The organism is Macromonas bipunctata (genome assembly GCF_002837135.1).
In the GTDB taxonomy this organism is placed as follows: domain Bacteria; phylum Pseudomonadota; class Gammaproteobacteria; order Burkholderiales; family Burkholderiaceae_C; genus Macromonas_A; species Macromonas_A bipunctata.
In genome coordinates, this window is record NZ_NWBQ01000078.1 from 1 (window position 1) to 55,179 (window position 55,179).

Genomic DNA, 55,179 nt, shown 5'->3' on the forward strand with positions numbered 1-55,179 from the left:
CGGCCTTGCGCGCCGGGCTGTTGAGCTGGGCCGTGGCGGTGCCGGGTGCGGCCAGCGCGCGCTCGGTGTGCGCGTGCAGCGTCTCCAGCGCGCGCACCAGCTCCTGCACCGCCTCGGGGCGCACGCCTTGCGGGTGCAGCACCGCCTGCAGGGCCCAGCGGATGCGCTCCACCGCCGCGCTGGCCTGGGCTGCCGTCACGCCTTCGGCCAGCGTGGCCTTGGGCGGCAACGCCGCCGCCCACGCCTGCGCCTGCTGCGCCCAGGTGGGGGTCAAGTCCCACAACCGCTGCGCGCTGGCCGTGGCGCGCTGCACCAGCGCCTGGCCCTGCTGCAGGGTCTGGCCCTGCGCGGCCACGCTTTGCGCCAGCGGGGCCAGGTCGGCGGCGGCGCCGTCCTTCCAGCCAGTCTGCCCCAGCCGCCAGCCCCAGCCCGTCGTACCGGCCGCCAGCAACACCGCCAGCGCCAGCCCCATCCACAGGCCGCGTTGCAGCGTGTGCAGCGGCCAGCTGCCCAGCACGGGCACCGGCAGCACGGGCGTGTCCAGCACCGGCGGCAGCTGCGGTGGCACTGGCGCCGCTGCAGGCTCCGCCACCGACCACGCCGGGTCGGCCTGACGGGGGCGGTTCCGGCGGGGGCGCAGTGCGTCAAACATCGGCATTCCTTGGGTCGGGGAGCTGGTGGGGATTCAGAAAACCGGGCGCCTGCGCCAGCCGCTGCAAATCAAGCTGGTGCCACACCGCGCCCGCGCCATCGCGCCAGACCTGTGGCAGGGCCGCATGCGCCTGCGGGGCGGGCTGCACCGGCTGCCAGCCGTCCAGGGTGTGCAGGCCCAGCAGGCGCTCCACCCGCAACGCAGCGGGCACACCCAAGCCGGGCGCCAGCGCCAGCCAGTACCCCGCCGCAGCAGGCAACGCCAACGGCGCCGAGGCCAAACCCAGCCAGCGCACCCAGTCCACCACCAACGTGACGCCACCGCGCAGCGCCGCCACCCCCAGCACCCAGGGCTGGGTGCGCGGCACGCGCTGCAGGGGCAGCGGCACCACCACCTCGCCCGCCTGTACCAGTGGCACCCAGGCGCGCACGCCGTGCAGCATCAGCCCGATGCCCTGGGCACCGGTGGCGGGCGCGTGTTCGGGCGCCGCCGCCAGCTGGCGCGCCAGTTCGGCCTGGAACGCCAGCAGCGGCGATGGGGCGGTGGCCGTCAATCAGCGCCGGTGCAGCCTCAGAGCTGCACCATCTCGAAGTCTTCCTTGCGCGCGCCGCACTCGGGGCAAGTCCAGTTCATCGGCACGTCCTCCCACTTGGTGCCGGGAGCGATGCCGTCGTCCGGCGCACCGGCGGCCTCGTCGTAAATCCAGCCACAAATCAGACACATCCAGGTTTTGCTTGCACTCATTTTGCGAAAAGGTTGCTTGTTTTAGAATGGGTTTCATTGTATCTAGCCTGCCGCGCGCTTTGGCGTGGCACCGCGTCTGCCCAAGCCCACACCCCATGACCACCGACCGCAACCAGATCCTGTTCGAGCGCGCCCAAACCCGGATTCCGGGCGGCGTCAATTCCCCCGTGCGCGCCTTCAAGGCCGTGGGCGGCACGCCACGCTTCATCCAGCGCGCCCAGGGCGCCTACATGTGGGACGCCAACGGCCAGCGCTACACCGACTACATCGGCTCCTGGGGCCCCATGATCCTGGGCCACGGTCACCCCGACGTGCTGGCCGCCGTGCAGCAGGCCGCGCTGGAGGGCTTCAGCTTTGGCGCGCCCACCGAACGCGAAATCGAACTGGCCGAGGAAATCATCAAGCTCGTGCCCAGCATCGACATGGTGCGCCTGGTCAGCTCCGGCACCGAGGCCGGCATGAGCGCCATCCGCCTGGCACGCGGCGCCACCGGGCGCAAGATGATCCTCAAGTTCGAGGGCTGCTACCACGGCCACGCCGACGCCCTGCTAGTCAAAGCGGGCTCGGGCCTGGCCACCTTTGGCCACCCCACCAGCGCAGGTGTGCCGCCTGAAGTGGCCCAGCACACCTTGGTGTTGCCCTACAACGACATTGAAGCCCTCGAAGCCGCCTTCCACACCCACGGCAACGACTTGGCCTGCCTGATGATCGAACCCATTGCGGGCAACATGAACTTCGTGCGCGCCAGCGTGCCCTTCATGCGCCGCTGCCGCGAGCTCTGCACCCAGCACGGCGCCCTGCTGGTGTTCGACGAAGTGATGACCGGCCTGCGCGTGGGCCTGGGCAGCGCCCAGGGCGTGTACGCCCAGCTCATCCCCGGTTTTGAGCCCGACATGACCGTGCTGGGCAAGGTCATCGGCGGCGGCATGCCACTGGCCGCCTTTGGCGCCAAGCGCGAGGTGATGCGCCAACTCGCACCACTGGGCCCTGTGTACCAGGCCGGCACCCTCAGCGGCAACCCGGTCGCCACCGCCTGCGGCCTGGCCACCCTGAAGGCGGTGCAACAGCCCGGCTTCTACGAAGCCCTGGGCGCCAAAACACAGGCGCTGGTACAAGGCCTGACCGAAGCCGCGCACGCCGCAGGCCTGCCCTTCTGCGGCGACAGCCAAGGCGGCATGTTTGGCTTCTTCTTTCTGCCCGAACTGCCGCAGAACTACGCCACCGTCATGGGCACCGACGGCACACGCTTCAACCGCTTCTTCCACGGCATGCTGGAGCGCGGCCACTACTTTGCGCCCGCGCTGTACGAGGCCGGCTTTGTCAGCGCCGCACACACCGACGCCGACATCGCCACCACCGTGGCCGCCGCGCGCGAGGTGTTTGCCCAGCTGTGAGCCCCGCCACCTCCACCCAGCGCGCCACCGCCATGCTGCCCCGCCGCCACCTGCTCGGGCTGGGGGCCGCCAGCGCCCTGCTGAGCGCCTGCGCCACGCCCTTCACGCGCCGCCCCGCCAGCGGCCCCGAGCCTGCCGCAGACCACGCCCCCGCCTCCAAGGCCGGGCGCCTGCTGGTGATCGGCGGTGCCGAAGACCGGCTGCAAGACCGCATCATCCTGCGCCGCTTTGTCGAGCTGTGCGGCGGCCCGCAGGCGCGCATCCTGGTGCTGACCGCCGCCAGCAGCGTGCCCGAAGCGTCGTGGCAAGGCTACCAACCCGTGTTTGCCGAACTGGGGGCCAGCCAAACCAGCCACCTCGACCTGCGCAGCCCCGACGACGCCAACGCCCCCGAGGCGGTGGAACGCATCCTGCAAGCCGACGGCATCTTCATGAGCGGGGGCGACCAGCGCCGCCTGATGGACACGCTGTGGGAGACCGCCGCCGCACGCGCCATGCACACCGCCTTCCACCTGCGCGGCTGCTGCATTGCGGGCACCAGCGCGGGGGCGGCGGTCATGTCGCGCCAGATGCTGGCCATCGGTGCCGCCACCAAACTGCCGCGCAAGGACACCGTCACGCTCGACATCGGGCTGGGCTTTGTCAACCACGCCATCGTGGACCAGCACTTTTCGGAACGCCGCCGCCTCAGTCGCCTGCTGTCGGCGCTGGCGCAGCGCCCCGACATGCTGGGCGTGGGCATCGACGAAGACACCGCGTTGCTGATCGAACGCCAGCGCGGCATCGAGATCATCGGCCAAGGCGCGGTCACGCTGGTCGATGGCCGGGCCATGCGCTCCAACTTCAACGAGGCCGAGCCCGAACAGCGGCTGGAGATGCTCGACGTGCGCCTGCACCTGCTGCCCAGCGGCAACCGCTACCTGGTGGGCACCACACAGCAACCGCCGCTGCCCGACGCGCTGCGGGAAGCGGTCGAACTGCTGGTGCGCCCCGGCCCGATACGCGGCTGAACGCTTCTGCTTTGCTGCTGGCGCTTCAGCGCCACTTAATCTTGGGGGCATTCAATAGGGGCTGTGGACGGTTTGTTCCACACACAAGGACTCCCCATGAAACTCCGTACCGCCGCCGCTCTCGTTCTGACCCTGGGCACCGCCGCTGCCGCCTTCGCTGGCCCCACCTGCAACGTGCCGCAAGAAAAGTGGATGAAAGAAGCCGACTTCAAGGTCGGCATGGAAAAGCAAGGCTACCAGATCAAGACCTTCAAGGTCAGCAAGGGCAAGTGCTACGAAATCTACGGCCTGGACAAGGGCGGCAAGAAAGTCGAGATCTACTTCGACCCCGCCACCGGCGCCGAGCTGGAACGCAAGTAAACCACTGCCCGCGCAACGCCCATGACGCCCAACACCTCATCCGCCGCTGCTTCCACCCCCGCTGTCAAAGTGTGGGATCCGTTCGTGCGCATCTTCCACTGGAGCCTGGTGACTTGCATCGTGCTGAACCAGTTTGTGCTCGAAGCCGGTGAAACCGCCCACGAATGGACGGGCTACACCGCCAGCGCGCTGGTGCTGCTGCGGCTGGTGTGGGGCTTTGTGGGCGGTCGGCACGCCCGCTTTGCCGACTTCTTCCCGACCCCGCAGCGCCTGGGCCGCCACCTGCAGGCACTGCGCCGGGGCGAACAACCGCACTACGACGGCCACAACCCGCTGGGCGCGCTGATGATGCTGGCCCTGATGGTGCTGGTGCTGTCGCTGGGCCTGACCGGCTGGCTGCAAACCACCGACGCCTACTGGGGCGAGGAATGGCTGATGGAACTGCACGAATGGCTGGCCAACGGCCTGCTGCTGGCCGCGGGCCTGCATGCTGCCGCCGCCATCGTCATGGGCCGCCTGGAACGCACGCGCCTGATCCGTGCCATGATCACGGGCCACAAACAACGCTACTGACGCCCACCTGCCATGCGCCTGCTGCTGCTCGAAGACGATGCCATCCTGGGCGAAGGCCTGCGCGACTACCTGCGCAGCGACGGCCACGTGGTGGACTGGTGTACCACCTTGGCGCAGGCCAAAATCCTCATCACCGAACCCTACGACGCCTGGCTGCTGGACTGGAATCTGCCCGACGGCTCGGGCGTGGACTGGCTGCGCACCCTGCGCGCCCAAGGCGCCACCACCCCGGCGCTGGTGCTGACCGCGCGCGACCTGTTGAGCGAACGCATCCAGGTCCTGGACAGCGGAGCCGACGATTTTTTGGTCAAACCCTTTGCCCCCGAAGAACTGGCTGCGCGCCTGCGCGCTGTAGCCCGGCGCATGACCGGCAGCGCCCAACGCAAAGCCTTTGGTGCGGTGGAAGTGGACTTGACGGCCAAAGCTGTGTGGCTGCACGGCCAGCCGGTGGAACTCACCGCCCGCGAATGGGCCATCTGGGAAGCCTTGGTGCTGCGTGCCGGGCGCATCGTCTCCAAAAGCGACCTCGAAGCCCTGGTGTGCGGCTTTGACAGCGACCTGGCCAGCAACGCCCTCGAAGTCCACGTCTTCAAACTGCGTAGCAAACTCGGCAAGCACGCCATAGAGACCGTGCGCGGCCTGGGCTACCGGGTGCCCGCGCCCGCCGCCCCATGACCACGCCACCCACCACGCCCCTGCCCTCCATCCGCTCACGCGTCACCCGCACCTTGTTGTGGATGTCGCTGTGCTCCTGCGTGCTCATGGGTGCGGTGGTGTGGTGGATCGTGGGCCACGAGATCGACGAGCTGATGGACCAGGGGCTGCGCGAATCGGCCGAAATCATCCACAACGTGCTGGCCAACCAGCCACCCACCCCGGCCCACAGCGCGCCGCCACTGCCCCACACCGACTACGAGGAACACCTGGTCTGGCAGATCATCGACAGCCAGCGTGGGCAAGTGCTGGCGCGCTCGCACAAGGCGCCCACCAGCGCGCTGCACCCCAGGCCGATGGCGCACACCACCCACAGCGCCGACGGCGAATGGCGCATCGTCACGCTGGGCCTGCAGCACAGCCCGACGCGCTTCTTGCTGGTGGCCCAGAGCGAGAGCGAGCGCTACGACGCGCGCACCGAGTCGCTGGTGTACACCCTGGTCAGTGCGCTGCTGGCCGGCGGCGTGGGCATCCTGCTGCTGAGCCTGCGCCTGCGCCAGGAGCTGCAGCCGCTGCAGCAGCTGTCGCAAGCCGTGCAGCACTACGACCCGTTGCAGCCCGCCACCGACCTGGCCAGCGCCAAACGCGCCGAACTCGAACCCATCACCCAGGCAGTGCGCGAGCTGGGCCAGCGCCTGGCGCAACGCTTCCGCAGCGAACGCGCCTTCACCGCCCACGCCGCGCACGCCCTGCGCACCCCGCTGGCGGGCATCGACGCACAGCTGGCCATTGCGCTCAAGGAAGCGCCGCCCAGCCTGCAACCGCGGCTGAACCGAGCGCGCCAAGGCAGCCAGCGCCTCAGCCGCGTGATGCAGGCGCTGCTCACCATGTTCCGCAGTGGCACCGAGCCGCAGTGGCAAGCCGTACCCTTGTCGGTGCTGCTGGCACCGTGGCCGCACGACGGGCTGGCCATCGTGGCCAAGGGCGACCCCACCCTGCACGCCGACCCCGACCTGCTGGCCGCCGTGCTGATGAATTTGCTCGACAACGCGCGCCAGCACGGCGCCACCCAGGTGCAGCTGTGGGCGTCCCCCAACCCCAGCGGCCTGCAACAACTGCACCTGCACGACAACGGCCCGGGTTGCCCCGACGCCACCCTGCAACGCCTGCGCCAGGCGCTGCAACAGCACGACTACACCCCCGGCACCGGCCTCAGCGGCCTGGGCCTGATGCTGGCCGACCTGGTGCTGCAGGCGCACGGCGGCAGCGTCGCCCTGCCCAACGTGAACACCGGCTTTGCCGTGCTGCTGCAATGGCCGCAGCCCCCCGAAAAAAGCGCATAAAAAAAGCCCCGGTGGTTGCACCGGGGCTTGGCACTCACAGCCGCAAGGGCTGAGGATTAGGCGGTCACGCCCTTGGCGGTCTCAGCGTACTCTTCGATCTGGTCGAAGTTCAGGTACTTGTAGATCGCGGCGCCGTCCTGGTTCACGATGCCCATCGCTTCGTGGTACTCGGCCACGGTGGGCAGCTTGCCCAGCTTGGACGCAATCGCGGCCAACTCCGCCGAGGCCAGGAACACGTTGGTGTTCTTGCCCAGGCGGTTCGGGAAGTTGCGGGTCGAGGTCGAGACCACGGTCGCGCCCTCACGCACCTGCGCCTGGTTGCCCATGCACAGCGAGCAGCCCGGCATCTCGGTGCGCGCACCGGCGGTGCCAAAGGCGGCGTAATGGCCTTCCTTGATCAGCTCGCTCTCGTCCATCTTGGTCGGCGGGGCCACCCACAGCTTGACCGGAATGTCGCGCTGGCCGCCCAGCAGCTTGGCTGCGGCGCGGAAGTGGCCAATGTTGGTCATGCACGAACCGATGAAGGCCTCGTCGATCTTGGTACCGGCCACGTCGGACAGGAACTTGGCGTCGTCCGGGTCGTTCGGGCAGCAGACGATGGGCTCCTTGATGTCGGCCAGGTCGATCTCGATCACGGCGGCGTACTCGGCGTCCTTGTCGGCTTCCAGCAGGTTCGGGTTGGCCAGCCACTGCTCCACCTTCTCGATGCGGCGAGCCAGCGTCTTGGCGTCCTGGTAGCCGTCGGCGATCATGTTCTTCATCAGCACGATGTTGCTGGTGAGGTATTCCTTGATCGGCTCGGGGTTGAGCTTGATGGTGCAACCGGCTGCGGAGCGCTCGGCGGAGGCGTCGGACAGCTCGAACGCCTGTTCCACCTTCAGGTCCGGCAGACCTTCGATTTCCAGGATGCGGCCCGAGAACACGTTCTTCTTGCCGGCCTTGGCCACGGTCAGCAGACCGGCCTTGATGGCGTACAGCGGAATCGCGTGCACCAAGTCGCGCAGGGTCACGCCCGGCTGCATTTCGCCCTTGAAGCGCACCAGCACCGACTCGGGCATGTCCAGCGGCATCACGCCGGTAGCGGCACCGAAGGCCACCAGGCCGGAACCGGCCGGGAAGGAAATGCCGATCGGGAAGCGGGTGTGCGAGTCACCGCCGGTGCCCACGGTATCGGGCAGCAGCAGGCGGTTGAGCCAGCTGTGGATCACGCCGTCGCCCGGGCGCAGCGCCACGCCACCACGGTTGCTGATGAAGGCGGGCAACTCGCGGTGGGTCTTGACGTCCACCGGCTTGGGGTAGGCCGCGGTGTGGCAGAAGGACTGCATCACCAGGTCGGCGCTGAAGCCCAGGCAGGCCAGATCCTTCAGCTCGTCACGGGTCATCGGGCCGGTGGTGTCTTGCGAACCCACGGTCGTCATCTTCGGCTCGCAGTAGGTACCCGGGCGCACGCCCTGGCCTTCCGGCAGGCCAACCGCACGGCCGACCATCTTCTGCGCCAGGGTGAAGCCGGCCTTGGACTCGACCGGGGCCTTGGGCAGGCGGAACAGGGTGGAGGCGGGCAGGCCCAGGAACTCGCGCGCCTTGGCGGTCAGCGAACGGCCGATGATCAGGTTGATGCGGCCGCCGGCGCGCACTTCGTCCAGCAGCACTTCGCTCTTGAGGGCGAACGAGGCCACTTCGGCGCCGTTCTTCAGCAGCTTGCCGTCGTAGGGCAGCACGTCGATCACGTCGCCCATTTCCAGCTGGCTCACGTCCACTTCAATGGGCAGGGAACCCGAGTCTTCCTGCGTATTGAAGAAGATGGGGGCGATCTTGCCGCCCAGGGTCACGCCGCCAAAACGCTTGTTCGGCACGAAGGGGATGTCCTGGCCGGTGGCCCAGATCACGCTGTTGGTGGCCGACTTGCGCGAAGAACCGGTGCCCACCACGTCGCCCACGTAGGCCACGAGATTGCCCTTTTTCTTCAGGTCTTCGATGAACTGCATCGGGCCGCGCTTGCCGTCTTCCTCGGGCTTGAAGGCCGCGTCGGGACGGGTGTTCTTCAGCATCGCCAGGTAGTGCAGCGGAATGTCCGGACGGCTCCAGGCGTCGGGCGCGGGCGACAGGTCGTCGGTGTTGGTCTCGCCCGGCACCTTGAACACGGTCACGGTGATTTTTTGCTCGACCTCGGGGCGGCTGGTGAACCACTCGGCGTCGGCCCAGCTCTGCATGACTTCCTTGGCCTTGGCGTTGCCGGCCTTGGCCTTGTCGGCCACGTCGTTGAAGAAGTCGAACATCAGCAGGGTCTTCTTCAGGCCCTCGGCGGCCACGCCCGCCACTTCGGCGTCGTCCAGCAGCTCGATCAGCGGGTGCACGTTGTAGCCGCCCACCATGGTGCCCAGCAGCTCGGTGGCCTTGGCCTTGGAGATGAGGCCCACCGTGATGTCGCCGTGCGCCACCGCCGCCAGGAAGCTGGCCTTGACCTTGGCCGCATCGTCCACGCCCGGGGGCACGCGGTGCGTCAGCAGCTCCAGCAGGAACGCTTCCTCGCCTGCCGGCGGGTTCTTGATCAGCTCGATCAGATCGGCCACTTGCTTGGCGTCCAGCGCCAGCGGCGGAATACCCAGCGCGGCGCGCTCGGCCACATGTTCACGGTAGGCTTGCAACATCAACACACTCCATTAAAAAAACGTTGTTGTTCAGTTTGAACGCGGGCTGCCGGCGGCAGGGCCGTCCAGCAGATTGATGGGGTTGGCCTTGAGTGCCACCGCCGCCGCTTGCTGCTCGGGGCTGGCGCACTCATCCGCCAGACGGCGGCCCTGCTTCTGGCTCATCAGCATGGACTTGTTGGCCAGCTGGATCCAGACCGCGCCCTGCGCGGTGTCCTCCAGCCGCACCGCGCCGGTGCTGCTTTGCACCGGGCGCATATGGAAGCGCTCGCCCTTGAGCGACATGTGGAAGTAGCCCGGCGTATTGGGGTCGGCGCGCAGGCTCACCTTCTGGCCCAGCTCGCACGGCAGCTCGCCCACATGCACGTTGGCGGCAATGGCCTGCTCGGCATCGCTCAACGGCGCGACCGGGCGCGAGGACATGCTGGCCAGCGCGGCACCGCCAGCCACACCAGCGGCACCCACCGCACCCAGCTTGGCCACCTTGACGGCCTTGCTGCGCGACGACGCTTTCACCTTGGCCTTGGCCTTGGCCGATTTGCTGACACTGGCTTTGCTGCGGGACGAGGAAGAAGCGGAAGATGTGGCGGCCATGGCGGAGGTGGCCAGACACGCGGCGCTGGTCAATGCGCACAACAGTTTCAGACCATAAGACATCGTCATGTGTAATTCTCCTGGGTCGCCCAACAAAACCCGGATTTAGAAAAAGGATTGGGCCAATGCGGGCAGGACACATCCGGTCTGATGCGCCCTCTCCAGCACCTGCCAAAAGTAACGGAAACTGGCCCGGTCGTGCAAGACCCCCCCATCCACCGAAATGGGGGCCCAATCGGCCTCATACGCGGCCATCACAATGCGCGCGGCCTGCTCCACCTCCTGCTCGGTGGGGGCGAACGCTTCCAGGATCGGCTCGATCTGATCCGGATGGATGCTCCACATCCGGGTGTAGCCCAGCTCACGCGCGGCGCGGCGGGCGGCCTGGCGCATGGCGTCGCGGTCCTTGAACTCGGTGACCACACAATGCGACGGCACCTTGCCGTAAGCGTGGCACGCGCTGGCCATGTCCATCTTGGCGCGCAGCACCAGCGGGTGGCTGAACTGCCCGGCCACCCCCATGCCGTCCGACGGGATGGCACCACCGTGCGCCGACACAAAATCCATCAGGCCAAAACTGAGCGACTGCACGCGCGGGTGCGCCGCAATGTCAAAAGCGCGGTGTACCGCCAGCGGCGACTCAATCAACACGTGCAACGGCAGCTGCGCCGCACCCGCGGCGTTCATAGCTTGCACCGCACGTTCCACGTCGGCCACCGACTCCACCTTGGGCACCATCAAATGCGACAGTTGGTGCCCCACACGGCCCACAATGTAGGCCACATCGGCTTCAAACGCCGGATGCTCCACCGGATGCACCCGCACGCCCACCCGTTGCACCACCGCACGGGTGAAATCCACACCCTGCACCAGTTCGGTCACCAGTGCAGCGTGCTCGGCCTCTCCACCCACGGGAGCGCCGTCCTCGCAGTCCAGGGTCACGTCAAACACGCACGTCCCCAGCCGCTCGATGTATTCGGCCTGCAATTGCAGGCTTTTGCGCATCCGCGCTTCCACACCGCTGTAATGGTCACACACCGGCAGCGATACCGCCCCGGCTTGCGCCCCCAGCAACACGTCACGCGGATGCTTGCTCACGCTTGTCGCTCCGGCAAATTACAGCAGGTGCTTCACGCCGTCGGCTTCGCCTTGCAGCTCGGCCAGGGTCTTGTCGATGCACTCTTGCGAGAACGCGTCGATTTCCAGACCTTCCACAATCTTGTACTCACCGTTTTCGGTGGTCACCGGGAAGCCAAACACGATGCCAGCCGGAATGCCGTATTCGCCGTTGGACGGCACACCCATCGTCACCCATTCGCCGTTGGAGCCCAAGGCCCAATCGCGCATGTGGTCGATAGCAGCGTTGGCAGCCGAAGCGGCCGACGACAGGCCACGGGCGGCAATGATGGCAGCGCCACGCTTGCCCACGGTCGGCAGGAACGTTTCAGCGTTCCACACTTGGTCGTTGATGGTTTCTTTGACCGACACGCCATTGATGGTGGCGAAACGGTAATCGGCGTACATGGTGGGCGAGTGGTTGCCCCACACGGTCAGCTTGCGAATGTCGCCCACAGCAGAACCGGTCTTGGCGGCGATTTGCGAAGCGGCGCGGTTGTGGTCCAGACGCAGCATGGCGGTGAAGTTCTTGGCCGGCAGGTCCGGGGCCGACTTCATGGCGATGTAGGCGTTGGTGTTGGCAGGGTTGCCCACCACCAGCACCTTGACGTTGCGGCTGGCCACGGCGTTGAGCGCCTTGCCTTGCACGGTGAAGATGGCGGCGTTGGCGGCCAGCAGGTCGGCACGCTCCATGCCCGGGCCACGCGGACGGGCACCCACCAGCAACGCGTAGTCGGTGTCCTTGAAGGCGGTCATCGGGTCGCTGTGGGCTTCAATGCCAGCCAGCAGCGGGAAGGCGCAATCTTCCAGCTCCATGATCACGCCCTTGAGCGCGTTCTGGGCCTTTTCGTCGGGGATTTCGAGCAGTTGCAGAATGACCGGTTGATCCTTGCCCAGCATTTCGCCAGAAGCGATGCGGAACAGCAGGGCGTAACCAATTTGACCAGCGGCACCAGTGACGGCCACGCGAACGGGCTTTTTGCTCATGAAAGGATTCTCCAGGGAGCGGTTGATGAAAATTTTGTCAAGTGTACCCTGCCCTGAGACTCAACGTCAATTTGTCTTATGTCTTATATAAGATATGATTGGCCTTATGACGGCCTCACCCTCTTTTGCCACCTCGCCTGCTGCGGCGGCTCCCGCAATGGGCCTGCCTGCCTTGGCCGATGGCCAAGGGGTGGCCACCCCCGCATTCAGCCCGTTGTACCAGCAAATCAAGTCATTGATTTTGCAAAGCCTACAAGCGGGCGAATGGAAGCCGGGCGATGCCATCCCCAGCGAAATGGAGCTGGCCGGGCGTTTTCGCGTCAGCCAAGGCGCCGTGCGCAAAGCCATCGACGAACTGGCGGCAGAACACCTGCTGGTGCGCCGCCAAGGCAAGGGCACTTTTGTGGCCACGCACGCCGAGCAGCACACCCAGTTCCGATTCTTGCGGCTGGAGCCCGACAGCGGCGACCGCGCCAGTGTTGGATCTGCGCAACGCCACATCGTGCAATGCCGCCGCCTGCGCGCGCCGGTGGACATTGCCCACGCGCTGGGCCTGCGCAGCGGCGAAAGCGTGCTGCAGGTGCGCCGCGTGCTCTCATTTCAGCAGCAGCCCACCATCCTGGAAGACATCTGGCTGCCCGGCGGCCCCTTCAAGGGCCTGACCGCCAGCGCACTGACACAGGACCAAGGCCCAATGTACGCCCTGTTTGAATCGCAATTTGGCGTGCGCATGGTGCGCGCCGACGAAAAGATCAAGGCCGTGGCCGCCGACAGCGCCGCTGCCGCACAGCTGCAAGTGCCCGATGGCGCACCCCTGCTGAGCGTGGAGCGCCTGGCCTACACCTACAACGACGTGCCCATGGAGTTGCGCCGTGGCCTGTACCGCACCGACCACCACCACTACCACAACCAACTCAGCTGAGAAGCTTGAGAAACCTGAATGGGCTTGCTGCGTTGCAATAGAATCCGTGAGTTTTCGATCCGTGTGTAACGGCTGTAACGCCAGCGTTACAAAACGGGCTTTCCCATCCACTGTCTTCCAAGCCCACTTGAAAGAGTCCACCCATGACAGAGCTGAGCAAAAAGCGGCCTGAGTTCCGCAACATCCACCTTCTCCAGGACGTGCGCACCTACCGCTTGCCAGCGGCCGGTGTGGTCTCCATCCTGCACCGTGTCAGCGGCCTGCTGATGTTCCTGCTGCTGCCCTTTGTGGTGTGGCTGTTCGACACCTCGCTGTCGTCCGAGATCTCCTACGAGGATTTCACCGCCGCCTTTGGCACCGGTATCGGTTTCGTGCCGGGCTGGTTCGTCAAGCTGGCCACGCTGGGCCTGATCTGGGGCTACCTGCACCACTTCATCGCTGGCGTGCGCCACCTGTACATGGACGCCACCCACAGCGTGACCAAGGAATTCGGCAAGTCCTCCGCCACCACCACCCTGGTGCTGGCATTTGGCCTGACCGCCGTGCTGGGCGCCAAGCTGTTTGGCCTGTACTGATTCACAAGAAAACCCGGAGCACAAGAAAATGTCCGTCAACTACGGTTCCAAACGCGTCGTCACCGGCGCCCACTACGGCCTGCGCGACTGGCTGGTGCAGCGCGTCACCGCCTCCCTGATGGCCCTGTTCACGGTGGTGCTGCTGTTGCAAGTGCTGACCATCAGCGGCCCCATCAACTACGAAGCCTGGGCGGGCATCTTCGCCTCCCAGTGGATGAAGTTCCTGACCTTTGGCCTGATCATCTCGCTGGCATGGCACGCCTGGATCGGTGTGCGCGACATCTGGATGGACTACGTCAAGCCCGTGGGCCTGCGTCTGGCCCTGCACGTCTTCACCCTCGTCTGGCTGGTCGGCTGTGCCGGCTGGGCCTTCTCTGTTCTCTGGAAACTGTAAGCCATGGCCCAAACCGCAAACCTCCCCAAGCGCAAATTTGACGTCGTGATCGTCGGTGCCGGCGGCTCCGGCATGCGCGCATCGCTGCAACTCGCCCGCGCTGGCCTCAACGTGGCCGTGCTGTCCAAAGTGTTCCCCGCCCGCTCGCACACCGTGGCGGCGCAAGGTGGCATTGGTGCCTCGCTGGGCAACATGAACGAGGACAACTGGCACTACCACTTCTACGACACCATCAAGGGCTCCGACTGGCTCGGCGACCAGGATGCCATCGAGTTCATGTGCCGCGAAGCGCCCAAGGTCGTGTACGAACTCGAACACTTCGGCATGCCGTTCGACCGCAACCCCGACGGCACCATCTACCAGCGCCCGTTTGGTGGCCACACCGCCAACTACGGTGAAAAGCCGGTGCAACGCGCTTGTGCTGCCGCCGACCGCACCGGCCACGCCATGCTGCACACGCTGTACCAGCAAAACGTGGCCGCCCGCACCACTTTCTTCGTGGAATGGATGGCGCTGGACCTGATCCGCAACGAAGCGGGTGACGTGCTGGGCGTGACCGCGCTGGAAATGGAAACCGGCGAGACCTACATCCTCGAAGCCAAGACCACCATGCTGGCCACGGGCGGTGCAGGCCGCATCTTTGCCGCCTCCACCAACGCCTTCATCAATACCGGCGACGGCCTGGGCATGGCCGCACGTGCGGGCATCCCGCTGCAAGACATGGAGTTCTGGCAGTTCCACCCCACCGGCGTGGCCGGCGCGGGCGTGCTGCTGACCGAAGGCTGCCGTGGCGAAGGCGCGATCCTGCTCAACAGCCAGGGTGAACGCTTCATGGAACGCTACGCCCCGACCCTGAAGGAATTGGCCCCGCGCGACTTCGTGTCGCGCTGCATGGACCAGGAAATCAAGGAAGGCCGTGGTTGCGGCCCGAACAAGGACTACGTGATGCTCAAGCTCAGCCACTTGGGCGCTGAGACCATCCACAAGCGTCTGCCGTCGGTGTACGAAATTGGTGTCAACTTCGCCAACGTCGATATCACCAAGGAAGACATCCCTGTGGTGCCCACCATCCACTACCAAATGGGCGGCATCCCGACCAACATCAACGGTCAAGTGGTGGTACCCGATGGCAGCGGCAGCCAAAAAGTGGTCAACGGTCTGTACGCTGTGGGCGAATGCTCTTGCGTATCGGTACACGGTGCCAACCGCTTGGGCACCAACTCGCTGCTGGATTTGCTGGTGTTTGGCCGCGCTGCGGGCAACCACATTGTGGCCAACGTCAACCCCAAGGCCGAGTTCCAAGACCTGCCCAAAGACGCTGCCGACCGCACGTTGGCCCGTCTGGCCCGTCTGGACGGTTCCACCAGCGGCGAATACGCCCAAACCGTGGCCAACGACCTGCGCGCTGCCATGCAGCAACACACCGGTGTGTTCCGCACCCAAGCCAGCATGGACGAAGGGGTCAAGAAGATCAACGCCATGCGTGCCCGCGTGGAAGCGATCACGCTCAAAGACAAGTCCAAGGTGTTCAACACCGCACGCATTGAGGCGCTGGAAGTCGAGAACCTGATCGAAGCGGCGCAAGCCACCATGACTTCGGCCGCTGCCCGCCGCGAATGCCGTGGCGCGCACACCGTCAACGACTACGAGCGCCCCGCCGACGACGCGCAATTCCCGCTGGGCCGCAACGACAAGGAGTGGATGAAGCACACCCTGTGGCACAGCGCCAACAACAGCCTGACCTACAAGGCGGTTAACCTCAAGCCGCTGACGGTGGAATCCGTGCCGCCCAAGGTCCGCACCTTCTGATCGCAGCGAACTGGAGCAAGTACAAATGGCAAAACGCACTTTCAAGATCTACCGCTACGACCCCGAGAAGGACGCAAAGCCCTACATGCAGACCATCGAGGTCGAGCTGGCGGGCAACGAGCGCATGTTGCTCGACGCGCTGATGAAGCTCAAGGAAGTCGATCCGTCGATCTCCTTCCGCCGCAGCTGCCGCGAAGGCGTGTGCGGCTCGGATGCGATGAACATCAACGGCAAGAACGGTCTGGCCTGCCTGACCAACATGAACACCCTGCCGGGCGTCATCACCTTGAAGCCCCTGCCGGGCCTGCCCGTGATCCGCGACCTGATTGTGGACATGACGCTGTTCTTTAAGCAGTACCACAGCATCAAGCCGTTCCTGATCAACACCAGCCAGCCGCCGCAAACCGAACGCCTGCAATCGCCCGAAGAGCGCGAAGAGCTCAACGGCCTGTACGAGTGCATTTTGTGCGCCAGCTGCTCGACTTCCTGCCCCAGCTTCTGGTGGAACCCCGACAAGTTTGTCGGCCCTGCTGGTCTGCTGCAAGCTTACCGCTTCATTGCCGACAGCCGCGATCAGGCCACCGCCGAGCGTCTGGACAACCTTGAAGATCCCTACCGTTTGTTCCGCTGCCACACCATCATGAACTGCGTGGATGTGTGCCCCAAGAGCCTCAACCCCACCAAGGCCATAGGCAAGATCAAGGAACTGATGGTGCGTCGCGCCGTTTAACCCACGTCACGACACGCCATGAACCACGACGACAACGCCCTGCTCGACGAGCGCGCCCTGAGCAAACTGCGGTGGCGCTGTCGCCGTGGTCTGCTGGAGAACGACCTGTTCATCGAGCAGTTTTTTGCCAGACACGAATCTGGCCTCACCGTTCGTCAGGCCAACGCCTTGTCGGTGTTGATGGATCTGTCCGACAACGATCTGCTCGATCTGTTGCTGGGTCGGGTCGCACCTCAAGGGGAGCTGGCCACCCCTGCCGTCATCGAAGTGCTTGGCATGCTCCGTGCCAAGTCGGCTTCCGATTCTGCCCACCCGTAGTAACAGAGGAAAACGCATGAAACTCGCTGATAACAAAGCCACCCTGTCGTTCAGCAACGGCAGCCCCAATGTGGAACTGCCGGTGTACCAGGGCAACATTGGCCCGGACGTGATCGACATCCGCAAGCTCTACGCCCAGACCGGCATGTTCACCTACGACCCGGGCTTCCTGTCCACCGCGTCGTGCCAGTCGGCCATCACCTACATCGACGGCGACAAGGGTGAGCTGCTGTACCGTGGCTACCCGATCGAGCAGCTGGCCACCAACTGCGACTTCCTGGAAACCTGCTACCTGCTGCTCAAGGGCGAACTGCCCAACGCGGCACAAAAGCAGGAATTCACCGACACCGTGACCCAGCACACGATGGTGAACGAGCAGATGCAGTTCTTCCTGCGTGGCTTCCGCCGCGACGCACACCCGATGGCCGTGCTGACCGGTCTGGTGGGCGCGTTGTCGGCCTTCTACCACGACAGCACCGACATCAACAACCCGGAACACCGCGAAGTGGCCGCGATCCGCCTGATCGCCAAGATGCCGACCCTGGTGGCGATGGCGTACAAGTACAGCGTGGGCCAGCCCTACATGTACCCGCAGAACGACCTGAGCTACGCCGGCAACTTCCTGCGCATGATGTTCGGCACCCCGTGCGAGGAGTACAAGGTCAACCCGGTGCTGGAACGCGCGCTGGACCGCATCTTCATCCTGCACGCCGACCACGAGCAAAACGCCTCCACCTCCACCGTGCGCCTGTGCGGCTCGTCGGGCACCAACCCGTTTGCGGCCATCTCCGCCGGTGTGGCCTGCCTGTGGGGCCCGGCCCACGGCGGCGCCAACGAGGCCTGCCTCAACATGCTGGAAGACATCCAGCGCAACGGCGGCGTGGCCAAGGTGGGCCAGTTCATGGAACAGGTCAAGGACAAGAACTCCGGCGTCAAGCTGATGGGTTTTGGCCACCGCGTGTACAAGAACTACGACCCGCGCGCCAAGCTGATGCAGGAAACCTGCAACGAGGTGCTGGCCGAGCTGGGCCTGGAAAACGACCCGCTGTTCAAGCTGGCCAAGGAGCTGGAAAAGATCGCGCTGGAAGACGACTACTTCGTGTCGCGCAAGCTGTACCCGAACGTGGACTTCTACTCCGGCATCGTGCAGCGCGCCATGGGCATTCCGGTCAACCTGTTCACCGGCATCTTCGCGCTGGCCCGCACCGTGGGCTGGATTGCGCAGCTCAACGAGATGATCAGCGACCCCGAGTACAAGATTGGCCGTCCGCGCCAACTGTTCACCGGCTCGCCCCGTCGCGACGTGTCGCCGATCGCACAACGCCGATCGACACGCCCCGCCCCGCCACCTGAGACCCAGGTGGCACGCGCACCCGCCCGGTGGCCGCTCTGCAGTGGCACCGCGCGGGTGTTGTTTTTTCAGGCATAAAATGTCGGGCTACCAAGGAAACACCAGCATGGGACGCACCCTTTACGACAAGATCTGGGACGAGCACGTCGTCCACACCGAAGAAGACGGCACCGCCGTGCTCTACATCGACCGCCACCTGGTGCATGAAGTCACCAGCCCGCAAGCGTTCGAGGGCCTGCGCCAGGCCGGGCGCAAGGTCTGGCGTGTCAGCTCGGTGGTGGCCACCGCCGACCACAACACGCCCACCACCGGCTGGGAGCTGGGCTACGACGGCATCACCGACCCGATCAGCAAGGAACAGATCACCACGCTGGACGCCAACATTGCCGAGTTTGGTGCGGCGGCGTTCTTCCCGTTTCTGAGCCAGCGCCAGGGCATCGTGCACGTGGTTGGCCCCGAGAACGGCGCCACCCTGCCCGGCATGACCGTGGTCTGCGGCGACAGCCACACCTCCACCCACGGCGCATTTGGCGCACTGGCACACGGCATTGGCACCAGCGAAGTGGAACATGTGCTGGCCACGCAAACCCTGTTGGCCAAGAAGGCCAAGAACATGCTGGTCAAGGTCGAGGGCGAACTGCCCGCTGGCTGTGGTGCCAAGGACATTGTGCTGGCCATCATCGGCAAGATTGGCACCGCCGGCGGCACCGGCTACACCATTGAATTTGGTGGCAGCGCCATCAGCGCCCTGAGCGTGGAAGGCCGCATGACGGTGTGCAACATGGCGATCGAGGCCGGTGCGCGCGCTGGCTTGGTGGCGGTGGACGACAAGACCATCGCCTACGTCAAGGGCCGCCCGCTGGCCCCCACCGGGGCCGAATGGGACGCAGCCGAAGCTTATTGGCGCACGCTGCATTCCGACCCCGACGCGGTGTTTGACACCGTGGTAGAACTGGACGCAGCGCAGATTTTGCCGCAAGTCACCTGGGGCACCTCGCCCGAGATGGTGCTGCCCATCACCGCCAGCGTGCCCAATCCTGCCGACGAAGCCGACGCCAACAAGCGTGGCGCCATGGAGCGCGCCCTGGCCTACATGGGCCTGCAAGCCGGTACGCCCTTGAGCGACCTGGCGGTGGACAAGGTGTTCATCGGTTCCTGCACCAACAGCCGTATCGAGGACATGCGCGAAGCCGCTGCCATCGTGCAAAAGCTGGGCCGCCGTGTGGCCGCCAACGTCAAGCAGGCGCTGGTGGTGCCGGGTTCGGGCCAGGTCAAGGCGCAAGCCGAAGCCGAAGGGCTGCACGAGATCTTCAAGGCGGCAGGCTTTGAATGGCGCGAGCCGGGTTGCTCGATGTGCCTGGCCATGAACGCCGACCGGCTGGAGCCGGGCGAGCGTTGCGCCTCCACCAGCAACCGCAACTTTGAAGGCCGCCAGGGCGCGGGTGGCCGCACCCATTTGGTCAGCCCGGCCATGGCCGCTGCCGCTGCCATCGAAGGCCATTTCGTGGACGTTCGCGCGTTCGCTTGAGAGGATTTCAGATGCAAAAGTTTACCCTCCTCCAGGGGCTGGTCGCCCCGATGGACCGCGAAAACGTCGATACCGACGCGATCATCCCCAAGCAGTTCCTCAAGTCAATCCGCAAGACCGGCTTTGGCCCGAACCTGTTTGACGAATGGCGCTATTTGGACGTGGGCCAGCCTGGCCAGGATCCGGCCAGCCGCCAGCCCAACCCGGATTTTGTGCTGAACCAGCCGCGCTACCAAGGCGCTTCTGTGCTGTTGGCGCGCAAGAACTTTGGCTGTGGCTCCAGCCGCGAGCACGCGCCGTGGGCGATTGAGCAGTATGGCTTTCGCGCCATCATCGCGCCCAGCTTTGCCGACATCTTCTTCAACAACTGCTTCAAGAACGGCCTGCTGCCCATCGTGTTGCCCGAGGCCACGGTGGCGCAACTGTTTGACGCAGTCCACGCCACCCCCGGCTACCAGCTCACCGTGGATTTGGAGCGCCAAGTCATCGTCAAGCCCAATGGCGAAGAGATCGCCTTTGAAGTCAATGCGTTTCGCAAGTACTGCCTGCTCAACGGGCTGGACGACATTGGCCTGACGCTGCGCTACCAGGACAAGATCCAAGCCTACGAGGCCGCGCGCTTGGCCAGCAAGCCTTGGCTGGCCCACACCCTGCAAGCCGCCTGAGGCCCAGGCCGTCCCCCGCGCAGGGTGGCGGCCTCCCTATTTGTTTGACCTGTTTTTGGGGCCGCTGCGGCGGCTGTTGACACCATGAAAATTGCAGTTCTCCCCGGTGATGGCATCGGCACCGAAATCGTGGCCGAAGCGGTCAAAGTTCTGAATGTGCTGGACTTGAAGCTGGAACTGGAACACGCGCTGGTGGGCGGAGCCGCCTACGAGGCGCACGGCCACCCGTTACCCGAATCGACCCTGAAGCTGGCGATGGAAGCCGATGCGGTGCTGTTTGGCGCGGTGGGCGACTGGAAGTACGACACACTGGACCGCCCGCTGCGCCCGGAACAGGCCATTTTGGGCCTGCGCAAGCACATGGGCCTGTTTGCCAACTTCCGCCCGGCCATCTGCTACGAACAACTGGTGGGGGCCTCCAGCCTGAAGCCCGAGCTGATTGCGGGTCTGGACATCCTCATCATCCGCGAACTGACCGGCGACATTTACTTCGGCCAGCCGCGTGGCCGCCGTGTGGCCACCGATGGCCATTTTCCGGGGGCCGAGGAAGCGTTTGACACCATGCGCTACTCACGCCCGGAGATTGAGCGCATTGCCCACGTGGCGTTCCAAGCCGCCCGCAAGCGCAACAAAAAAGTGACCAGCGTGGACAAGGCCAACGTGCTGGAAACGTTCCAGTTCTGGAAAGATGTGGTCACGCAAGTCCACAAGGAATACCCAGACGTGGCACTGGAGCACATGTACGTGGACAACGCGGCCATGCAACTGGTCAAGAAGCCCAAGGCCTTTGACGTGATCGTGACCGGCAACATGTTCGGTGACATCCTGAGCGACGAGGCTTCGATGTTGACCGGCTCCATCGGCATGCTGCCGTCGGCCAGCCTCAACGCCAAGGGCCAAGGCCTGTACGAACCCAGCCACGGCTCGGCCCCCGACATTGCGGGCAAGGGCATTGCCAACCCGCTGGCCACCATTTTGTCGGCGGCCATGATGTTGCGCTTCTCGCTGAACCAGCCGCAAGCGGCTGAGCGCATCGAGATTGCGGTGCAGTCGGTGCTGGCCCACGGCCTGCGCACCGCCGACATTTGGTCTGAAGGCACCAGCAAGGTCAGCACCAGCCAGATGGGCGACGCGGTGGTGGCGGCGTTGGGCCACCAGAAAATGACGGGCTGAAACGCCCTCCTCCTGTTGAACAACTTGTAAAGGCAATCGCAATGAGCAAAGTCGGTAATCTGGTCGGCCTGGTGGGCTGGCGTGGCATGGTGGGTTCGGTGCTGATGGACCGCATGGTCGCTGAAGGCGACTTCGACCACATCGAGCCCATTTTCTTCTCGACCTCCAACGCGGGCGGCAAGGCGCCGGCGCAGGCCAAGGCGCACAACACGCTCCAAGACGCGAACGACATCGCCGCGCTGGCCCAGTGCGACGTGATCATCACCTGCCAAGGCGGCGACTACACCAAGGAAGTGTTCCCCAAGCTGCGCGCTGCGGGCTGGAACGGCCACTGGATTGATGCCGCGTCGTCGCTGCGCATGGAGCAAGATGCCGTGATCGTGCTCGATCCGGTCAACGACGGCGTGATCCGCAAGGCGCTGGCCGCTGGTGGCAAAAACTGGATTGGTGGCAACTGCACCAATTCCATCCTGCTGATGGGCTTGGGCGGGCTGTTCCGCGAAGGGCTGGTGGAGTGGGTCAGCTCGATGACCTACCAGGCCGCGTCGGGCGGTGGTGCCAACCACATGCGCGAACTGCTCAAGGGCATGGGCGTGGTGCATGCGGCCGTGGCCGATGAGCTGGCCACCCCGGCTTCTGCGATTCTGGACATCGACCGCAAAGTGGCCAAAACCATCCGCGAGGACGTGCCGACCGAATACTTCGGCGCACCGCTGGCCGGTGGCCTGATTCCGTGGATCGACGTGCAACTGCCCAACGGCCAATCCAAGGAAGAATGGAAGGGCCAAGCCGAGGTCAACAAGATCCTGGGCACCGAAGCCACCATTCCGGTAGACGGCCTGTGCGTGCGCATTGGTGCCATGCGTTGCCACAGCCTGGCGCTGACCTTGAAGTTGAAGAAGGACCTGCCGCTGGAAGAGATCGAGGCCATCATCAAGGGCGGCAACCCGTGGGTGAAGTTCGTCGAGAACGACCGCGCCATCACCGTCAAGGAACTGACCCCGGCCGCCATCACAGGCGGGCTGGAAGTGGGCGTGGGCCGCGTGCGCAAGCTCAACATGGGCCCGGAGTACCTGTCGGCCTTTGTGATTGGCGACCAACTGCTGTGGGGCGCGGCCGAGCCGCTGCGCCGCATGTTGCGCATCCTGCTGGACGCGTAACGCTGGTGGGCACCTGACCACACACGCCGGGCACCTGCTCCGGCGTGTCGCGCCCGCGCCACGCTGCGCGGTTTTGCCGTGTTGGTGGCAGCGGTTTTGGTGGTAAGGTGTGATGTCGCTTTTTACAGCTTGAGGTCTTTGTGCAGCATTCCCCGTTCCTTTTGACGGCCCCGTCGCCTGTTCCGGTTTCCGTGGTCACAGCCAGATCACCGCGCTGGAACCTGGGCCATGTGGCCACGGCGGTGGCGTTGCTGGGCGTGCTGCACAGCCCGGGGGCTTGGGCGCTGGAGCTGGGCCGCGTGGCGGTGCAGTCGAGCTTGGGCGAGCCGCTGCAGGCGGAGCTGGAGATCACGCGCATCACCGCCGAGGAACGCCTCAGCCTGCAGATTGGCGTGGCGCCCGCCGCCCAGTTCCAGGCCGCCAACGTGGAGCGCAGCCCGGCGCTCAATGGTGTCAGGTTTGACGTAGTCCAGCGCCCCGATGGCCGCACTGTGGTGCGCATCAGCGGCAACCAGGCCGTCAACACGCCGTTTGTGGACTTGCTGGTGCAGGCGCAGTCGAGCAGCGGCACCTCGCAGCGCAGCTACACGCTGCTGTTTGATCCGCCCGACCTGCGCACGCCCGCCCCAGAACCCGTGCCAGCGGCCACCACACCAGCGCCCGCTGCCGGCGCCGCACCGCAGGCCACGGCGGCCCCCGCGCGCAATGCCGCCGCCCGGCCCGCCCCGCGCGGGGTGCGGGTGCGCGCTGGGGACACTGCCAGCGAACTGGCCAACGCGCGGCGCTACCGGGGCGTGTCGCTGGACCAGATGCTGGTGGGCATGCTGCGTGCCAACCCCAACGCCTTCATCGACAACAACATCAACCGCCTCAAGACCGGCGCGGTGCTGGACATGCCCAGCCGCGCCGATGTGGCCTCCATCAACCCCGACGAAGCCCGGCAACTGATTGCCGCGCAAAGCCGCGACTTCAACGAATTCCGCCGCCGCCTGGCCGGTGCGGCCCAGCCCCAGCAGGCCAACGCCGAGCGCCAGGCCAGCGGCCAGGTGCAGGCCGAGGTCAGCGAGCCCAAGACCGCCGCCGCGCCCACCGACAAGCTCACGCTGTCCAAGCCGACCGCGCCAGCCGCAGCGCCCACGCCCGAAGACCAGATCGCCGCCGACAAGGAACGCGCCGAACGCGAGGCGCGCGAGGCCGAGCTCAAACGCAACCTGCAAGAGCTGCAACAGATCGACCAGGCCAGCGCCGAGACCCCGACCGCAGCGCCCGAAGTGGCCCCGCCCGCGCCAGAAGTGGAAGTGCCCGAGACGCCCAGCATCGTGCCGCCACTGCCCGCCGTGGTGCCACTGCCCGAACCCACAGAGCCACCCACCCCGGCCCCCACCCCCGAGCCCGAGAGCCTGCTGAGCAACCCCTGGCTGCTGGGCGGTGCCGGTGGCCTGGCCGCTGCGGCGCTGGGTGGGCTGGCGTTCTGGCGCTGGCGCCAGCGCAAGCAGGCCCAGCCCGCCGAGGAAGCCACGCCCTTTGCCGCCGCGCTGGCCGCCGCCACGCCACCCACCCTGCTGGCCACGGTGGACGACGACGAACCGCCCGCCGACACCGAAGCCCCCACAGAGGCGCAGACCCCCGCACCAACCGAGCCACCTGTCACCGAGCCGCCACCGCCCGAGCCGGTCGATCCGGTGGCCGAGGCCGACGTCTTCCTCAGCTACGGCCGCGACCGCCAGGCCGAGGAAATCCTGCTCGAAGCCCTGCGCACCGAACCCGACCGGCTGGCGATCTACCACAAGCTGCTGGAGATCCAGGCCCAGCGCGGCGACCAGAGCGCCTTCGAGGCCCTGGCCAAGGACGTGTACGCCCTGACGCAAGGCAATGGCCCCGACTGGGAGATTGCGCGCGAGATGGGCTACGCGCTCGACCCCGACAACCCGCTCTACCGCAGCCAGGACGCCGCCGCTGCGCTGGCCGCCAAGGCCGCCGCCGACGCTGCGGCCCGCGCCGCCGAGGAAGCCGCCACCCCGCCCGCGCTGGACTTCGACCTCAACCTGCCTCCGGCGGCCGAACCCGCCGCCGACAGCGCCGCCAGCGACTTCGATTTCGACTTTGACGACCCCAGCCTGAACCCGGCCCCAGCCACCGCCCCCCCGCTGGCCAGCGACGACGACCCGTTCAACCTGGGCCTGGACGACACCCCCGCGCCCACCGTGGCCCCGGCGCCCGCCGCCGCCGACCCGATGGACTTCGACTTCGACCTCGACGCCGGACTGCCCGAGCCCACCGCCTCGCCCAACGACATCGGCCTGGACTTCAACACCGAACCCGCCACGCCCGCACCCACCGAGCCCGCGCCCGAGGCCAACTTCGACGAGCTGCCCGACCTGGAAGACCTCGAGAACGCCCCGGCGGGCCCGAATCCGCTGGAGACCAAGCTGTCGCTGGCGCAGGAATTTGAAGCCATCGGCGACGAGGAAGGTGCGCGTTCGCTGGCCGAGGAAGTGGCCAAGGAAGCCACTGGCGACCTGCAAGCGCGCGCACAGGCCTTCCTGGCCCGATTGGTGTGAGAATCGCGCTCGGCGTCAGCTACCTGGGCAGCGCCTACCACGGCTGGCAAAGCCAGCCCGACGGCAAGACGGTGCAAGACCGGCTGGAGCGCGCGCTGGCCCAGTTTGCCGATGTGGACAACATCCACACCCTGTGCGCAGGCCGCACCGACGCGGGCGTGCATGGCCTGGGGCAGGTGGTGCATTTCGACACCGACATCACGCGCGCCATGAACTCCTGGGTGCGCGGCACCAACCGCTACCTGCCACTGGACGTGGCGGTGCAATGGGCGCGCGAGGTGCCCACCGAGTTCCATTCCCGCGCCAGCGCCACCGCACGGCGCTACAGCTACATCGTGCTCGAATCGCCGGTGCGGCCCAGCCTGGAAGCGGGCCGGGTTGGCTGGGTGTTCCGGCCACTGGACTTGGCCGCCATGCAAGCCGGCGCGCAGCACCTGCTGGGCGAACACGACTTCAGCTCCTTCCGCGCCGCGCAGTGCCAGGCCTTGAGCCCGGTCAAGCACATGCACCGCATCAGCATCCGCCGCCACGGTGCGTACTGGCGCTTCGACTTCGAGGCCAACGCCTTCCTGCACCACATGATCCGCAACCTGATGGGCTGCCTGCTGCTGGTGGGCCAGGGCCTGCGCCCGCCCGGCTGGATGGCCGAGGTGCTGGCCGCCCGCAGCCGCGACGCCGCCGCGCCCACCTTTGCCCCCGACGGGCTGTATTTCGTCGGCCCGGTGTACGATGCCCGCTGGGGCCTGCCCGACGCCATGCCCGGCCTGGACTGGCTGCCCGCCTGACAGCACCAGCACCAGCACCAGCGCCGCCGCCCCGGCCACGCCCTTTGCCTTCTGCCCGCCTGTTGTTGTGCCCGCCCCCTGTCCCGCTGTATGCCCTCCTCTTCCCACCCCCTGCCGCACCGCACCCGCATCAAAATCTGTGGCCTGACGCGCGAGGCCGACGTGCAAGCGGCGGTACAGGCCGGGGCCGACGCCATCGGTTTTGTGCTGTACGCCCCCAGCCCACGCGCGGTCACGCCGGTGCGGGCGGCGGAGCTGGCGCGGCTGCTGCCCCCCTTCGTCACGCCGGTGCTGCTGTTCGTCAACGCCAGCCTGGCCGAGGTGCAAGCGGGCCTGCACGCCGTGCCCAACGCGCTGCTGCAGTTCCACGGCGACGAAACCCCGGCCCAGTGCGCCACCCTGGCACAGGGCCACCCCTACGTGCGCGCCGCCCGTGTACCGCTGGGCGATGCCGCACGCGGCTTTGACCTCCTACAATACGCCCGGGATTTCAGCCATGCGCAAGCCATCTTGCTGGACGCCCAGGTTCAGGGCTACGGCGGCGGCGGACACGCCTTCGACTGGAGCGCCTTTGACTGGTCGCACCCGCAGCTCAGCGCCAGCACCCGGCTGGTGTTGTCCGGCGGGTTGACCCCTGCGAACGTGAGCGCAGGCATCCGTCTGGTGCGTCCGTGGGCGGTGGATGTGAGTTCGGGCGTGGAAAGTGCCAAAGGCATCAAACACCCGGAGCTGATCGACCGTTTTGTGGCGGCGGTGCGTCAGGCCGATGCGCTGTGATCCGCCAAGAGTGCCATCATCCCTTCCCCTGTTTCAGCGTGAGTGCTGCAGTGGGCTCCACCGTGCGTGTGGCGCTCCTGCAGCGTTGACCCACCCCTAGTGAAAGTGCGAACCATGTTCGAATACCACCAACCCGACACCCGTGGCCACTTTGGCCCCTACGGCGGCAGCTTCATCAGCGAGACGCTGACCCACGCCATCCAGGAGCTCAAGGACGCCTACGCCAAGTACCAGCACGATCCGGCGTTTCTGGCCGAGTTCAAGTACGAGCTCAAGCACTTTGTGGGCCGCCCCAGCCCCATTTACCACGCCGCACGCACCAGCCGCGAGATGGGCGGCGCACAGATTTTTTTGAAGCGCGAAGACCTCAACCACACCGGCGCGCACAAGATCAACAACGTGATCGGCCAAGCGATGCTGGCCAAGCGCATGGGCAAGCCGCGCATCATTGCCGAAACCGGCGCGGGCCAGCACGGCGTGGCCACCGCCACCATCTGTGCGCGCTATGGGCTGGAGTGCATCGTCTACATGGGTGCCGAGGACGTGAAACGCCAAAGCCCCAACGTGTACCGCATGAAGCTGCTGGGCGCGACCGTGGTGCCGGTCGAATCCGGCAGCAAGACGCTCAAAGACGCGCTCAACGAGGCCATGCGCGACTGGGTCACCAACGTCGAGAACACCTTCTACATCATCGGCACCGTGGCTGGGCCGCACCCCTACCCCATGATGGTGCGCGACTTCCAAAGCGTGATTGGCGAGGAGTGCCTCAAGCAAATGCCCGAGATGCTCGAAGACCTGCGCCTGCCCGGCAACGGCACCGAACTGCAACCCGATGCGGTGGTGGCCTGCGTGGGCGGTGGCAGCAACGCCATGGGCATTTTCTACCCCTACATCGCGCACGATGCCACGCGCCTGATTGGCGTGGAAGCCGCCGGTGAAGGGCTGGACAGCGGCAAGCACTCAGCCTCGCTGCAACTGGGCCAGCCTGGTGTGCTGCACGGCAACCGCACCTACATTCTGCAAGACGACAACGGCCAGATCACCGAAACCCACAGCGTCAGCGCCGGGCTGGATTACCCCGGTGTCGGCCCGGAACACGCCTACCTGAAGGACATTGGCCGCGCCGAATACGTCGGCATCACCGACACCGAGGCGCTGGAAGCGTTCCACTACCTGTGCCGCACCGAAGGCATCATCCCGGCGCTGGAATCGAGCCATGCGCTGGCCTACGCCATGAAGCTGGCCAAGACCATGCGCCCCGACCAGACCATCCTGGTCAACCTGTCGGGCCGGGGCGACAAGGACATTGGCACCGTGGCCGACCTGTCGCAAGCCGACTTTTACTGCCGCCCAAGCTGCCGGGGCCAGTCCGTCAAGGGCGGTACCGAGCAACCCATCACCCTGATTAAACCCTGAAAGCGCACCGCCATGAGCCGCATTGAACCCACGTTGCAAGCGTTGCAGGCCCAGGGCCGCAAGGCGCTGATTCCCTACGTGACCGCTGGTTTTCCGTTTGCCGACATCACGCCTGAGCTGATGCACGCGATGGTGGCCGCCGGTGCCGATATCATCGAGCTGGGCGTGCCGTTTTCCGACCCGATGGCCGACGGCCCGGTAATCCAGAAGGCGGGCGAGAAGGCCCTGGCCTGTGGCATTGGCATGGCGCAGGTGCTGGACATGGTGCGCACCTTCCGCCAGACCAACGCCACCACCCCCGTGGTGTTGATGGGCTACGCCAACCCGGTGGAACGCTACGAGCTCAAGCATGGCCCGCACAGTTTTGCCCGCGATGCAGCCGCTGCTGGCGTGGATGGTGTGTTGATCGTGGACTACCCGCCCGAGGAGTGCGAAGCGTTTGCCGCCAACCTCAAGGCGCACGGGCTGGACTTGATCTTTCTGCTGGCCCCCACCAGCAGCGACGAACGCATGGCGCAGGTCGGGCGCATCGCCAGCGGCTACGTGTACTACGTCTCGCTCAAGGGCGTGACGGGCGCAGGCCACTTGGACACCGCAGCGGTCGAGGCCATGCTGCCGCGCATCCGCCAACACGTGCAAACCCCTGTTGGCGTGGGCTTTGGCATCCGCGATGCGGCCACCGCCTGCGCCGTGGGCCGCAGTGCCGACGCGGTGGTGATCGGCACCAAAATCATCCAATTGATTGAGAACGCACCGCGTGAACAAGTGGCGGCGGTGGCGGGTGAGTTCCTGCACGGCATCCGTCAGGCACTGGACGCTCTGCGCGCATAATCGCGCCTTCCCGAATTCAAGGCAAGGAAACACAGCATGTCGTGGTTGGAAAAACTGCTGCCCCCCAAAATCTCGCCCTCGGACCCCAGTGCCCGCCGCACCATCCCGGAAGGGTTGTGGATCAAGTGCCCGAGTTGCGACGCGGTGCTGTACAAGACCGATCTGGAAAACAACCAGAACGTGTGCCCGCATTGCGCCCACCACCACCGCATAGGCGCGCGCGCACGCCTCAACGTGTTTCTGGACGGTGAGAACCGCGTCGAAATCGGGCAAGAAGTGCAGCCGCTCGATGCGCTCAAGTTCAAGGACAGCCGCAAGTACCCCGAACGCCTGAAAGAAGCGCACGAGACCACCCACGAAACCGATGCCCTGGTGGTCATGGCGGGCAGCGTCCACAGCGTGCCGCTGGTGGTGGCGTGCTTCGAGTTTGACTTCATGGGCGGCTCGATGGGCAGCGTGGTGGGCGAACGCTTTGTGCGCGGGGTGGAACACGCCATCGCGCACAACCTGCCGTTTCTGTGCTTCACCGCCACCGGTGGCGCACGCATGCAGGAAGGCCTGCTGAGCCTGATGCAGATGGCCAAAACCAACGCGGCCCTGACGCGCTTGGCCAAGCGGGGCTTGCCCTACATCAGCGTGCTGACCGACCCGACCATGGGCGGTGTGTCCGCCGGGTTTGCCTTTGTGGGCGATGTGGTGATTGCAGAACCCAAGGCCTTGATCGGCTTTGCCGGGCCACGTGTGATTGAAAACACCGTGCGCGTCAAGCTGCCTGAAGGCTTCCAGCGCGCCGAATTCCTGCAAACAAAAGGCGCGGTCGATTTCATCTGCGACCGGCGCGAATTGCGCCATACCGTGGCCAATGTGCTGGCCATGCTGCAACGCCAAAGCGCCGACGTGGTGGCATAAAACGCCCCACACACCGCGCCGTCAGGGCAGCAGGCCCAGCGCGTGTATGTAACGCGGCTCACACATCAGATCGTCCCACGGCTGGGCGGGCATGGTGGGCAGCAAGGCCAGGCGGCGTTGTTCGCTGGCGGTGCTGGGCCGCCACTGGTGCTTGAGCAAGGCTTCGGTCATGCCGTCCAGCCACGCCTCCAGCGGGGCACCGTCGTCCACCAGCGACTGGTTGCACAGCAACACCATGTCGCAACCCGCTTGCAGCGCGGCCACAGCGGCCTCGGTCGGGCTGACGGTACGGCCCTCGATCTGGCGTGCCCCGGCCATACTCAGGTCGTCGCTGAACACCGCGCCTTGGAACCCCAGCTCGCGGCGCAGGATGTCTTGCAACCAGCGCGCTGAAAAGCCCGCTGGGCGGTTGTCCACCTGCGGGTAAATGACGTGTGCGGGCATCACACTGCTGAGGCTGGCGCTCAACCAGCCGTACGGGGCCGCGTCATCGGCCAATAGGGTGGCCAGCGGGCGTTCGTCCACCGGCACATCCACGTGCGAATCGGCCACCGCATAGCCGTGCCCCGGAAAGTGCTTGCCGCAGTTGGCCATGCCCGCCTGGCGCAAACCGTGCAGCAGGGCTTGCGCCAACAACGTGACCATGCGGGCATCGCGGGCAAAGGCACGGTCGCCGATCACACCGCTGCCGCCGTGGTCCAAATCCAGCACGGGGGCAAAGCTGAAGTCCACCCCGCAAGCACGCAACTCGGCCCCCAACACGTAACCGGTGGCGGTAGCGGCGTTGCAAGCACGCAACGCGGCTGCGCCAGTGTCGGCCCCTTCGCCCGTAAGCCACAGCTCGCCCAAGGCGCGCATGGGTGGCAGGTGGGTAAAGCCATCGGTTTTGAAGCGTTGTACGCGCCCGCCTTCGTGATCTACGCAGATCAGCGCATCGGGCCGCACTTTTTTGATCTTGCGGCACAGTTTGGTCAGTTGCTGGCGGTCGCTCCAGTTGCGACCAAACAGAATCACGCCGCCCACCAGCGGGTGGCGCAGGCGTTGTTTGTCGGTCTTGGTCAGGGTGGTACCGGCAATGTCGATGATGAGGGGAGCGTGTGGGGTCATGCGCAAAGTGTGCCACACCGGGTAACGGCGTAGCCCGCACGGCGTTGCGGCTATTCTGGCGGGAGTATGCTTGCGGCTATGAACACGCCCGCCTCCTTGCCCCCGACCCTTCCAGACACTTGGGCCACCCGCCTGAACCGCTGGCTGCTGCCCGCGTGGTGCAAGGGCGTGTTGTGGTTGCTGTGCGCGCTGCCAGCGTTGCACTGGGGCTGGCTGCACCGGCAAGGCGCGTTGGAGGTGGCCGCGCTGGTGCGCGACAGCGGCTTGTGGGCCACACACCTTTTGCTGGCCACCTTGAGCATCACACCGTTGCGGCACAGAGCGGGGTTGCACAGCCTGTTGCGCTGGCGGCGCAGTTTGGGGCTGGCGGCATTTGCGTACGCGCTGTTGCACCTGCTGGCGTATGCGGGGCTGGACCGGTTTTGGCTGTGGAGCGAAATCCGGCACGATTTTGCCACCAGCCCCATGCCTGCGCTGGGGTTGGCCGCTGGGGTGCTGATGCTGCCGCTGGCCTTGACGGCCTCCAACTGGGCCGTGCGGTGGCTGCAAGGCCCACTGTGGAACAAGCTGCACCAACTGGTTTATGCGGTGGCCTTGCTGGCCGTGCTGCATGAAGTCTGGGCAGGCTGGGCGGCCCAACGCTACGGTTGGATGCTGCTGCACGCCGCCTGGCTGGCCGCCGTGCTGGGCTGGCGTTTGCACGCCAAGGCTCACACCCCACCACCACCCGCCACCGGGCTGTGGCAAGGCCAAGGTGTGGCGGACAACTGGTGCAGCAACAGCGCCAGCGGCAAGTCACGCAACAGCGGCTGCGGTTGCCACTGATTCAGGCGGCGGGCAGGCTGTAGCCCTGCAAACGCTGGCGGAAGGTGTCGGGGATGGGCGTGGCACGCTTGGTGGCAGGGTCGATAAACACCATGCCCAGCTTGCCACGGGCCACCTCGCGTGCGGTAGTGGCCTCGCTCAGGCGGAACACCAGATCGAAGCCGTAACGGCTGGCATCGTCGGGCAACAACTCGATGCGCAGGGTTTCGCCGTAGAAGGCTTCACTCACGTACTGCACCACCACATCGCCCACGGCAACGGTCATGCCGTCCAAATCGAGTTCATTGGCGTAGCCCAAGGCGCGAAAGAAACGCACCCGCCCCTCCGACACCAGACCCAACAAACGGGCGTTGTCCAAGTGGTGGCCGTGGTTGATGTGGCCGATGTACACCTGCACTTCGGTCGAAAACGTGAAGCGTTGCGGCAGTTGAAACTGGATGCGGGCCATACCGGGTCACTCCTGTGCGGGCAGCGCCAGCTCGGCCAGCCGCAATGCGCCCTCAAAACTGCGCGCCCCGGCAATAAAGCATTTGAGGTGGCAGAACACGCTGTCGGGCACGCTCGTCACGGCGGCCAGTTCCTGCTCGCGCAACCCGGCCCAGGCTTGCGGCAAATCCATGCGGGCCTGGAAGGAACCAGCCTCCACCGGCACGGTCTTGAGCTGGTACTGCTGACCGTCGGAATCGGGGTACAGCACCAGCAGCACCTCCGGCATTTCCTCCACCACCACGCGCGTCCAAGGCATGCCGCCTTGGCTCAGGTGCAGCACCCGCCCCCCCAGCAAGCGCGGGGCTTGACGCACAATCTCCACCGCACGCAGTTGCGCGATCTTCTTGACGATGGCTTGGTCCAAAAACGCACGCACGATGGCGATGGCGTGGCGAAAACGCTCTTCCTGCAACTGGGCCTTGGCCACCGTGTCCAGCCCTTGTTCCTCGATCCAGCTGGTGTTGAGCTGGGCCACCAGCGCCGACAGGCCAAAAATGCCCGCCGCCACTTCGTGCTGGCCGGTATCCACCATGTCGAGGTACTGCACCAGCGAGTGGTCGATGGCCTCCACCACCTCTTGCACCGCCGCAGCGTTCAATTCGAACCCACGCGCTTGCGCCACCGCTTGCACATAAGCGGCACCGTGGGCCGTCCAGACCAGGCCCGCGCTGGCGTAACCCACCGCTGGCTGTTCCACACCATTGACGGTACGTGCTGGGCGCTCACCGTCAAAACCGCGCTGGTGGTGGTCAAAACGGCCACGCGCCACGTCCCATTCCCCGCCCACGTCCACGGCAAAGTCGGCTTGGGCAATGGTGGGTTCGTGGCGGGTGCGGGTCAGCGTGTGTTCGGGGAACACACCCATCAGCACACCCACGCCAAACACGTCGTCGGCGTGGAAACTGCCGCTGTGGGTCGCAATGGTGGTCGGTTGGATCATGGCCATACAGAAAAAAGGATAAAAAAAGTGACAGCCACACGGCTGGCAGCGTGGAACACGTTTCAGGAACGGGCGGGCAAAGGTGGCGCGCGGTACACCAGCACTTTGAGCGCGCGCTCGGGCGACACATCCGCAAACACCGGCGGATTGGGCAGACGCTCGATGAACGTCAACTCAGGGGCCAGTGTCTGCATCTGGTCTTGTAGAAAGGCGGTATCCAACTCGGGCGCATTGAGGCACAGCAAGGCGTGAGCATCTGGTGCCAGCAAATCGGGCAGACGGTGCATCAGGCGTGCGTAGTCCTTGGTCGCCACAAAGCTGCCTTTTTGGTAACTGGGCGGATCCACGATGATGAGGTCGTACGGCCCGATGCGGCTGATTTTGCCCCAAGTGCTGAAGATGTCGTGCGCCATAAAGCTGGCCCCCTGCGCCAAGCCATTGAGGGCGTGGTTCTGCTGACCGGTGGCCAAGGCGGGCTGGCTCATGTCCACGTTGAGCACCTGCCGCGCCCCGGCGTGCAGCGCCACCACCGAAAACGCGCAGGTGTAGGCAAACAGGTTGAGCACTTTGCCCACGCGCTGGCTGGCCACGTGCTCATGCACCCATTGCCGCCCACGCGCCATGTCCAGGAAAAAACCGTGGTTCTGGCCCTTGAGCACATGCACCCGAAAGCGCAGCCCCGCTTCGGTGACGACGTGCGGGTCGGGCACGCTGCCCGCCATCAACCGGGTCTCGGGCGTGCCGGGGTGGCGGCACTGGAACACCCAATTCAACGCTGCGCCCGGGGCCAGCGTTTGCCAGCGTTGTGCCAACGCGGCCTGTACGGTGGCCAACTCTTCCTCGGTGGCAGGGCCAAAGCTGGTCAGCACCCACACCGGGGCAAAAAAATCCAGCGTCCAGCGTTCGCAACCTGGGTACACACCGCCCCGCCCATGAAAGATGCGTTGCGCATCGGCCTGCGCGGGATCGAACGACGCACCGGCAATGGCATCCAAAAGAGCTTGCATAGGTTGGTTAAACATCCTAAAAAACGGAAAAAAGAACAGCAGTGACCGATCCGCACCGGCTCAAGCACGGCGCACCCGCCACCCCACCACGGCCACCGCAGCGGCCAACGCCTGCACAGCCATCATCGCACACACGGCACCCGGCCAATGCCAGCTCTCGTACGCCAACCCCGCCGCCAACGCACCCACAGCACCGCCAGCGTAATAGCACATGTTGTACAGCCCGGTGGCCAATGAACGGCCCTCGTTCACATGCTGTGCCACAAAACCGATGGCACACGTCTGGCACACGAACACACCGCAAGAACACAGCGCCAACCCCAGCATCACCACCCACACAGCGGGGGCGAGCGTCAACCACAAACCGCCGGAGGACAGCGCCAGCGCACACAGCAACAAACGCAGCAAACCGACACGCTGGATCCAGCGCCCAGCCAGTGGCGTGACCACCACCCCCAACAAATACACACTGAACACATTGGCCAGATCCGCTGCCGACAGCGCAAACGGTGGTTCCGCCAAGTACAGGTTGACGTACGTGAACGTGCCCACCAGCGAGAACAGCACACAAAACCCCACCGCCCAAGCCGCCCACAGTGTGCGGTTGCGCACGTGCCCACGCAGCACCGCCCACGCAGCCGCACGGTTGCGGCTGGCCACAAAATGGCGCGAAGGTGGCAAGCGCCACGCCACCCACAACGCCCCAGCCAGTGTCAGGCCCGCCAACAACCAAAAAGCACCGGGCCAGCCCCACCATTCGGCGGCATGTCCGGCCAAAAAACGCCCCGAAAATCCGCCCATGACGCTGCCCGCCACGTAGGTACTGATCATGCGCGCCACCCCGCCGGACGGCTGGAACTCCTCGGCCACATACGCCATCAGCACCACGACAATGCCGGGCACCGCCAGCCCTTGCAAAAAACGCAGCGCCACCACGGCATTCAGGCTGTGCGCCAGCGGAATCAGCGCCGTGGGCACCACCATCGCCAGCATGGAACCGACCATGAGGCCCTTGCGCCCCCAAGCGTCCGACACCATGCCCATCACCGGCGACAACAGCGCCACCGCCAAAATGGTGGCCCCCACCGTCAAGCCCGCTTGCACGGGCGTGGCGGCAAAGTCGGCCACCAGCAACGGCAACACCGATTGCATCGCATACACGTTCATGAACGCCACAAACCCCATCAGCCACACCGTGGGGCGTGAGGCCAGTGCGCGGCCTGGCGTGGGTGTGGTGGGTGTGATAACAGTCATGCACAACAGGGCTAAAAAAACAGCGCGCATCGTACCCGAGAAGCTACCCCAACACCCACCCCACCCCTGGCGGGATAATCCACCCCATGCAACCCGTCTTGACCCTCGATTTTGTTTCCGACATCTCCTGCCCGTGGTGCGCCATCGGGCTGTCCACGCTGCTGACGGCGCTGGAGCGTCTGCCGCCCCAGCTGGCGGTGGCGCTGCAATGCCAACCGTTCGAGCTGGTGCCCGATGCCCCGCCCGGCGGGCAAGACCTGGGCGAACTGCTGGCCCAACGGTACGGTTCCACCCCAGAACAACAAGCCAAGGCCTACGCCATGCTGCGCCAACGCGGGGCCGAAGTGGGTTTTGAGTTCCACCCCGACCCACGCCCCAAGGTGTACAACACGCTCAACGCCCACCGCTTGTTGCACTGGGCCGGACTGGAACACCCAGAACGCCAGTTGGCCCTCAAGCTGGCACTGCTGCAAGCCTGCCACCGCGACCAATTGCCACTGGATGCCGACGACGTGCTGCTGGCCGCCGTGGACAGCGCCGGATTGGACCGCGAACGTGCCATCGACATTCTGGCATCCGACACCTTTGCCCACGAAGTGCGGCAAGAGGAAGCCCTCTACCAGCAAGCGGGCGTGCGCTCCGTGCCCACGCTGGTGGTGAACCAGCGTTTCGTCATCGCTGGCAGCCAGCCGCCGGAAGTGCTGGAGCAAGCCCTGCGCCAGATCGCCAACGAAGCCACACCCCCAGCCAACACGGTGCATTGAGGACGGGTGGTGAACAGCAACTGGGCGCAGTACGCTTGGGTACCGATCACCCTGTTTGCGGCACTGGCCCAAACCGGGCGCAACGCAGCACAACGTTCGCTGGTGGCACAGGCAGGTACGATGGGGGCCACACTGGCGCGGTTTTTGTACGGTCTGCCCTTGGCTGGGCTGTGGGTGTTGGCCTTGTACCTGGTGCCCAGCACAGGAGCTGTGGGCTGGCCCGCGTTCGGTGGTCGCTACGTTGGCTGGTTGCTGCTGGGCGCAGCGGGCCAATTGTTTGCCACCGCCTGCCTGCTGGCGGCCATGAAGCAACGCAACTTTGTAATTGGGGTGGCGTTTTCCAAAACGGACGCATTGCAAGTGGCGCTGTTTTCCACCGTGCTGCTGCACGAGTGGCCCAGCGTGCCCGTGTTGCTGGCCATGTTGGTGGCCACAGCGGGCGTGCTGCTGTTGTCGCCACGCGGCAAGGGGGGCACCATGGCCACCGATAGCCCCACACCGTGGGCAGGCTGGGCCGTGGTGTACGGTTTGGCCTCTGGGGCGGGTTTTGCATTGTGTGCGGTGGGTTTTCGAGGTGCAGCACTGGCGTTACCCGATGTGTCACCGTGGGTGTGCGCGGCGTGGAGTGTGCTGCTGGCACAGGCCATACAGTCGGTGGCGCTGGGTGCGTGGCTGCTGTGGCGCGATGCGGCAGCGCTGCGCTCGCTGGTCACGCAATGGCGCGTGTCGATGACCGCCGGCGGTGCCGGCGCGCTGGCCTCCATCGCGTGGTTTACTGCTTTCGCCATGACCTCCGCCGTGCATGTGCGCACACTGGGCATGGTGGAGGTGGTGTTCAGCTACGCGGTATCGCACTTTGTGCTGCACGAACACACCAGTTGGCCACAACGTGTGGGCCTGACGCTGATTCTGGCGGGGGTACTGGGGCTGGTGCTGGCCTGAATCACTGCGCCAGCAAACGCAACACCTCATCGGTGGTGGTGGGGCGCACCACGCGCGCCACTTCTTGCCCGTCGCGCAACCACACCAGCGTCGGCCACAACTTGACCTTGAAGCTGCGCCCCAACGGGCGGCCCGGGCCGTCTTCTACCCGCACGCAATGCACGCCGGGGTGTTGCACCAACGCCTGCGTCAGTGGGGCGGCGGCGGCCTGGCAGTGGCCGCACCAGTCGGTGCCAAACACCAGCAGCGCGGTGCCGGGCCGTTGCTCCACTTCGGCGCGGGTCAGATCGGTGTGGCCGAAGGCGGTGTCTTGGATGTGTTGCATGGTTCAAACTCCTTTCGCTCCACCACCACAAAGCCGGTGGCAAAGTCGGTTTCATCGCTGACGCTGACGTGGGCGCTCAAACCGCGCTCGACAAACCACGCCTGCAAGGTACCGTGCAGCAGCACAGCGGGCTGGCCGTTGTCGCGGTTCAGAATTTCACAATTGTGCAGGGTCATGGGTGGCCGCACGCCCAAACCGATGGCCTTGCCCAAGGCCTCTTTGGCCGCAAAACGGGTGGCCAGATAGCGCACCGCCCGCTCTGGCGACTGCTGATGGCGCTGGTGCCAGATGGCCAGTTCGGTGGGCCCCAGCACTTTGGCGGCAAAACGCTCACCGTGGCGCTCCAGCGCGGCCCGGATGCGGCGCACATCGCAAATGTCGGTGCCGATGCCGTAGATCATGGCTGCTGCGCGGCTTCAATGCACGCCAAGTAGGCCTGCACGGTGGCGGTGTAGCCCAGTTCCAGCGCATCGGCAATCAGCGCATGGCCAATCGACACTTCCTGCAACCCCGGTACACCGCGCACAAAGGCGGTCAGGTTGTCGCGGTTCAAATCGTGGCCCGCGTTGATGCCCAACCCGGCCTCCAGCGCCGCCTGCGCCGTGGCGCGGTAACGCTCCAGTTGCTGCGCCTGCGTGGCGTGGCCCCACGCGGCGGCGTAGGGTTCGGTGTAGAGTTCGACGCGGTCGGCCCCCACGGCGCGGGCCAACGCCATCGCTTCGGGTTGCGGGTCCATGAACAGGCTCACGCGCACGCCCAGCGCCCGACATTCGGCAATCAGCGGGCGCAGGCGTTCGCCGTCCTGGGCCAGGTTCCAGCCGTGGTCGCTGGTGAACTGGCCTTCGCCGTCGGGCACAAAGGTGGCCTGGTGGGGCCGCACTTGGCGGACGATGTCCATCAGGTTCTGGAACGGGTTGCCCTCGATGTTGAACTCGCGCTCGGGCCAATCTTGCATCAAGGCGGCCAAGTCGAATACGTCCTGCTCGCGGATGTGGCGGCCATCGGGGCGCGGGTGGATGGTGATGCCCTGTGCGCCGGCCTGCAGGCATTGCTGCGCCGCGCGCGTGACGCTGGGAATGCCCAGGTGGCGCGTGTTGCGCACCAGCGCCACCTTGTTGACGTTGACCGACAAGGCGGTGGCGGGCGTGGCGGCAGGCACAGATGCGTGGGCGTTGGTCATGGTGCGGAATGTCTTTCCAAAAAGTGCCCGCCCCTTGCACATTGCACTGGGGCCAAGCGTTCAGTCGGCCAGCGGGTGGGCGCGCAGGCGCTGCACATCCAGCAGCAACTGGCGCGTCTGGAACACCCGCACCCCGCTATGGTAGTGCAGCAAGGTGCGCAGCAGCGGGCGCAAGGCCTGGCCACAGGCACCGCTGCACACCTGGCACAGCGCGGCCCAGGGCTGGGGCTGATCCAGCGCGTGCTGCAGCGCCAGCCAGTGCTGCCCGCGCAGGCCGTGGGTGTGCGTGCGCGGGGCGTGCGGCGTCAGGGGCGGCGGGCTGGGGTGCAGGCCGCTGTCGGGCCACAGGTGGTAGTGGGTGTCGGGCTGCAAGGGCTGCAGGGTGGCGCTGTCCTGGTGCAGCAGCGGCAGATAGCCCAGCTCGCGCAGCAACAACACCTCAAACGCGCGCAACACCGCCGCCTGCACCGTCCCAGCGTGGGGCAAGGACTGCGATCGGGCTAGCGCCGCCACCGCCTGCGCGTAATGGTCAAACAGGGGCGGATGCGGGTCGTCGCGCGCCAGCAGTTTCAGCACCAATTCGTTGAGGTAATAACCCGCCAGCAAAGCCTCGCCACTGGGCAAGGTGTAACCGCCCTGCCAATGGGCGGCCTTGAGGGTACGCACCTCGGCCTCGCCGCTCCAGCTCAGGCGCAGCGGTTGCAGCGGCAGCAGCACGGCGCGGAACTGCGAGGTCGGGCGCTTGACGCCCTTGGCCACCAGCGCCACGCGGCCGTGCTGGCGGCTCAACACCTCCAGGATCAGGCTGGACTCGCTCCACGCGTACTGGTGCAGCACAAACGCCGGTTCGTCCAGGGTGCGCGGCACCCGAGGCCGTCCGCTGGCCATGCGCGGCGGTTTACTCGTAGCCGAACGAGCGCACGCGCGCTTCGTCGTCGGCCCAGCCCGAGCGCACCTTGACCCACAGCTCCAAAAACACCTTACCGCCCCAGAGCTTTTCCAATTCCTGGCGCGCCTCGGTGCCGATGCGCTTGAGCTTCTCGCCCTTCTCGCCAATCACCATGCCCTTGTGGCCGTCGCGCTCCACCACAATGGTGGCGGCAATGCGGCGCAACTTGCCCTCGTCCTCGAACTTGTCGATGATGACGGTCGAGGTGTACGGCAGTTCGTCGCCGGTCAAGCGGAACAGCTTTTCGCGCACCATCTCGGCGGCCATGAAGCGTTCGCTGCGGTCGGTCAGCTCCTCGGCATCAAACATCCAATCCTGTTCGGGCAGGTATTTTTCGGCAATGGCGTAAAAACGCTGCACATCCTTGGCGTTCTTGGCCGACATCGGCACGAATTCGGCAAACGGGTGGCGCTGCTGCATCTCGGCCAGCCACGGCGCAATGTCGCCCCGGCGGTGGATCATGTCGAGCTTGTTGGCCGCCAAAATCACGGGGATGTTCTGCGGCAGCAGCTCCAGCACCTTGGCATCGGCCTGGTTGAAGCGGCCCGCCTCCACCACCAGCACAATCACGTCCACGTCCGACACCGCACCCAGCACGGTTTTGTTGAGCGAGCGGTTCAGGGCGTTACCATGCCGGGTCTGGAAGCCGGGCGTGTCGACAAACACAAACTGCGTCGGCCCCACCGTGCGCAAACCCGTGATGCGGTGGCGCGTGGTTTGCGCCTTGCGCGAGGTGATGCTCACCTTTTGCCCCACCAGCGCGTTGAGCAGCGTGGACTTGCCCACGTTGGGCTTGCCGACGATGGCCACGTAACCGCAACGGTGCGGGCCTTGCGGCACCTCGGTGGCGGCTTCGGCGCCGGGCAGCGGTTCGCCGTCACCGGCCACGGGCTTGCCCAGCGCACGCGCCAGCATGGTGTCCAGATCGTTGGGTGCAGCAGCGGCAGCGGCGGTGGGGAGCTTGGATTTGGGGTCGGTCATGGCTTCAAGGCTTTCAAATGCTGCAACATCGCGGCAGCGGCGGCTTGTTCGGCGGCCCGGCGCGAGGCGCCGGTACCGGTCTGGATTTGCTGCAATGCAGCGACTTCGCACGCCACGTCAAAGGTCTGGCGGTGCGCCTGGCCGTGGGTGGCCACCACGCGGTACACGGGCAGCGCGAGCTTGCGGCCCTGCAGCCACTCCTGCAACGCGGTCTTCGCGTCTTTGGTGGAGGCTTGCATGGTCGGGTTGATGTCCACGTCGCGGTACAGGCGCAGCACCACCTGGCGCGCGGCTTCAAAGCCGGCATCCAGATACACCGCGCCCACCAGCGCCTCCACCACGTCGGCCAGGATGGACGGGCGTTGCTGGCCGCCAGAGCGCAATTCGCCCTCGCCCAGCCGCATGGCGTTCGAGAGGCCCAGCGTCTTGGCAATATCAAACAGGGTTTCCTCGCGCACCAGGTTGGCACGGATGCGCGACAGCTCACCTTCCGACAGGCGCTGCAACCGCTCGTACAGCAGGCCCGACATCGCCAGCCCCAGCACCGAATCACCCAGAAATTCCAGCCGCTCGTAGTGGTCGGCCGAGAAGCTGCGGTGCGTCAGCGCGCGCTCCAGCAGATCCGGGTTGGCAAACGCATGCCCCAGGCGCTGTTGCAGCGCCAGCCATTCAGGATTCAAAATCCACTCACTTTCCATCCATAACTTCAATCGGAGCGGCCCGCGTAGCGCATCACCAGATACGCCGGGCCGAACAGGTGGATCTCGCGCTCGTACTCGAACGCCACCACCACCTGGTTGTTGTCCTTGCTGATCTGCAAGTCGTTGCCGCTGAGGGCGCTGATGTCGTCAATGCTGGCGGCCTTGTTGAACAGCGCGCGGATCTCGGCCACCGTGGTGCCCGTGGCCGCGCGGTTGACGGCCTTTTGCACCGCCTGGTACTCGATCAGGGTCGGCACCAGCCGGGCCAGCAGCACCACCAGCAGCGCCACCACGGCCCCCACCGCCAGCATGCCCGGCACGCTCACGCCACGTTGTCGATGTCTCATCGCCTGCACTCCGGAAAAGGTTGCGCCAGCGCACATCTTAAGGCGCCACAGGCTTAATCAAAACCGCCAATGCGCTTGAGGTTGCCAAAATTCATCCAGACAAAGAAGGCCTTGCCCACGATGTTGGCCTCGGGCACAAAGCCCCAGTAGCGCGAATCGAGCGAGTTGTCGCGGTTGTCGCCCAGCATGAAATAGTGCCCGGCGGGCACCTTGCACACCACGCCTTCGGCGCTGTAGTGGCACTGGTCCTTGAAGGCAAAGCTGCTGGCGCCTGGAATAAAGGCCGGGCGCTCGGCGTCGTTGAGGGTGCGGTAGGTCTTGCCGCCCAGCTGTTCCTCGAACTGCTGCGCGTAGCGCATGCTGTCGGCGTCAAAGAACTCAGGCTGCGCCGCCTTGGGCACCGGCTGGCCGTTCACGGTCAGGCGCTTGTTGAGGTAGGCCACCTCGTCGCCCGGCACGCCCACCACGCGCTTGATGTAGTCCAGGCTGGGCTGGGGCGGGTAGCGGAACACCATCACGTCGCCACGCTGCGGCTCGTGGTTGGCGATGATCTTAGTGTTGAGCACCGGCAAACGCACACCGTAGTGGAATTTGTTGACCAGGATCAGGTCGCCCACGTGCAGCGTCGGGATCATGGAACCCGATGGAATCTTGAACGGCTCGAACAGGAACGAGCGCAGCACGAACACCACCAGGATTACCGGGAACAGCCCGGCGGTCCAGTCCAGCCACCAGGGCTGCATCAGCAGCTTTTGCTGCGCAGGTTCGATGTCGCGCGCCTCGGGCTGGACGCCCATGCGCTCCAGCTCGGCGTGGCGCTGGGCGTGGGCGCTGGCCAGGGCCTGGGCGGCGCGGCGGCGTTGCGGCAGAAAGTACAGCCGCTCCGCCACCCAGTACACGCCCGACACCAGCACCGCCAGCAGCAGCAACAGGGCAAAGTTGCCCTCCACCAGCCCCATGTACCAGGCGCCGCCGTAGGCCACAAAGGCGGCCAGCACCACCGAGGTGACGGCGGCCATTTTCTGTTCGCTGTCGGCCATCATCAATCTTCCACCTGCAGAATGGCCAGGAAGGCCTCTTGCGGCACCTCCACCGAGCCAATCTGCTTCATGCGCTTCTTGCCCGCCTTCTGCTTTTCCAGCAGCTTGCGCTTACGGCTGATGTCGCCGCCGTAGCACTTGGCCAGCACGTTCTTGCGCAGCGCCTTCACCGTCTCGCGCGCAATGATGTTGGCCCCGATGGCCGCTTGAATGGCCACGTCAAACTGCTGGCGGCTGATGATCTCGCGCATCTTGGCCACCACCGCCCGTGCGCGGTACGCCGACTGGCTGCGGTGGACGATGATGGACAGCGCGTCCACCTTCTCGCCGTTGAGCAGGATATCGACCTTGACCACATCGGAGGCGCGGTATTCCTTGAACTCGTAGTCCATCGAGGCGTAGCCCCGGCTGACGGATTTGAGCTTGTCGAAGAAGTCCAGCACAATTTCGCCCAGTGGCAACTCATAGGTCAACATGACCTGCTTGCCGTGGTAGGCCATGTTGAGTTGCACGCCGCGCTTCTGGTTGGCCAGCGTCATCACCGCACCCACGTATTCCTGCGGCATGTACAGGTGTACCGTCACAATCGGTTCGCGGATTTCCTGGATGCGGCCCACGTCGGGCATCTTGGACGGGTTCTCGACCATGATGACTTCACCGTCACCCTTGACCACCTCATACACCACGCTGGGCGCGGTGGTGATGAGGTCTTGGTCAAACTCACGCTCCAGCCGCTCTTGCACAATTTCCATGTGCAGCAGGCCCAAAAAGCCGCAGCGGAAGCCAAAGCCCAGCGCCTGCGACACTTCTGGCTCGTAGCGCAGCGCGGCGTCGTTGAGTTGCAGCTTTTCCAGCGCATCGCGCAGTTGGTCGTACTCGCTGGCCTCGGTCGGGTACAGGCCGGCAAACACCTGCGGCTGCACTTCCTTGAAGCCGGGCAGCGCCTCGGTGGCAAAGTCCAGGTTGGCGCCGCTGCTGGTCTTGACCGCCGTGATGGTGTCGCCCACCTTGGCCGCTGTCAGCTCCTTGATGCCCGCGATGATGTAGCCCACCTCGCCCGCCTTCAGCGCCGGACGCGGCTCGTTGTGCGGGGTGAAGACGCCGAGCTTTTCGGCGTTGTACAGCGCGCCGGTGGCCATGAGCTTGATCTTGTCGCCCCGGTTCAGGGTGCCATCGACCACGCGCACCAGCATCACCACGCCCACGTAGGCGTCGAACCAGCTGTCGATGATCATGGCGCGCAGCGGGCCGTCGGGGTTGCCCTTGGGCGGGGGCACCTGCGCCACCACCAGCTCCAGGATTTCCTCGATGCCCATGCCGGTCTTGGCGGAGCACGGAATGGCCTCGGTCGCGTCAATGCCGATCACGTCCTCGATTTCGGCGCGCGCATTGTCGGGGTCGGCGTTGGGCAAATCCATCTTGTTGAGCACCGGCAGCACCGTCACGCCCAGATCGAGCGCGGTGTAGCAGTTGGCCACGGTCTGCGCTTCCACGCCTTGCGACGCATCCACCACCAGCAGCGCGCCTTCGCACGCGCTCAAGCTGCGGCTGACTTCGTAGGAAAAGTCCACGTGGCCGGGGGTGTCGATCAGATTCAGGTTGTAGACCTGGCCGTCCTTGGCCTTGTAGTGCAGCGCGGCGGTTTGGGCCTTGATGGTGATGCCGCGCTCTTTTTCGATGTCCATCGAATCCAGCACCTGCTCGCTCATTTCGCGGTCGCTCAGGCCCCCGCAACGCGAGATCAGGCGGTCGGCCAGGGTGGATTTGCCGTGGTCGATGTGGGCAATAATGGAAAAATTGCGGATGTGGTTCATCACGGGTATTCGGTTCGGACAAGACTGGTGGTGGATTTTGCGGTGCTGGCCAGACATCACGCAAAAAAGGCGCGCCTGGGCTGACGCGCCTGCAGACCACCCGCTCTAACGGCCCAGGTGGGGTCTTGATTGTAGGCAAAAACGGTTTTTCAACGCGCAGCGGGCTGGATGAGCGCGTATTGTGCCCATTCGCCCCGGCGCACCAGCAGGTGGAACGGGCGTTTCTGGTTCACGCTGGCCAGCGCGGCCTCCAGCTCCTTGACGTTGCCGACGGTCTGGTTGCCCACGGCCACCACCACATCGCCCTCGCGCAGGCCGGCGCGCGCGGCCGCACCCGACACCTCGTCCAGGTACACGCCGCCCTTGAGCTTGAGCTCCTGGCGCTGCTCCGCGCTCAGGTCACTGCCAAGCAGGCCCCAGCTTTGCGCCAGTTCCGAGCCCTTGGCCTTGGCGGCGGGCACGGCCGGGTCGGCCTTGGCCACGCGGTCGGGCTCCACCTCGCCCACGGTCAGGCGCAGGTCACGCTGCGTGCCACGGCGCCACACCGTCAAAGTGGCCTTTTCGCCCGGGCGGGTGTTGCCCACCAGGCGCGGCAAGTCCGAGAAGCGCTCGATGCGCTTGCCGTTGAAGGCCAGCACCACATCGCCCGGCTCCATGCCCGCCTTGGCGGCCGGGGAGCCCTCTTCCACGCCCCGCACCAGCGCACCTGCGGCCTTGGGCAGGCCCAGCGACTCGGCCAGCTCCTGGCCCACCTCGTCAATCGAGACGCCAATGCGCCCGCGCGTGACCTTGCCGTGGGCGCGCAACTGCTCCGACACCCGCACCGCCTCGTCCATAGGGATGGCAAACGAGATGCCCTGAAAACCACCCGAGCGCGAGTAGATCTGGCTGTTGATGCCCACCACCTCGCCGCGCAGGTTGATGAGCGGGCCGCCCGAGTTGCCGGGGTTGATGGCCACATCGGTCTGGATGAAAGGCAAATAATCGCCCGTCTCGCGCTGCTTGGCGCTGACGATGCCAGCGGTGACGGTGTTCTCCAGCCCGAACGGCGAGCCGATCGCCATCACCCACTCGCCCACGCGCAGGCGGCCCACGTCGCCCACGCGCACCGGGCGCAGGCCCTGGGCGTCGATCTTGAGCAGCGCCACGTCGGTGCGCTTGTCGGCGCCCACCACCTTGGCCTTGAACTCGCGCTTGTCGGTCAGGGTCACGATCAGCTCGTCGGCGTCCTCGATCACATGCGCGTTGGTCATGATCAGGCCGTCGCTGCTGAGCACAAAGCCCGAGCCCACGCCGCGCGGGCGTTCGGCCTCGCCGCGCCCGTGCGGACTGCGCGGCCCGGCCCCCGGCGGCACCGGCAGGCCAAAGCGGCGGAAGAATTCGAGCATCTGCTCTTCCTGGCTGCCGGGCTTGGGGCCAGCGGCGCGTTTTTCCAGCGTGCGGATGTTGACCACCGACGGCCCCACGCGCTCCACCAGCGCGCTGAAATCGGGCAGGCCCGACACCAGCGGCGCCGCGACAGGCGCCTGCATCGGGGCAGGAGCGGCGGCCAGCGCCGGGGCGGTGGTCTGTGCCACCACCGGGCCCTGAGTGGCCGACCACAGCAGCACTGCCACACTGGCGGCGGCCACCGAGGCCAGGGCGGTGCGCGGCCAGCGGCGGCGCGCGGCGACAGACAAGACAGCAGAAACAGGCATCACATCACACTCCACAAAACAACAGTCCCTCACATGGGGGCCAGCGCCGCAACATCAACGTACCCGCGCGCCAAATCGAGCAGCGGCATCACTGCTCAGCGTTGCGGTTTGTCGTAGGTGGCGCTGCGCACAAACCCTGCTGGCACCTGCAATGCCGAGGTGCCATCCAACTTGCGCTGCGCACTCAACAAGGCTTCCAATTGGGGATCGCGCAGCACCAGGCCGTGCTCGGTCCACACCGGCACGGACGCGGCGGGCACCGCCTGGGCAGGGGCTTGGGCCAGTTGCGGGCCAGCGGCACCGCCAGCGGGCGCCACCGTCACCTGCCACGCCACCGACACCACGGCGGCCAGCGTCGCCACACCGGCCACCCACTTCCAGCGGAACACGGCGTCGTTGGCGGCCTCGCCAGCCACGGCGCGCGGCCCAGCCTGCGATGGGGATGCCACCGGCAACGGCACCACTACTGTGGCCGACTGGGGCGTGGGCTGCGCGGCGGGCAGCGGCTCCTGCGCCACGCGCTGCATCACTGCGGCCACAAAGGCGGCATTGGCGGGCGGCAGCGCGCCTTCGCCGTGGCGCAGCACGTCGCCCAACCAGTGGTATTCGCCCCAGGTCTGGCGGGTGTGGGCGCCACTGGCGGCGTCGGCCAGCAGTGCGTCCAGCTCGGCGGCGTGGTCTTGGGCCAGCAGCTCGGGCGCGTCCATGCAGAACGACACACGCTCGGCGGCCTCGCGCACCTGGGGCGGCAGCGGCGGCGGGGACTCGGGGGCACAGGCATCAGGTTTCATCGGCATGGTGGATTCGTTGGTTAATGCAGCCACAGCAGCAACACACGCACGGCACGCGGCCTACCAGCGTTTGCCCGTCTGGCGCTCCAGCATCGGCTTGATGCGGGCGGAGATCGCCTCGCGGGCCCGGAAAATGCGCGAACGCACGGTGCCGATCGGGCAATCCAGCGCCTCGGCAATCTCGCCGTAGCTCAGGCCGTCGATCTCGCGCAGCGTGATGGCCTGCCCCAGTTCCTTGGGCAGGGCCTCCAGCGCGGCGTTGACGGCCTGCGCAATTTCCTTGCTGGCCAGCACCGCTTCCGGGGTCTCGGGGTCGCTGCCTGCCAGCGTTGGTTCGTATTCGGCGCTGGAAGTTTCATCGTCCTGGTGCGCCTGCAGCGTCGTCATGCTGATGACGGGGTCGCGCTTGAGCTGCAGCAGCTGCTTCTTGGCGGTGTTGACGGCGATGCGGTAGAGCCAGGTGTAGAACTGGGCCTCGCCCCGGAACTGGCCCAGCGCGCGGTAGGCACGGATGAAGGTTTCCTGCGCGATGTCGGGCACCAGGTCCACGTCGCGCACCATGCGCCCGATCAGGCGCTCCACCCGGCGCTGGTACTTGATCACCAGCAGCTCAAAGGCGCGCTGGTCGCCCGCCAGCGTGCGCTGCACCAGCATGGTATCGCCATCGGGCGCGGCATCGGGGGGGGCGGCTTGGACAGGGTCGGTCATGAAGGAGGCAGGATGTGGCGGGCCAATATACCCGAAGCGCCACCGCTACAGCGGGCGGTGGGCCTGCAGGGCGCGGCGCAAGTCGGGCCAGCGCGCGGGGTCGGCGTCGCGCTGCAGCCAGACCAGGGCGTACAACCCGGCCGCGTTGTGCAGGCGCAGCAGCAAGGCATTTTGCGCGTCCAGCACGCAATCCAGCCGCTCCACCGGCGTGCCGTGGCGGTAGGTGGCGCTGTGCCAGCTCCAGTCGCCCGCCGGTGTGGCGGCCACGCGCGGCACATCGGGGGCCAGGGCGGGCGCGGCCTGCCAGCGCAAGCGGCCCTGCACCGGGTGGCGGCGCTGCCAGTGCCCCAGCGCCAGCAAGGCCAGCCCGGCCACGGCGGCGCCCCACCACGCACCCGGCAGGGGCCACACGCCCCACGTCCAGGCCCACAACGCCTGCACCAGCAGCCAGACCAGCGCCGCCGCCAGCGTCACGCGCGCGTCCAAAACAGAACGCCCCGCCGGGTATTCCACCGAAGGGGCGCTGTGCATGGAAGGCGGGGGCCGTCAGGGTGGCAGGCTGTGCGCTTACACGCGCCTGAACACCAACGAGCCGTTGGTGCCGCCAAAGCCGAAGTTGTTCTTCAGCGCCACGTCGATCTTCATGTCGCGCGCGGTGTTGGCGCAGTAGTCCAGGTCGCACTCGGCGTCCTGCTCGAAGATGTTGATGGTGGGCGGGCTCTTCTGATGGTAGATGGACAGCACGGTGAACACGCTCTCGATGCCACCGGCACCGCCCAGCAGGTGCCCGGTCATGGACTTGGTGGAGTTGACCACCACCTTGCGCGCGTGGTCGCCCAGCGCGGCCTTGATGGCGTTGGTCTCGTTCACATCGCCCAGCGGCGTGGAAGTGCCGTGCGCGTTGAGGTAGTCCACCTGGTCCGGGTTGAGCCCGGCGTTGCGCAGCGCATTGAGCATGGCGCGGCGCGGGCCGTCCATGCTGGGCGCCGTCATGTGGCCAGCGTCGGCGCTCATGCCGTAGCCCGACAGTTCGGCGTAGATCCTGGCGCCACGGGCCTTGGCGTGTTCGTACTCCTCGAGCACCAGCACGCCCGCGCCCTCACCCAGCACAAAGCCGTCGCGGTCTTTGTCCCACGGGCGGGAGGCGGTCTTGGGGTCGTCGTTGCGGGTGGACAGCGCGCGCATGGCGGCAAAACCGCCCACGCCCAGCGGCGAGATGGTGGCCTCGGAGCCACCGGCAACGATGACGTCGGCGTCGCCGTACTCGATCTTGCGGGCCGCCTCGCCAATGCAGTGCAGGCCCGTGGTGCAGGCCGTGACCACCGCGAGGTTGGGCCCCTTGAAGCCAAACCGCATGGACACGTGCCCGGAAATCATGTTGATGATCGAGGCCGGCACGAAGAACGGCGAGATGCGGCGCGGGCCACGGCTCGTCAGTTCGGCGTGGGTGTTCTCGATCAAGGGCAAGCCGCCGATGCCGGAACCGATGATGCAACCAATCCTGCAGGCTTCTTCCTCGCTCAACGCTTCGCCCACGGGCAGGCCAGCATCGGCCACAGCCTGTGCTGCCGCTGCAATGCCAAAGTGGATGAAGGTGTCCATCGTCCGCGCCTCCTTGGCGCTAATGTAGGACTCCAGATCGAACCCCTTGACCTCGCCCGCGATCTTGCAGGCGAAGTTGCTGGCATCAAAATGGGTGATGAGGTCGATGCCGGACTGACCGGCAAGCAGGTTGGCCCAGGCCGTGTCCACCGTGTTGCCCACGGGAGACAGGCAGCCCAGACCGGTCACGACGACACGGCGGCGGCTCATGGATGCTTACTTCTGGTTGGCCAGTGCGTAATCGATGGCGTTTTGCACGGTGGTGATCTTCTCGGCGTCTTCGTCGGGAATCTCAATACCGAACTCGTCTTCCAGGGCCATCACCAGCTCCACGGTGTCGAGCGAGTCAGCGCCCAGATCGGCCACGAAAGCCTTCTCGTTGGTGACTTGACCTTCTTCCACACCGAGTTGTTCGGCAATGATTTTCTTCACACGTGCTTCGATATCGCTCATAGTTCCCTCTGAGGGTGGTTAAAAACAGCAGGCGCCATTTTAGCCCGATGGCCGGGGCGCTTTTCAAAATGTGACTTGGTTGCGGGAAAACCCCGCACCGGGCGCCCGGGCATCAGGCCATGAACATGCCGCCGTTGACGTGCAGTTCCTGCCCCGTGATGTAGCCCGCCAACGGGCTGGCCAGGTAGGCCACGGCGTGCGCCACGTCGGCGGGCTGACCCAGGTGGCCCAGCGGAATTTGCGCCAACAGGGCTTGTTGCTGCGCCTCGGGCAAGGCGGCGGTCATGTCGGTTTCAATAAAACCCGGTGCCACACAATTGACCGTGATGTGGCGGCTGCCCAGCTCGCGGGCCAGCGCGCGCGTCATGCCCGCCACACCGGCCTTGGCGGCGGCGTAGTTGGCCTGCCCGGGGTTGCCCGACGCACCCACCACGCTGGTGATGCTGACGATGCGGCCATAACGCTGCTTCATCATCGGGCGCATCACAGCACGGCTCATGCGGAACACGGCCTTGAGGTTGGTGTCGAGTACCGCGTCCCAATCGTCGTCCTTCATGCGCATGGCCAGCGTGTCGCGGGTGATGCCCGCGTTGTTGACCAGCACGTGCAGCGCGCCGTATTGCTTGAGGATGCCGTCGATCAGGGCCTCGGCTTCGGCGGCGTTGTTCACGTCCAGCTTGGCGCCCTGGCAGCCCGCAAAGGCGGACAAGGCTTGGGTGATCTTGGCGGCACCGTCTTCGGAGGTGGCGGTGCCCACCACCTTGAGGCCCTGTTGCGCCAGGTGCAGCGCAATGGCGGCGCCAATGCCGCGCGAGGCGCCCGTCACCAGGGCCACCTGGCCCGGGAATGCAAGTTCAGCAGACATAAAAATCTCTCTTATTCGGTTCAGAACACAGCGGCACGTACGCCGCTGCGCGCATCAGGCGGCCAGCAAGGCCTGGACTTCGGCCAACGTGGCGGGGTCGCACAGGGGGGCGCTGGCCAGTTCGGCGTCGATGCGCTTGACCATGCCCGCCAGCACCTTGCCGGGGCCGCATTCCACCACGGTGGTGATGCCACGGGCTTTCAGCGCCTGCACGCTTTCCACCCAACGCACCGGGCCAAAGGCCTGGCGGTAGAGCGCATCTCGGATGCGGTCGGCGTCGGTTTCCACCGCCACGTCGATGTTGTTGAGCACCGGAATCTGCGGCGCACCGAACACGGTAGCGGCCAGTTGCGCTTTCAGGCGCTCGGCAGCGGGCCGCATCAGGCTGGAATGGAACGGGGCCGACACCGGCAGCGGCAGCGCGCGCTTGGCACCGTTGGCCTTGAGCTGCGCGCAGGCGGCTTCCACCGCGGCCTTGCTGCCCGCAATCACGGTCTGGGCCGGGTCGTTGAAGTTGACCGCTTCGACCACCTCACCACTGTCAGGCGCAAACGTGGCTTGCACCTGGGCACAGCCTTCGCGCACTTTGTCGGCGGCCATGCCCAGAATGGCGGCCATGGCGCCCACCCCCACGGGCACCGCGTCTTGCATGGCCTGGGCCCGAAAGCGCACCAGCGGAGCGGCCTGGGCCAGCGTCAACACGCCCGAGGCCACCAGCGCCGAGTATTCGCCCAACGAGTGCCCAGCCACCACGGCGGGCAAGGCCCCACCTTCGGCGCGCCACACACGCCAGGCGGCCACACCGGCCACCAGCATCACGGGCTGGGTGTTGGTGGTCAGCGCCAGCGCCTCTTTGGGGCCGGCGTGGATCAACTGGGCCACGTCCTCGCCCAGCGCGTCGGAGGCTTCCTGCAACGTCTCGCGCACCACAGGATGGTCGCCCCACGCGTCCAGCATGCCCACCGCTTGCGAACCCTGACCGGGAAATACAAATGCAAAGTTGCTCATATTCTTGCTTTTTTGAAGAAAAAATTTACAGGCGCACCAGCACCGCACCCCAGGTAAAGCCACCGCCCACACCTTCGAGCATGGCGGTCTGGCCGGGCTGCAACTGCCCTGCGCGCACCGCGTGGTCCAGCGCCAGCGGAATGGAGGCCGCCGAGGTGTTGCCGTGCTCATGCACCGTGACAACCACTTTGTCCATGCCCATTTTGAGCTTGCGCGCCGTGCTTTGCATGATGCGGATGTTGGCCTGGTGTGGCACCAACCAGTCGATGTCGGCTTCGGTTTTGCCCGCTTTGGCCAGCGCCGCCTTGGCCGCACTCTCCAGCAGACCCACCGCCAGCTTGAACACGGCCTGACCGTCCATTTTGAGCAGCGGGTCGCCCAGCACGCCGCCGCCCGAAACCGTGCCCGGCACGCACAGGATGTCGGTGTGGCGGCCGTCGGCGTGGATGTCGCTGGCCAGGATGCCGGGGCCGCTGCCGTCGTGCTGGGTGGCTTCGAGCACCACCGCACCGGCGCCATCGCCAAACAGCACGCAGGTGGTGCGGTCGTTGAAGTCCAGGATGCGCGAAAACACCTCGGCCCCCACCACCAGCGCACGGCGCACCGCACCGGTCTGGATCATGGCATCGGCCACCGTCAGCGCGTAAATAAAACCGCTGCACACCGCCTGCACGTCAAACGCCGGGCAACCCGCCGGACCGCGCGCCTGCCCCGCCGCCAGCGCGGCCTCGGTCAGCTTGCGCTGCAGGATGGTGGCGGTGGACGGGAACACCATGTCGGGCGTGGAGGTGGCCACGATGATGAGATCCACATCGGCGGCGGTGCAATCCGCCGCCTGCAGCGCGGCCAGGCTGGCCTGCAGCGCCAGGTCGCTGGCGTTCATGCCGTCGTCGGCGTAGTGGCGGGCGCGGATGCCGGTGCGCTCCACGATCCACTCGTCGGTGGTCTCGACGCCGTGCTGGGCCAGCAGGGCCACCAGGTCGGCGTTGGTCAGACGGCGCGGTGGCAAGAAACTGCCGGTGCCAGCAATGCGGGAATAGGTTCTCATAGCTCTGTGGGGGTGACTTTTCAAGCAAAAACAGCTGCCCGGCCCGTGCGCCAGCGGCAACGCCAGCGCGGCCCTGGTCAGGCGGCGTTGCTGGCGGCGGCCTTGGGGTCAGACGCGGCCAGCAGGGGCGCGGCCCGCTCCAGACGCGTCTTCACGTTGTCCAGCAACTGGTGATGGGCCGCATCATACGCGCGCCTCAAGGCGCATTCAAAAGCCACCGCGTCGGCCGAACCGTGGCTCTTGAACACCAGCCCGCGCAAGCCCAGCAAGGCCGCGCCGTTGTAGTTGCGGTGGTCTACACGGCGCTTGAAAGCGGCCAGCACCGGATAAGCCGCCAGCGCCATCAATTTGGTGCGCCAATTGCGCGAGAACTCCTCGCGGATGAAGCCGCCAATCACGCCGGCAATGCCCTCGCTGGCCTTGAGCGCCACGTTGCCCACAAAGCCGTCGCACACCACGATGTCGGTGGTGCCCTTGTAGATGTCGTTGCCCTCGACGTTGCCGTAGAAGTTGAGGTGCCCGGCCTCGGCCGCCGTGCGCAGCAGCTGGCCCGCCTGCTTGATCATCTCGCTGCCCTTGATGGCTTCCTCGCCAATGTTGAGCAGCCCGACCGTGGGCGTCTCCTTGCCGTAGGCGGCGGTGGCCAGCGCCGAGCCCATGATGGCAAACTGCAGCAGGTGTTCGGCGCTGCAATCCACGTTGGCACCCAGGTCCAGCATGGTGGTGGCGCCGCCCTTGGCGTTGGGCATGGGGCCGGCAATGGCGGGGCGGTCGATGCCGTCCAGCGTCTTGAGCACGTAGCGCGCAATCGCCATCAGCGCGCCGGTGTTGCCCGACGACACCGCCACCTGCGCCGCGCCATTCTTGACCTGGGCGATGGCCACGCGCATGGACGAGTCCTTCTTGCGCCGCAGCGCCACCTCCAGCGGGTCGTCCATCGTCACCACCTCCGAGGCATGTACCACGGTGCAGCGGCTGGCATCAAGTGCGGGCGGCAAGGTGGCCAAGGCCTCGGGCAGCCCCACCAGCAACAGGCGCGCGTTGGGCTGCTTGGCCAGGAAACTGGCGCACGCTGGCAACGTGGCGGCCAGGCCGATGTCGCCCCCCATGCAATCGACTGCGATGGTGATCATGCTTGCACCTTTTGTGTATTCTGCAATTCCAAACGACAAAGCCCGCTGTGATGCGGGCTTTGGGAAACGTGTGAACCCTGCGGGCTCAGACCGGCGTGTGGACCGGTCAGGCTTCCGACTTGCTCTTCAACACCTGACGGCCACGGTAGAAACCGTTGGGGCTGATGTGGTGACGCAGGTGCACTTCACCGGTGTTGACTTCCACGGCAATGCCCGGCACGGTCAGGGCATTGTGCGCGCGGTGCATGCCACGCTTGGAAGGCGATTTTTTGTTTTGCTGAACGGCCATGGTTGGCTCCTATGAAGTAGCAATGGTGGGAGGAACGCACCAGCCGCTGAAAACGGTTCAGGCCAGCGCAAAACCGGCGATTATACCGCGCTGGTCTTTTTGGACTCAAGTGCTTTTTGCTTGACCCTTGAGCGCGGCCAGGGCAGCAAACGGATTGGGGCGCTCGGCGGTGCTGGCGTCGGCACCGGCATCGTCCAGATCGCCCGCGCTCATGCGCACCGGCTCGGGGCACACGTCGTGCATGGGCACCAGCGGCAGCGCCAGCAGCAGCTCGTCTTCCAACAGCTGGTGCAGGTTGAAGCGGGGTTCGAGCACCAGCACGTCTTCCTCGCTGGCGTCGTCCTCGGCCAAGGCGGTGGCTTCGTCGGCCACAAAGCGGAACCAGCGGTCCACCTCCACCGGCTGCGGGTAGGGGCTCAGGCAACGCTGGCACACCTGCGGCACGTCGGCCTGCGCCTGCAGGTGCAGCCACAGCTGCGGCGCGGCCTCGGCGCTGCGCGCATGGGCGCCCGGCAGCGCAGCAGCGACCGGTACCGCGTCGCGCCACTCGGCGCGCGCCGACCACGCCACCGCCAGCGCCGAAGTGGCGCGGTCGGCCAGCGTGGGCAAGTCCTGCACCAGGCGCGCAAAGTCCGTCAGCCAGGCTCGCCCCGACAGCGGTTGGGCTTTCTGGGCCAGGGCAGACAAATCCAGCGCGGCGGGGGGGGCAACAGAGGTCATGGGCAAGGGAATCAACAAGGTGGGCGGATTTTACCGGCGCCACAGTGCGCCGGCTTGTGCCTATACTGCCCGGCATGAACATCGCCAACCTTCGCAAGAGTTACGAACGGGCCGAATTGAGCGAGGACGCCTCGCACGCCGACCCGCTGCAGCAGTTTGACCAGTGGCTGCACGAGGCCATCCGCAGCGAAATCCCGGAGCCCAACGCCATGACGGTGGCC

59 protein-coding genes and 1 pseudogene (1 of these 60 only partly in view) are annotated in these 55,179 nt (G+C 66.0%); 27 read left to right on the forward strand and 33 right to left on the reverse strand.

All coding sequences use genetic code 11. The features are described from left to right. From CON76_RS10905 to CON76_RS10915, 3 genes are all read right to left on the reverse strand, one after another. On the reverse strand, positions 1-652 hold a 652-nt coding region (locus CON76_RS10905; protein ID WP_420812942.1), incomplete at its 3' end, for a hypothetical protein. Then, on the reverse strand, positions 645-1,205 hold the full coding sequence (locus CON76_RS10910; RefSeq protein WP_101103379.1) for a chemotaxis protein CheW: 561 nt from the start codon (positions 1,203-1,205) through the stop codon (positions 645-647). The genes CON76_RS10905 and CON76_RS10910, both read right to left, overlap by 8 nt. 17 nt (positions 1,206-1,222) lie before the next feature. Then, entirely contained in the window at positions 1,223-1,396 is a 174-nt protein-coding gene (locus CON76_RS10915) for a rubredoxin (protein ID WP_101103380.1), read from the reverse strand. 95 nt (positions 1,397-1,491) lie between these two features. Between CON76_RS10915 and hemL the strand changes: the two genes are divergently transcribed. The 6 genes from hemL (at position 1,492) to CON76_RS10945 (ending at position 6,730) form a co-directional block, all read left to right on the forward strand. Continuing rightward, positions 1,492-2,790 (forward strand): glutamate-1-semialdehyde 2,1-aminomutase, encoded by a 1,299-nt coding sequence (gene hemL, locus CON76_RS10920; protein ID WP_101103381.1) that lies wholly within the window; start codon positions 1,492-1,494, stop codon positions 2,788-2,790. After that, positions 2,787-3,800: a cyanophycinase gene (locus CON76_RS10925; RefSeq protein ID WP_101103382.1), complete on the forward strand. Its 1,014-nt coding sequence runs from the start codon at positions 2,787-2,789 to the stop codon at positions 3,798-3,800. The genes hemL and CON76_RS10925 overlap by 4 nt, the downstream gene beginning before the upstream one ends. Before the next feature lie 96 nt (positions 3,801-3,896). Continuing rightward, the gene (locus tag CON76_RS10930; RefSeq protein ID WP_101103383.1) at positions 3,897-4,160 is read left to right on the forward strand and encodes a PepSY domain-containing protein; all 264 of its coding nucleotides are present in this window, start codon (positions 3,897-3,899) and stop codon (positions 4,158-4,160) included. A 21-nt stretch (positions 4,161-4,181) separates the two neighbouring features. Further along, positions 4,182-4,733, forward strand: a complete 552-nt coding sequence (locus CON76_RS10935) for a cytochrome b/b6 domain-containing protein (RefSeq protein ID WP_101103384.1) — start codon at positions 4,182-4,184, stop codon at positions 4,731-4,733. Positions 4,734-4,745: 12 nt separating this feature from the next. Further along, complete coding sequence (locus tag CON76_RS10940; protein ID WP_101103385.1) at positions 4,746-5,408, forward strand: response regulator; 663 nt, start codon at positions 4,746-4,748, stop codon at positions 5,406-5,408. Beyond that, entirely contained in the window at positions 5,405-6,730 is a 1,326-nt protein-coding gene (locus tag CON76_RS10945; RefSeq protein WP_101103386.1) for a sensor histidine kinase, read from the forward strand. Before CON76_RS10940 ends, CON76_RS10945 begins: the two co-directional genes overlap by 4 nt. Before the next feature lie 56 nt (positions 6,731-6,786). Here the strand turns inward: CON76_RS10945 and acnB are convergent, their stop codons facing one another. From acnB to CON76_RS10965, 4 genes are read right to left on the reverse strand one after another with little or no spacing between them, the layout of a single operon-like run. Then, on the reverse strand, positions 6,787-9,378 hold the full coding sequence (gene acnB, locus CON76_RS10950; RefSeq protein ID WP_101103387.1) for a bifunctional aconitate hydratase 2/2-methylisocitrate dehydratase: 2,592 nt from the start codon (positions 9,376-9,378) through the stop codon (positions 6,787-6,789). Positions 9,379-9,408: 30 nt separating this feature from the next. Beyond that, on the reverse strand, positions 9,409-10,041 hold the full coding sequence (locus CON76_RS10955) for a hypothetical protein (RefSeq protein WP_240592843.1): 633 nt from the start codon (positions 10,039-10,041) through the stop codon (positions 9,409-9,411). Positions 10,042-10,077: 36 nt separating this feature from the next. Then, the gene (locus CON76_RS10960) at positions 10,078-11,070 is read right to left on the reverse strand and encodes an HpcH/HpaI aldolase/citrate lyase family protein (RefSeq protein WP_205758232.1); all 993 of its coding nucleotides are present in this window, start codon (positions 11,068-11,070) and stop codon (positions 10,078-10,080) included. Positions 11,071-11,088: 18 nt separating this feature from the next. Further along, positions 11,089-12,075 carry a malate dehydrogenase gene (locus tag CON76_RS10965; protein WP_101103388.1) on the reverse strand — a complete coding sequence of 329 codons (987 nt, stop codon included), beginning with the start codon at positions 12,073-12,075 and terminating at the stop codon, positions 11,089-11,091. A 106-nt stretch (positions 12,076-12,181) separates the two neighbouring features. Between CON76_RS10965 and CON76_RS10970 the strand changes: the two genes are divergently transcribed. From CON76_RS10970 to accD, 17 genes and pseudogenes are all read left to right on the forward strand, one after another. Further along, entirely contained in the window at positions 12,182-12,997 is an 816-nt protein-coding gene (locus CON76_RS10970) for a GntR family transcriptional regulator (protein ID WP_101103389.1), read from the forward strand. Positions 12,998-13,140: 143 nt separating this feature from the next. Next, positions 13,141-13,572, forward strand: coding sequence for a succinate dehydrogenase, cytochrome b556 subunit (sdhC, locus tag CON76_RS10975; RefSeq protein WP_101103390.1), 432 nt, complete (start codon positions 13,141-13,143; stop codon positions 13,570-13,572). A 28-nt stretch (positions 13,573-13,600) separates the two neighbouring features. Next, positions 13,601-13,966 (forward strand): succinate dehydrogenase, hydrophobic membrane anchor protein, encoded by a 366-nt coding sequence (gene sdhD, locus CON76_RS10980; RefSeq protein WP_101103391.1) that lies wholly within the window; start codon positions 13,601-13,603, stop codon positions 13,964-13,966. Positions 13,967-13,969: 3 nt separating this feature from the next. Continuing rightward, the gene (gene sdhA, locus CON76_RS10985) at positions 13,970-15,775 is read left to right on the forward strand and encodes a succinate dehydrogenase flavoprotein subunit (protein ID WP_101103392.1); all 1,806 of its coding nucleotides are present in this window, start codon (positions 13,970-13,972) and stop codon (positions 15,773-15,775) included. A gap of 25 nt (positions 15,776-15,800) precedes the next feature. Next, entirely contained in the window at positions 15,801-16,505 is a 705-nt protein-coding gene (locus CON76_RS10990; protein WP_101103393.1) for a succinate dehydrogenase iron-sulfur subunit, read from the forward strand. An 18-nt stretch (positions 16,506-16,523) separates the two neighbouring features. Beyond that, a complete protein-coding gene (locus CON76_RS10995; protein WP_101103394.1) occupies positions 16,524-16,823 on the forward strand; it encodes an FAD assembly factor SdhE in 300 nt (99 codons plus the stop codon). Between the two features lie 16 nt (positions 16,824-16,839). Beyond that, positions 16,840-18,147 (forward strand): annotated as a pseudogene (locus CON76_RS11000) (citrate synthase); the annotation flags it as partial. 133 nt (positions 18,148-18,280) lie between these two features. Beyond that, positions 18,281-19,702, forward strand: a complete 1,422-nt coding sequence (gene leuC / locus CON76_RS11005; protein WP_101103433.1) for a 3-isopropylmalate dehydratase large subunit — start codon at positions 18,281-18,283, stop codon at positions 19,700-19,702. An 11-nt stretch (positions 19,703-19,713) separates the two neighbouring features. Beyond that, on the forward strand, positions 19,714-20,367 hold the full coding sequence (leuD, locus tag CON76_RS11010) for a 3-isopropylmalate dehydratase small subunit (RefSeq protein ID WP_101103395.1): 654 nt from the start codon (positions 19,714-19,716) through the stop codon (positions 20,365-20,367). An 84-nt stretch (positions 20,368-20,451) separates the two neighbouring features. Further along, complete coding sequence (leuB, locus tag CON76_RS11015; RefSeq protein WP_101103396.1) at positions 20,452-21,540, forward strand: 3-isopropylmalate dehydrogenase; 1,089 nt, start codon at positions 20,452-20,454, stop codon at positions 21,538-21,540. 41 nt (positions 21,541-21,581) lie between these two features. Next, positions 21,582-22,700, forward strand: coding sequence for an aspartate-semialdehyde dehydrogenase (gene asd, locus CON76_RS11020; protein WP_101103397.1), 1,119 nt, complete (start codon positions 21,582-21,584; stop codon positions 22,698-22,700). 191 nt (positions 22,701-22,891) lie between these two features. Next, positions 22,892-25,261 (forward strand): motility hub landmark protein FimV, encoded by a 2,370-nt coding sequence (locus CON76_RS11025; RefSeq protein ID WP_145995431.1) that lies wholly within the window; start codon positions 22,892-22,894, stop codon positions 25,259-25,261. Continuing rightward, a complete protein-coding gene (truA, locus tag CON76_RS11030; RefSeq protein WP_101103399.1) occupies positions 25,258-26,046 on the forward strand; it encodes a tRNA pseudouridine(38-40) synthase TruA in 789 nt (262 codons plus the stop codon). The genes CON76_RS11025 and truA overlap by 4 nt, the downstream gene beginning before the upstream one ends. Positions 26,047-26,136: 90 nt before the next feature. Then, positions 26,137-26,823 carry a phosphoribosylanthranilate isomerase gene (locus CON76_RS11035; RefSeq protein ID WP_101103400.1) on the forward strand — a complete coding sequence of 229 codons (687 nt, stop codon included), beginning with the start codon at positions 26,137-26,139 and terminating at the stop codon, positions 26,821-26,823. 114 nt (positions 26,824-26,937) lie between these two features. Beyond that, positions 26,938-28,239, forward strand: a complete 1,302-nt coding sequence (gene trpB, locus CON76_RS11040) for a tryptophan synthase subunit beta (protein WP_101103401.1) — start codon at positions 26,938-26,940, stop codon at positions 28,237-28,239. 12 nt (positions 28,240-28,251) lie between these two features. Beyond that, on the forward strand, positions 28,252-29,070 hold the full coding sequence (gene trpA / locus CON76_RS11045) for a tryptophan synthase subunit alpha (RefSeq protein WP_101103402.1): 819 nt from the start codon (positions 28,252-28,254) through the stop codon (positions 29,068-29,070). A gap of 36 nt (positions 29,071-29,106) precedes the next feature. Further along, the gene (gene accD, locus CON76_RS11050; protein ID WP_101103403.1) at positions 29,107-29,979 is read left to right on the forward strand and encodes an acetyl-CoA carboxylase, carboxyltransferase subunit beta; all 873 of its coding nucleotides are present in this window, start codon (positions 29,107-29,109) and stop codon (positions 29,977-29,979) included. Between the two features lie 21 nt (positions 29,980-30,000). On the opposite strand, the gene nagZ is transcribed toward accD, so the two are convergent. After that, positions 30,001-31,086, reverse strand: a complete 1,086-nt coding sequence (gene nagZ, locus CON76_RS11055; RefSeq protein ID WP_101103404.1) for a beta-N-acetylhexosaminidase — start codon at positions 31,084-31,086, stop codon at positions 30,001-30,003. A 78-nt stretch (positions 31,087-31,164) separates the two neighbouring features. Here nagZ and CON76_RS11060 point away from each other — a divergent pair, with 78 nt between their 5' ends. After that, a complete protein-coding gene (locus CON76_RS11060; RefSeq protein ID WP_169929048.1) occupies positions 31,165-31,911 on the forward strand; it encodes a protein-methionine-sulfoxide reductase heme-binding subunit MsrQ in 747 nt (248 codons plus the stop codon). Between the two features lies 1 nt (position 31,912). On the opposite strand, the gene CON76_RS11065 is transcribed toward CON76_RS11060, so the two are convergent. The 4 genes from CON76_RS11065 to CON76_RS11080 are packed head-to-tail and all read right to left on the reverse strand — an operon-like array spanning position 31,913 to position 35,601. Beyond that, entirely contained in the window at positions 31,913-32,359 is a 447-nt protein-coding gene (locus tag CON76_RS11065) for an acyl-CoA thioesterase (protein ID WP_101103406.1), read from the reverse strand. A 6-nt stretch (positions 32,360-32,365) separates the two neighbouring features. After that, positions 32,366-33,346, reverse strand: coding sequence for an MYG1 family protein (locus CON76_RS11070; RefSeq protein WP_240592844.1), 981 nt, complete (start codon positions 33,344-33,346; stop codon positions 32,366-32,368). 56 nt (positions 33,347-33,402) lie between these two features. Further along, positions 33,403-34,347 carry a class I SAM-dependent methyltransferase gene (locus CON76_RS11075; protein WP_101103407.1) on the reverse strand — a complete coding sequence of 315 codons (945 nt, stop codon included), beginning with the start codon at positions 34,345-34,347 and terminating at the stop codon, positions 33,403-33,405. A gap of 60 nt (positions 34,348-34,407) precedes the next feature. Then, a complete protein-coding gene (locus CON76_RS11080; protein WP_101103408.1) occupies positions 34,408-35,601 on the reverse strand; it encodes an MFS transporter in 1,194 nt (397 codons plus the stop codon). Positions 35,602-35,687: 86 nt separating this feature from the next. On the opposite strand from CON76_RS11080, the gene CON76_RS11085 reads away from it, so the two are divergent. Together CON76_RS11085 and CON76_RS11090 are read left to right on the forward strand one after the other, a co-directional pair. Further along, entirely contained in the window at positions 35,688-36,365 is a 678-nt protein-coding gene (locus CON76_RS11085; RefSeq protein ID WP_101103409.1) for a DsbA family oxidoreductase, read from the forward strand. Between the two features lie 9 nt (positions 36,366-36,374). Next, positions 36,375-37,307: a DMT family transporter gene (locus CON76_RS11090; protein ID WP_240592845.1), complete on the forward strand. Its 933-nt coding sequence runs from the start codon at positions 36,375-36,377 to the stop codon at positions 37,305-37,307. Position 37,308: 1 nt separating this feature from the next. Here the strand turns inward: CON76_RS11090 and CON76_RS11095 are convergent, their stop codons facing one another. The 21 genes from CON76_RS11095 to CON76_RS11195 all read right to left on the reverse strand — a co-directional run bounded on the left by CON76_RS11095 (position 37,309) and on the right by CON76_RS11195 (position 54,958). Further along, entirely contained in the window at positions 37,309-37,632 is a 324-nt protein-coding gene (locus CON76_RS11095; RefSeq protein WP_101103410.1) for a thioredoxin family protein, read from the reverse strand. Further along, the gene (gene acpS, locus CON76_RS11100) at positions 37,590-38,033 is read right to left on the reverse strand and encodes a holo-ACP synthase (protein WP_101103411.1); all 444 of its coding nucleotides are present in this window, start codon (positions 38,031-38,033) and stop codon (positions 37,590-37,592) included. Before acpS ends, CON76_RS11095 begins: the two co-directional genes overlap by 43 nt. Continuing rightward, positions 38,030-38,812 (reverse strand): pyridoxine 5'-phosphate synthase, encoded by a 783-nt coding sequence (locus CON76_RS11105; RefSeq protein ID WP_101103412.1) that lies wholly within the window; start codon positions 38,810-38,812, stop codon positions 38,030-38,032. Before CON76_RS11105 ends, acpS begins: the two co-directional genes overlap by 4 nt. A gap of 60 nt (positions 38,813-38,872) precedes the next feature. Continuing rightward, positions 38,873-39,700, reverse strand: coding sequence for a DNA repair protein RecO (gene recO / locus CON76_RS11110; RefSeq protein ID WP_101103413.1), 828 nt, complete (start codon positions 39,698-39,700; stop codon positions 38,873-38,875). Between the two features lie 10 nt (positions 39,701-39,710). Beyond that, positions 39,711-40,742, reverse strand: coding sequence for a GTPase Era (era, locus tag CON76_RS11115; protein WP_101103414.1), 1,032 nt, complete (start codon positions 40,740-40,742; stop codon positions 39,711-39,713). Then, complete coding sequence (gene rnc, locus CON76_RS11120; protein WP_101103415.1) at positions 40,739-41,440, reverse strand: ribonuclease III; 702 nt, start codon at positions 41,438-41,440, stop codon at positions 40,739-40,741. The genes era and rnc overlap by 4 nt, the downstream gene beginning before the upstream one ends. A gap of 8 nt (positions 41,441-41,448) precedes the next feature. After that, positions 41,449-41,790, reverse strand: a complete 342-nt coding sequence (locus CON76_RS11125) for a DUF4845 domain-containing protein (RefSeq protein WP_101103416.1) — start codon at positions 41,788-41,790, stop codon at positions 41,449-41,451. Between the two features lie 53 nt (positions 41,791-41,843). Continuing rightward, a complete protein-coding gene (gene lepB / locus CON76_RS11130) occupies positions 41,844-42,830 on the reverse strand; it encodes a signal peptidase I (RefSeq protein WP_420812944.1) in 987 nt (328 codons plus the stop codon). A gap of 2 nt (positions 42,831-42,832) precedes the next feature. Then, the gene (gene lepA / locus CON76_RS11135) at positions 42,833-44,644 is read right to left on the reverse strand and encodes a translation elongation factor 4 (protein ID WP_101103417.1); all 1,812 of its coding nucleotides are present in this window, start codon (positions 44,642-44,644) and stop codon (positions 42,833-42,835) included. Positions 44,645-44,793: 149 nt separating this feature from the next. Next, positions 44,794-46,341, reverse strand: a complete 1,548-nt coding sequence (locus CON76_RS11140; protein WP_101103418.1) for a DegQ family serine endoprotease — start codon at positions 46,339-46,341, stop codon at positions 44,794-44,796. A gap of 95 nt (positions 46,342-46,436) precedes the next feature. Then, entirely contained in the window at positions 46,437-47,138 is a 702-nt protein-coding gene (locus tag CON76_RS11145) for a sigma-E factor negative regulatory protein (protein WP_101103419.1), read from the reverse strand. Between the two features lie 54 nt (positions 47,139-47,192). Continuing rightward, positions 47,193-47,840: an RNA polymerase sigma factor RpoE gene (gene rpoE, locus CON76_RS11150; RefSeq protein ID WP_240592846.1), complete on the reverse strand. Its 648-nt coding sequence runs from the start codon at positions 47,838-47,840 to the stop codon at positions 47,193-47,195. 45 nt (positions 47,841-47,885) lie between these two features. Continuing rightward, positions 47,886-48,371 carry a hypothetical protein gene (locus CON76_RS11155; protein ID WP_145995432.1) on the reverse strand — a complete coding sequence of 162 codons (486 nt, stop codon included), beginning with the start codon at positions 48,369-48,371 and terminating at the stop codon, positions 47,886-47,888. Between the two features lie 36 nt (positions 48,372-48,407). Further along, complete coding sequence (gene fabF, locus CON76_RS11160) at positions 48,408-49,652, reverse strand: beta-ketoacyl-ACP synthase II (protein ID WP_101103421.1); 1,245 nt, start codon at positions 49,650-49,652, stop codon at positions 48,408-48,410. Positions 49,653-49,658: 6 nt separating this feature from the next. Further along, the gene (gene acpP, locus CON76_RS11165) at positions 49,659-49,895 is read right to left on the reverse strand and encodes an acyl carrier protein (RefSeq protein ID WP_101103422.1); all 237 of its coding nucleotides are present in this window, start codon (positions 49,893-49,895) and stop codon (positions 49,659-49,661) included. 112 nt (positions 49,896-50,007) lie between these two features. Beyond that, on the reverse strand, positions 50,008-50,760 hold the full coding sequence (gene fabG, locus CON76_RS11170) for a 3-oxoacyl-ACP reductase FabG (RefSeq protein WP_101103423.1): 753 nt from the start codon (positions 50,758-50,760) through the stop codon (positions 50,008-50,010). A gap of 54 nt (positions 50,761-50,814) precedes the next feature. After that, on the reverse strand, positions 50,815-51,768 hold the full coding sequence (gene fabD, locus CON76_RS11175) for an ACP S-malonyltransferase (protein WP_101103424.1): 954 nt from the start codon (positions 51,766-51,768) through the stop codon (positions 50,815-50,817). 25 nt (positions 51,769-51,793) lie between these two features. Then, complete coding sequence (locus CON76_RS11180) at positions 51,794-52,816, reverse strand: beta-ketoacyl-ACP synthase III (RefSeq protein ID WP_101103425.1); 1,023 nt, start codon at positions 52,814-52,816, stop codon at positions 51,794-51,796. Positions 52,817-52,893: 77 nt separating this feature from the next. After that, the gene (gene plsX / locus CON76_RS11185) at positions 52,894-53,949 is read right to left on the reverse strand and encodes a phosphate acyltransferase PlsX (protein WP_101103426.1); all 1,056 of its coding nucleotides are present in this window, start codon (positions 53,947-53,949) and stop codon (positions 52,894-52,896) included. Between the two features lie 106 nt (positions 53,950-54,055). Beyond that, entirely contained in the window at positions 54,056-54,238 is a 183-nt protein-coding gene (gene rpmF / locus CON76_RS11190; RefSeq protein WP_101103427.1) for a 50S ribosomal protein L32, read from the reverse strand. A 105-nt stretch (positions 54,239-54,343) separates the two neighbouring features. Next, positions 54,344-54,958, reverse strand: a complete 615-nt coding sequence (locus CON76_RS11195) for a YceD family protein (protein WP_101103428.1) — start codon at positions 54,956-54,958, stop codon at positions 54,344-54,346. Between the two features lie 74 nt (positions 54,959-55,032). Here CON76_RS11195 and pdxH point away from each other — a divergent pair, with 74 nt between their 5' ends. Next, positions 55,033-55,179, forward strand: partial view of a pyridoxamine 5'-phosphate oxidase gene (gene pdxH, locus CON76_RS11200; RefSeq protein ID WP_101103429.1) — the 5' portion only. The gene runs 486 nt beyond the window's last position; the window shows 147 of its 633 coding nt (coding positions 1-147); the start codon lies at positions 55,033-55,035; its stop codon lies beyond the right edge, outside the window.

Excerpts from the sequence above, each read along its gene's own strand:
- CON76_RS10915 (WP_101103380.1), bottom strand. The coding sequence starts at position 1,396 with ATGAGTGCAAGCAAAACCTGGATGTGTCTGATTTGTGGCTGGATTTAC.
- hemL (WP_101103381.1), top strand. The coding sequence starts at position 1,492 with ATGACCACCGACCGCAACCAGATCCTGTTCGAGCGCGCCCAAACCCGG.
- CON76_RS10930 (WP_101103383.1), top strand. The coding sequence starts at position 3,897 with ATGAAACTCCGTACCGCCGCCGCTCTCGTTCTGACCCTGGGCACCGCC.
- CON76_RS10935 (WP_101103384.1), top strand. The coding sequence starts at position 4,182 with ATGACGCCCAACACCTCATCCGCCGCTGCTTCCACCCCCGCTGTCAAA.
- CON76_RS10940 (WP_101103385.1), top strand. The coding sequence starts at position 4,746 with ATGCGCCTGCTGCTGCTCGAAGACGATGCCATCCTGGGCGAAGGCCTG.
- CON76_RS10945 (WP_101103386.1), top strand. The coding sequence starts at position 5,405 with ATGACCACGCCACCCACCACGCCCCTGCCCTCCATCCGCTCACGCGTC.
- acnB (WP_101103387.1), bottom strand. The coding sequence starts at position 9,378 with ATGTTGCAAGCCTACCGTGAACATGTGGCCGAGCGCGCCGCGCTGGGT.
- CON76_RS10955 (WP_240592843.1), bottom strand. The coding sequence starts at position 10,041 with ATGACGATGTCTTATGGTCTGAAACTGTTGTGCGCATTGACCAGCGCC.
- CON76_RS10965 (WP_101103388.1), bottom strand. The coding sequence starts at position 12,075 with ATGAGCAAAAAGCCCGTTCGCGTGGCCGTCACTGGTGCCGCTGGTCAA.
- CON76_RS10970 (WP_101103389.1), top strand. The coding sequence starts at position 12,182 with ATGACGGCCTCACCCTCTTTTGCCACCTCGCCTGCTGCGGCGGCTCCC.
- sdhC (WP_101103390.1), top strand. The coding sequence starts at position 13,141 with ATGACAGAGCTGAGCAAAAAGCGGCCTGAGTTCCGCAACATCCACCTT.
- sdhD (WP_101103391.1), top strand. The coding sequence starts at position 13,601 with ATGTCCGTCAACTACGGTTCCAAACGCGTCGTCACCGGCGCCCACTAC.
- sdhA (WP_101103392.1), top strand. The coding sequence starts at position 13,970 with ATGGCCCAAACCGCAAACCTCCCCAAGCGCAAATTTGACGTCGTGATC.
- CON76_RS10990 (WP_101103393.1), top strand. The coding sequence starts at position 15,801 with ATGGCAAAACGCACTTTCAAGATCTACCGCTACGACCCCGAGAAGGAC.
- CON76_RS10995 (WP_101103394.1), top strand. The coding sequence starts at position 16,524 with ATGAACCACGACGACAACGCCCTGCTCGACGAGCGCGCCCTGAGCAAA.
- leuC (WP_101103433.1), top strand. The coding sequence starts at position 18,281 with ATGGGACGCACCCTTTACGACAAGATCTGGGACGAGCACGTCGTCCAC.
- leuD (WP_101103395.1), top strand. The coding sequence starts at position 19,714 with ATGCAAAAGTTTACCCTCCTCCAGGGGCTGGTCGCCCCGATGGACCGC.
- leuB (WP_101103396.1), top strand. The coding sequence starts at position 20,452 with ATGAAAATTGCAGTTCTCCCCGGTGATGGCATCGGCACCGAAATCGTG.
- asd (WP_101103397.1), top strand. The coding sequence starts at position 21,582 with ATGAGCAAAGTCGGTAATCTGGTCGGCCTGGTGGGCTGGCGTGGCATG.
- CON76_RS11035 (WP_101103400.1), top strand. The coding sequence starts at position 26,137 with ATGCCCTCCTCTTCCCACCCCCTGCCGCACCGCACCCGCATCAAAATC.
- trpB (WP_101103401.1), top strand. The coding sequence starts at position 26,938 with ATGTTCGAATACCACCAACCCGACACCCGTGGCCACTTTGGCCCCTAC.
- trpA (WP_101103402.1), top strand. The coding sequence starts at position 28,252 with ATGAGCCGCATTGAACCCACGTTGCAAGCGTTGCAGGCCCAGGGCCGC.
- accD (WP_101103403.1), top strand. The coding sequence starts at position 29,107 with ATGTCGTGGTTGGAAAAACTGCTGCCCCCCAAAATCTCGCCCTCGGAC.
- nagZ (WP_101103404.1), bottom strand. The coding sequence starts at position 31,086 with ATGACCCCACACGCTCCCCTCATCATCGACATTGCCGGTACCACCCTG.
- CON76_RS11060 (WP_169929048.1), top strand. The coding sequence starts at position 31,165 with ATGAACACGCCCGCCTCCTTGCCCCCGACCCTTCCAGACACTTGGGCC.
- CON76_RS11065 (WP_101103406.1), bottom strand. The coding sequence starts at position 32,359 with ATGGCCCGCATCCAGTTTCAACTGCCGCAACGCTTCACGTTTTCGACC.
- CON76_RS11070 (WP_240592844.1), bottom strand. The coding sequence starts at position 33,346 with ATGGCCATGATCCAACCGACCACCATTGCGACCCACAGCGGCAGTTTC.
- CON76_RS11075 (WP_101103407.1), bottom strand. The coding sequence starts at position 34,347 with ATGCAAGCTCTTTTGGATGCCATTGCCGGTGCGTCGTTCGATCCCGCG.
- CON76_RS11080 (WP_101103408.1), bottom strand. The coding sequence starts at position 35,601 with ATGACTGTTATCACACCCACCACACCCACGCCAGGCCGCGCACTGGCC.
- CON76_RS11085 (WP_101103409.1), top strand. The coding sequence starts at position 35,688 with ATGCAACCCGTCTTGACCCTCGATTTTGTTTCCGACATCTCCTGCCCG.
- CON76_RS11095 (WP_101103410.1), bottom strand. The coding sequence starts at position 37,632 with ATGCAACACATCCAAGACACCGCCTTCGGCCACACCGATCTGACCCGC.
- acpS (WP_101103411.1), bottom strand. The coding sequence starts at position 38,033 with ATGATCTACGGCATCGGCACCGACATTTGCGATGTGCGCCGCATCCGG.
- CON76_RS11105 (WP_101103412.1), bottom strand. The coding sequence starts at position 38,812 with ATGACCAACGCCCACGCATCTGTGCCTGCCGCCACGCCCGCCACCGCC.
- recO (WP_101103413.1), bottom strand. The coding sequence starts at position 39,700 with ATGGCCAGCGGACGGCCTCGGGTGCCGCGCACCCTGGACGAACCGGCG.
- era (WP_101103414.1), bottom strand. The coding sequence starts at position 40,742 with ATGACCGACCCCAAATCCAAGCTCCCCACCGCCGCTGCCGCTGCTGCA.
- rnc (WP_101103415.1), bottom strand. The coding sequence starts at position 41,440 with ATGGAAAGTGAGTGGATTTTGAATCCTGAATGGCTGGCGCTGCAACAG.
- CON76_RS11125 (WP_101103416.1), bottom strand. The coding sequence starts at position 41,790 with ATGAGACATCGACAACGTGGCGTGAGCGTGCCGGGCATGCTGGCGGTG.
- lepB (WP_420812944.1), bottom strand. The coding sequence starts at position 42,830 with ATGGCCGACAGCGAACAGAAAATGGCCGCCGTCACCTCGGTGGTGCTG.
- lepA (WP_101103417.1), bottom strand. The coding sequence starts at position 44,644 with ATGAACCACATCCGCAATTTTTCCATTATTGCCCACATCGACCACGGC.
- CON76_RS11140 (WP_101103418.1), bottom strand. The coding sequence starts at position 46,341 with ATGCCTGTTTCTGCTGTCTTGTCTGTCGCCGCGCGCCGCCGCTGGCCG.
- CON76_RS11145 (WP_101103419.1), bottom strand. The coding sequence starts at position 47,138 with ATGCCGATGAAACCTGATGCCTGTGCCCCCGAGTCCCCGCCGCCGCTG.
- rpoE (WP_240592846.1), bottom strand. The coding sequence starts at position 47,840 with ATGACCGACCCTGTCCAAGCCGCCCCCCCCGATGCCGCGCCCGATGGC.
- CON76_RS11155 (WP_145995432.1), bottom strand. The coding sequence starts at position 48,371 with ATGCACAGCGCCCCTTCGGTGGAATACCCGGCGGGGCGTTCTGTTTTG.
- fabF (WP_101103421.1), bottom strand. The coding sequence starts at position 49,652 with ATGAGCCGCCGCCGTGTCGTCGTGACCGGTCTGGGCTGCCTGTCTCCC.
- acpP (WP_101103422.1), bottom strand. The coding sequence starts at position 49,895 with ATGAGCGATATCGAAGCACGTGTGAAGAAAATCATTGCCGAACAACTC.
- fabG (WP_101103423.1), bottom strand. The coding sequence starts at position 50,760 with ATGTCTGCTGAACTTGCATTCCCGGGCCAGGTGGCCCTGGTGACGGGC.
- fabD (WP_101103424.1), bottom strand. The coding sequence starts at position 51,768 with ATGAGCAACTTTGCATTTGTATTTCCCGGTCAGGGTTCGCAAGCGGTG.
- CON76_RS11180 (WP_101103425.1), bottom strand. The coding sequence starts at position 52,816 with ATGAGAACCTATTCCCGCATTGCTGGCACCGGCAGTTTCTTGCCACCG.
- plsX (WP_101103426.1), bottom strand. The coding sequence starts at position 53,949 with ATGATCACCATCGCAGTCGATTGCATGGGGGGCGACATCGGCCTGGCC.
- rpmF (WP_101103427.1), bottom strand. The coding sequence starts at position 54,238 with ATGGCCGTTCAGCAAAACAAAAAATCGCCTTCCAAGCGTGGCATGCAC.
- CON76_RS11195 (WP_101103428.1), bottom strand. The coding sequence starts at position 54,958 with ATGACCTCTGTTGCCCCCCCCGCCGCGCTGGATTTGTCTGCCCTGGCC.